A 56,362-nucleotide genomic window follows, 5' to 3' on the forward strand; every position below is an offset into this window, starting at 1 on the left:
CGCGAGCACGGCTCGACCACGCGCACCGCGCTGGAATCGGTGCTGCAGGCCGCCGGGGTGCAGCCGCGCACCGAGCTGGAGATCGGCAGCCGCGAAGCCATACGCGAAGCCGTGGCGCGCGGCCTGGGACTGGGCGCCGTGTCCGAAGCCGAATTCATCCCCGACCCGCGCTTTCGCCCGCTGCGCATCGCGGGCGACCCGGCCAGCACCACCACCTATGTCTATTGCATGCGCGAGCGCAGCGACAGCCTGCTGGTGAGGTCGTTCATGGACGCGTCACAGTGATCAGCCGATGCCGCAGACGCTGCGCAGCTCGCAGCTCGCCACCCGCCGTCAGTCCAGGGCCGGCGCATCGACGATCGGATTGCGGAGAATGCCGATGCGCTCCACCTCCACCTCGCAGACATCGCCCGCCTTCATCCAGACCTGGGGGCTGCGCGCCAGACCGACGCCCGAGGGCGTGCCCGTGATGATGATGTCGCCAGGCTGCAGCGCCATGCCCTGCGAGCAGGCCGCGACCAGGGTGGCCACATCGAAGATCATGTCGCGCGTATTCGCGTCCTGCAGCACCTGGCCATTGAGCCGGCACTGGATGCGCAGGCCGGCCGCGCCCGGCGGCAGTTCGTCGGCGGTGACGAACTCGGGTCCGAAACCGCCGCTGCGGTCGAAGTTCTTACCCCACAGCCACTGGGCGGAGCGAACCTGGTAGTCGCGCACCGACCCATCGTTGAACAGCGAGTAGCCGGCCACATGCTCCAGCGCCCGGGCCTTGTCGATATAGCGCCCGGCCTTGCCGATCACCGCCACCAGCTCGGCCTCGTAGTCGAACTGGGTGGACACAGGCGGGCGCTCCAGCGCCTGCCCATGCGCCACCCACGAGGAGGCATAGCGCTGGAAGATGACAGGATGCCGGGGCAGCTCGAAATGGCTCTCGGCGGCATGGTCCACGTAGTTGAGCCCTATGGCGAAAGCCTTGGACGGGTTGAGCACGGGTGGCAGGATCTCCAGCCCCTGCAGGGGCAGGCGCTCGCTGGCCGTGGCGACCGCCTGTTGCGCGGCCCGCAGGCCGTGCGGCCCCTGCGCAAGCAATTTGTCCAGTGTGGCGGGCAGACCCAGGGCCGTGATGTCCACCAGCTCCTGGCCGGACCGCACGCCCAGGGCCGGCCGGCCCTGGGCATTCCTGAAGGCAATGATTCGCATGGAAATACTCCGTTGAAAGCGTCAAGCGCAAGGCTCGTGGTTGGTAATGAAATCCTCAGGAAGCGCCGGTCCCCAGACATACAGCGCATCCTCCGGTGAGTGGTCGGCAGCTGGCCACAGGCTGCCCGCCGGCACGAAATCTATGTCGAACGAGTATTCGGCATAGCTTCCCCAGGGGTCGCGCACATAGTGGAAATAGTTGGAGCCCAGCACATGGCGCCCCAGGCCCCAGCCCTTGTCGTAGCCGGCCCCGCGCATCTGCTCGGCGCCGCAGCCGACCTCGTCGATGCTGGCCACGTCCCAACTGCTGTGGTGCAGGCCTGGCGCATGCGATCGGGCGAAGGCCACGAGATGGTGGTCGCTGCCATGGACCCCGTGCAGGAAGGCGATGCCCTCGCCCGAGCGGTCCGACAGCCTCAGGCCCAGCACCTGCTCGCAAAACCGGACCATGCGCGAGACATCGGGCGTGAAGAACAGCACATGGGACAGATGCCGGGGCCGGACCTGCTCCACCCGGCTGCGCGCGGGCGCCGCGCCGCGACCCGGCTGCGGCGCCATGGCGGGCACCGGCCTGCACTTGGCGCCGGGCGACACCTTGGGGGCAACCACGAGCTGCACCAGTACGCCATCGGGATTGCGCAGCCACAGCCCCTCGCCGTCCGACAGCGCATGCGGGGCTGCCGCGATGCCCTGCGCAGCGATGCGCTCGCGCATGGCCTCGGCATCACCGTCGAAGATGCCAAAGCGCACATATTCCAGCTTCTTGGCCCGCCCCGAGGCGTATACGCTCGCCCAGCAGTGATGCGAACCGAAGGTATGCAGATCCAGGCGGCCATCGGCCGGCCGCACGTCCAGGCCGAAGTGCCGGTAGAAATGCAATGCCTCGCCCAGATCGGGCACGGAGAAGACGAAGCGGTCCACCGAATGCACGGCGGCCAAAGGCGGTGTGAGGGTCATGGCTGCTGCGCGCCTGGCGCCGTGGGTCATTCGGGGCGGATGCCGATGTCGTGCATCACCTTGGTGAAGGTCTGGATCTGCCGGGCCAGCTCGCGCTGGTGCTCGGCCGGCGAGCTGCCGATGGGCTCGAAGCCCTTGTCGCTCAGGCTGCTGGCCACGCTCGGATCGCGCAGCGCATCGCGCAGCAGCGTATTGATCCTTTCCACCACCGCCTTGGGCGTGCCGGCCGGCGCATAGGCGGCGAACCAGGGGCGCATGTTCAGCACCGGATCGGTGTAGCCCAGCTCCTTGAAGGTGGGCACCGTGGGCATCAGGGCCAGGCGCCTGTCTCCGTTGACCGCGTAGGCCTTCATCGCACCCTTGTCGGTCTGGGCCTTGGCCACGAGCACGCTGGCCATGGCGAACGACAGGTTGCCACCCAGCAGATCCTGCACCACGGGCGACTCGCCCTTGTAGGGAACGGTGACCACGGCGAACCGGTCGATGCGCCCCAGGGTGGCAATGGCGATGTGCGAATAGGTGCCGTTGCCCCAGGTTCCGAAGGAGACACCGCCCTTGTCGGCCCGCGCATAGGCGACGAACTGTGCGAGGCTGCTCGGCGGCATGGCCGCATTGCCCACCAGGATGGCCGCTGCCGAGGCGATCAGGCCCACGGGCTGGAAGTCGCGCACGGGGTCGTAGGGCAGCGATTTGAACAGGCCCAGGTTGTTCACATGGGACTCCATGTTGGTGATCAGCACCGAATAGCCATCGGGGGCCGACCCCCTGACGTTCTCGGCCGCAAGAATGCCCGATGCGCCGGGCCGGTTGTCAACGATGACCTGCGCACGGCTCTGGCGCGTGATTTCAGCGCCCAGCACGCGCGCCACATAGTCCAGCGCGCCGCCCGCGGCAAAGGGCACGACAAAGCGTATGGGCTTGGACGGGTATGGCACATGGGACTGGGCCTGGACCTGCCCTGCCGCGCACAGCAGCGCACTCGCGACCAGCAGGGCACGGCGAAAAGGTTTCTCGTGAAAATCGGGGGTCATCTCTGTCTCCTTGGTTGTCATGGCTTGCGCGGAACGGAACGCAAGGCCCGATCGGGTGAAACCCGTGGCGCCTTGCTGCCCAGGCAATCCGCGAAGGCCTGGCAGATGCTGTCGCTGGCCCTTCGCGCCGCTTGCGAGACCTGGAAAAAGCCCAGGAACGGATGGAACATGTCGCCAAAGCACAGCCGTTGCACGGGCACGCCGGCCTCGGCCAGGCGGCTGGCGTAGGCGCTGCCTTCTCCGAACAAGGGGTCATGCCCGGCCAGCGCGATGACGGCGGGCGGCAGCCCGGCCAGGCTGCCCGCCCGCAGCGGAGACGGCGGAAACGCACCGGCCTCGGCCATGCGCGCGCCCATGTACAGGCGGGTGATGTCGCGCAGGTCGGTCGGCGTCAGCATGGGGTGGTCGCTGCGGCGCGCCTGCAGTGCCTCGGTATCGCGGGCCATGTCCACACCGGGCACCACGAGCAGTTGCGCGGCCAGCGCCCGTCCACGGCGCTGCAGCACGATGGCCGTCGAGGCGGCCAGGTTGCCTCCGGCGCTTTCTCCGGCCACGGCCACGCGGGCCGGATCACCGCCTAGTTCCATGACCTGGTCCATGGCCCACAGCGTGGCGGCGATGGCATCGTCGTGCGCTGCGGGAAACGGATGCTCTGGCGCCAGCCGGTAGCCCACCGAGACGATGACTGCCCCCACGTCGCGGCACAGCTTGCGCGCGATGTCATCCATGCATTCGATGCCGCCCAGCACAAAGCCTCCGCCATGGAAGAACACCACGGTGGGCCGGGGCACCGCATCGGCCTCGGGGCGATAGATGCGCACGGGCACGGTGGTGACGCCATGCCGTGCCAGCCGGTCCTGCGTGCAGGCCACGGGCACGGGCGGCGCCGCTTGGCGCATCGCCATGACGGCCGCGCGCAGGCGTTCGCGCGCCTGCGCCGGCGTGCCCGAAAACGGTGGCACGGCGCCGCGCTGGCGCGACGCCTCGACGATGGCGGCCAGTGCGGGGTCCAGGGGCATGTCCATGCCGGCCTCCTTAGAGCGTGTTATGCAGTCCCAGCACATGGGCCTGCGACACGAACGCGCGCTGGCGCAGCGCATCCAGATCGACATGGAGCATGCGGCCATGGCGCTTGACCGCCCTGCCCGCGACGAAGACGCTGTCCACATTGCCCGGATGGGCAGCCAGCACCACCGCGCCCACGGCGTCGCAGACGGGCGCCAGGTTGATATCGTCGGTGCGGATCATGATGACATCGGCCTGCTTTCCAGGCGTCAGCGAGCCGATCTTGTGCGACAGGCCCGTGGCATGTGCACCGGCCACCGTGGCGAACTCCAGCACATCGCGCAGCGAAAGAGTAGGCGGCGCGTGCTCCACGCGGCAATGCCGACCACCCATCCAGGATCGGTAGTAGGCGAAGGCATGGCGCATCTGCGTGAACATGTCGCCCGAGCATTTGGTCTCGGTGTCGCCGCTGAGGCTGGGCCGGATGCCCACGGCCAGCATGCGGTCGAACGGTATGTCGCCTATGCCCTGGGCGTTCATCTCGCAGTGCACGCCCAGCGAGGCACTGACCCCGGCATCGGCCATCATCGCAATCTCGTCGGCGCCGCTGAAGCAGCAATGCACAAAGGTCAGGTCATCGCCCAGCGCCCCGGCCTCGTGCATCTGCGCGATCGCCCGCACCTGCGCATTGCGCGCATAGGCCCCCATGTGGATGGTCGAGCGCAGGCCCAGCTCGCGCGCCAGCCGCAGATCGTCCAGCCAGACCTCGCGCCGCGCCATCTCGGGGCCGCGCCCGGCCATGGCCAGCGTCAGCAACTGGTCGTCGCTGGAGAAATAGCGGGCGCGCAGCCGCCTGATGTCCTGCGGATGTCCGCGCTGGCTGTCAAACATCCACGACGCGCCATCCACCAGCGGCCAGCCATGGGCGAACACACCACGGATGCCCGCCTCGCGCAGACCCAGGATGGCGGCGTCGGCATGCTCGGGCGAGTTCTGCACATGCGACCAGTCGAGCATGGTCGTGATGCCGCCATCCAGAGCCGACACGGCGCCCAGCAGCGTGCCCACATGCACGTCCTCGGCGCGGTAGCCGGCCCCCCTGGCGCCCAGCATCTCGGCGAAATAAATCTGCGGATCGATGTCCGCGTAGCAGTGGCGCACGCAGCTTTGCCAGGTATGGCGGTGCGTGTCCACGAAGCCCGGCAGCACGATGGTGTTGCGCGCATCGATGCGCTGGGCATGCGGTGCATCGATGCGCGGGGCCACGGCCGCGATGCGCTCGCCCTCGATCAACACATCGCCGCTGCGCAGCTCACCAATGCCCGGTTCCATGCTGATGATCCAGCCGCCGCTCAGCAGCAAGCATTCCTCGCTCATGCCGCCACCTTCAGCCAGCGGGCCAGTTGCGCCTGCACTTCGCCGGGCCTGGCCAGGCCGTCACTGGCCCAGGCCACATAGGCGTCAGGCCGCACCAGCAGCGCCTTGACCTGGGCCATGGACGCCGGCGCATGGGCGGCGCGGGCCTGCAGCACCGTGACGGGCAGACCCTGCACATCGAGATCCGCGAACTGCCGGCCCGTGCCGTCCAGATCGAGCAACAAAAAGTGCCGCTCGCGCAGCAGTTGCGTGACGCTGGCCGAGCGCCCGTCCAGCAGCAGCAGATCGATATCGGGCATGCGGTGGCCGGCCAGCGCATGGCTGCCCGGCTCGCTGCGGTATGGCGCCTCCAGGCCGCACAACTCCAGCACCAGCTTGCGCTGTACATCGGGCAGGGGAACGATGTGCTGGGCCATGCGCCGTTTGAGCGCCACCGCCTCCGGCCCGAAGCTGAACTGCAGCGCGCACTGCGCCTTCACGCTCTCCAGCAGCGCGTGCATCACCGGCAGCCGCTCGCTCTCATAGGTGTCGAGAACGGCATCGCCGGCCAGACCCCTGACCACGAGAGCGAGCTTCCAGCCCAGGTTGAAGGCGTCCTGCAGGCAGAAATTCATGCCCACACCGCTGGATGGATAGTGGATACGCGCGGACTCGCCGACCAGCAGCACCCGCCCCTGCCGCAGTTGGGGCACGGCCCGCATCTGGTCGTCGAAGCGCGAAGCCCAGCGCAAGCCCTGGATGCCGTAGTCGGTGCCGTGCACGTCGCGTATGCACTGCAGCGCCTCCTGCAGCGTGACGGGCTCGTCCTTGGGCGCATGCATGCGCTCGCGGTGCACGATGTTGAACCGCGTGATGCCCTCGCCAAACGCATAGCCCCGTACCCAGCCCAGTTCGTTGTCCGCATTGAGCCGTCCGCCGGGCCAAGGCGCGGTCAGTTGCGCATCGATCACAATGCCCCGGAACGTGCCCGGCCGGCCCTCGAATGCAATCCCCGCCTGGGTACGCACCACGCTGCGTCCCCCATCGGCCCCGACCAGATACTTCGCCCTCAGCGTGGTGACGGCGCCCTGCGCTTGCCGCGTGTCTTGCACGTCCACCTCCACGCCCTCGGCATGCTGGCGCAGCGCCGTCACCTCCGCACCCCGGCGGATCTGCGCCCCGCACTCTTGCGCCCACGCCCAAAGAAGATCCTCGGTCATGTTCTGGGGCAGGCCCAGCGTAAAGCCGAAGCGCGTGTGCAGATGGCGCCATTCGATGGGATGAAAGCCCGCCCAAATGTGCGATGGCCGGAACGGATAGTCCACGATCTCACGGGTCTTGCGGATGAATCGGTCCGCAATCCCCCGCGCGTCGAACAACTCCAGCACCCGGGGCAACAGGGTGCCCGCACGCGACTGCACGCCCTGCGTGCGCCTTTCCAGCACCAGCGTGCGCGCGCCGGCCCCCGCCAGTTCGGCCGCCATGGTCAGCCCCGACGGGCCCGCTCCCACCACAATCACATCCCACTGCATCGCATCGCCCCCATTCACATCGAAAAACCTGTGACCCACCGGCCTAGAAGGCGTGCGTCACGCCCACTTCCAGCGCCAGTTGGCGCCGCCCCGAGGCCGGAGCCTGATTGCGCATCACGGCCTTTTGCCCCTCCCCGGCCTGCTGCACCACGCCCAGCACATACAGGCTGGTTCGCCGCGACAGCGCGTAGTCGGCATGGGCGTGCGCCTGGCTCCAGCGGTAGGAGGCCAGCCGCGTGAACGCATAGCCGCCGCCCACGCGCAGCGCCGGCGTCACATATTTGTAGAAGCCCAGATCCAGGGTCTGCGCCCGCTCACGCCGGCCCAGGGCCGACAGGCGCGTATGGCTGTAGTTGCCCATCCAGCGCCAGCCATCGCGGGTGTAGGCCAGGCCCGCCGTACCGGTCTCCTGGTCCTGGGAGATCGCTGTGGCTGGCGCCTGGCTGAAGTCCTGGCCGTACAGCCGCGGCACGCCCAGCCTCAGCCCGGGCGCGTAGGGAACGCCCTTGACCGATTCCCAGATGGCCACCGCCTGCAAGGGGCCATCGGTGTAGCCCAGTTGCGCGCCCATCACCCGTCCCGTGTGGGTGGCTGAATCCCGCTCCGCCGCGCCGTACATCGCGCCGAACTGCCAGCCGCCGCGCACGGGGGACTTGTACTTGAGCGTGTTGTTCAGTGCCGTGCCCACCGTGCGGTCCAGATTGCCTGGATGAGTGGCCAGCAGCGAGGTGAACCGCTCCGAGGTGAAGGGCACGGCGTCGGCCAGCAGGTCGTACATCGCCCCCATCGTGAAGCTTCCCCAGGTGGCCGAAGTCAGGCCCACATAGCTCTCCAGCGGCGCCATGGTCCCCGTATCGGTGAATACGTACTGGCTCCAGCGGAAGATGGCCGACAGACCGCCTCCCAGCGACTCGCGCCCCGACAGCGCGATGGAGGGCGCCGCATGGGTGCCCGTCTGCTGCAACTTGCCGCCACCGTCCGAATCCCGGGTATAGAGCACGCCGGCGCCCAACAGGCCCGACAGGGTCAGGCTCGATGTCAATGGCTGCCCCTGGGTTTGGGTTTGGGTTTGGGCCTGCGTCACCGGCTGGGACTGGGCAGCTACCGGCAGCCCCGTGCTGGCGCCGCAAAGGCCCGCCACCCAGCACAGGCCGCTGCCGCGCCTGTAGCCCCGGGCACGGATGCCGAGGGAAATAGGGCATGCTCCATCGCCCGATTCGCGTCGTGAAAGCAATCCGAACATGTATGTCTCCGAAATGAATGCGCCCTGCATGGGAACGCTTGTGGTCTTGCGGGTCCGGGGCAGATGATCAGCTCCGTTGATACATACGTAAAATTTATTGTTTAAATTCAATCCATTTGCATAGCAAATACGGAGACGCGCCATGCGCTTTCACAAGCTCGACCTGAACCTGCTGGTTGTCCTCGACGCCCTGTTGGCCACGCGCAGCGTGAGCAAGTCCGCCGAGCGGCTTTTCCTGAGCCAGCCCGCGACCAGCCTGGCGCTGGGGCGGCTGCGCGACTACTTCAAGGACGAGCTGCTGGTTTCCGTGGGCAAGACCCTGGTGCCCACGCCGCTGGCCAACGAGCTGGCCAAGCCCGTGCGCGATGTGCTGCTGCAGATCCAGACGATCGCGCATGCCCGACCCTCCTTCGATCCGGCCACCTCGCAGCGGCGCTTCACCATAGAGTCCTCCGACTACGTGATCAGCGTGCTGCTGACACAGGTGGTGCGACGGGCCGCCACCCTGGCGCCGCTGATGCAGTTCGACCTGCGCGCCATCAGCCCGCAGACGCCCGAACATCTGGACAGCGGAGAGGCCGAGCTGCTGATCGCCCCCGAATTCGCGAAAGTGGCAGGCCACCCCTTCGAGCCTTTGTTCGAAGATGGCTTCTCCTGCCTCGTCTGCGCGGACAGCCCGCTACTCGACGGCCCGCTGACGCCAGCACGGTATTTCGATGCGGCCCACATCGGCGTGGAATGGGGCGGCGGCAGGCGCACCACGTTCGACGCGCGGCTGATGTCCACCGGCAAGCGCAGCCGCCGCCAGGAAGTGATCGCACCCAACTTCACCCTGCTGCCGGAGCTGCTCGTGGGCACGCAGCGCATTGCCACACTGCCCACTCGCCTGGCGCAGCACATGGCGCGGCGCTTTGCGCTGCAGGTGCTGCAGTGCCCGGTGGAGATTCCCCGGTTCACGGAATTGTTGCAATGGCACAAGCACCAGGAGCGAGATCCGGCCATCGCCTGGCTGCGTTCCCTGATCCGCGATGCCGGCGCCAGCCTGGACCGGCTCGCCCCGGACGTGGGACATTGAGCCGGTGCGGACTGTAGCGCTCGCCACTGGCGGCCGCCCTGCACGCTCTAAAGGGCTGTTTCAGAACAGACTGCGCTGCGGCAGCAGCAGCGACGGGTGGTAGAGGCTGCAATCGAGCCGCAGCGGCTCGCGGTTGAACCCGTACCGACGGCAGGCCAGGGCAAAGCGCTGGCGCAACAGCTCGGCCCAGTGGCCCGTGCCCTTCATGCGCTGGCCGAACTCGGCGTTGTACACGCGGCCGGCCTCGCGCTGCTCGCCCTGGATGCCGTGCAGGTCGCGCACGCGCTCCATCACGCGGCGGGCGCGGTCGGGGTAGTGCACCTGCAGCCATTGCTCGAACAGCGGCGCCACTTCCCAGGGCAGGCGCAGCACGGCATAGAAGGCGTGGCGCGCACCTGCGTCGGCGGCCGCCTCCAGCACCTTCTCCAGGTCTTCGTTGATGAAGGGAATCTGCGGTGCCAGGCTCACGCCCACGGGCACGCCCGCCTCGGTCAGCGCGCGGATGCTGCGCAGCCGGCGGTGCGGCGCGGCGGCGCGCGGCTCCAGGTGGCGTGCCAGGTCGGCGTCCAGCGTGGTCAGCGTGATGTGCACCGAGGCCAGGCCCTGGCGCGCCAGCGGGGCCAGCAGGTCCAGGTCACGCTCCACCCCGCTGCCCTTGGTGACGATGGAAAACGGGTGGCGCGCCTCGGCCAGCACTTCGATCAGGCGGCGCGTCAGCCCCAGCTCGCGCTCCACGGGCTGGTAGCAGTCGGTGACCGAGCCCAGCATCACGGGCGCGGCCACATGGCTGGCGCGCGACAGCTCGGCACGCAGCAGCTCGGGCAGGTTCTGCTTGGCGATGAGCCGGGTCTCGAAGTCCAGCCCTGGCGACCAGCCCAGGTAGCTGTGCGTGGGCCGGGCATAGCAATAGATGCAGCCATGCTCGCAGCCCCGGTAGGGATTGAGCCCCATGTGAAACGGCAGGTCGGGCGACTGGTGGCGGCTCAGCGCCGAGCGGGCCTGCTCCCAGCGCAGTTCGGTGCGCAGGGGCGCGGCTTCCTCGCCTTCGGCAGGCGCCTCAAGGCTGCCCCAGCCGTCGTCAAAGGCCTCGCGCGGATCGGTGGTGAAGCGGTGTGCCAGTTGGCTGGCTGCGCCCCGGCCCTTGATGGGGTGCAGGGGCACCCGGGCCGTGTCGTGATGAGGCGTGGGAGGACTGGAAAGCATGAAGCAACTGTATAAAAATACAGTCATACCAACAAGCACTCCCCGCATGCCTGCGGTTGCGAAGTGGGTTTTGCCGGCTTGGCAAGTGCCCGCGCCAATCCGCACCGCACCGTGCGGGTTCGCTTGGCAGAACGCGCACGGGCCTGCACAATGGCCTTATCGCACCAACTTGGTGCTTTTCTCTTTTCTGAAGATGCCTTGGCCCGGACAACCGCGTTGCCCGGGCTTTTGTCCGTTTGGGCGCCGCTGCCCTTCACTGCAGCCACGGCGCAAGCACACAAGGGAGCCAACACCATGGAGCGCAAGCCCCACATCATTCTTTCGTCCCTGGACCTGGAACGCATCGAGGCCCTGCTGGACAAGCAGCCCGCCTTTCCCGGCCGCGAGGCGCTCGAGGCCGAGCTGGACCGTGCCGACGTGCTCGAGCCCAAGGAAATGCCGCCCAACGTGGTGACCATGAATTCCACGGTGCGCTTCACGCTGCTGGAGTCGGGCAAGACCAATACGCTGACCCTGGTCTATCCCAAGGAGATGGATGGCAGCGCCGACAAGGTGTCGGTGTTCGCGCCCGTGGGCATTGCCCTGCTGGGCCTGAGCGTGGGCGACCAGTCCCGCATGCCCGGCCCCTCGGGCCAGGTCACCGTGCGCGTGGACGCCATCGAGTTCCAGCCGGAAAGCGCGGGCGAGCTGCACCGTTGAACGCCGACCGGCGTGAAGCGAAAAAGGCAGCCCACCGGCTGCCTTTGTTGTTTGTGGACTGACGCACCGCGCCTCAGCGCAGGCCCGCCACAAACGCCGCGATCAGGCCGGTGCCCACCAGGCCCGCCTGCCAGCGCAGCGCCATGTGCCAGCTGGGAACGTGGCGCTCCACGCGCTCGTACAGCAGATGACCGGCCGCAATCGACAGCACAAAGGCCGTGCACATGCCCAGCAGGGCGGCGGGAATGGAATGTGGCCAGAAATGGCTTTCCACGGCGTTGACCAGCAGGCAGACCGAGAAGTGCACGAGAAACACCGAGTACGAAATCTTGCCCAGCCGGCGCAGCGGCGCCCAGCCTTGTGCCTGGGCAAACGCGGGGCTGCGCATGGCCGCGACCAGGGCCAGCGCCGTGGCACCGGCCAGCGCGATGCGGTCGCGCCACTCCAGTGCCAGCGCCGCCACGACCAGGGCCACGATCAGCAGGGACCAGCTCCAGGCCGTCGAGGACTTGTCCGCATGCGCGGCCCAGTAGGCCAGCATGCCCAGGCCGTAGGCGCCAAAGAAGTACGGCGCCCACACATCCCATTGCGCATCCAGATTGAAGCCCAGCAGCGAAGCCGCCACGCCGATCACCACCAGCGCCTGCGCCACGCTCAGCGCCCAGGGCCAGCAACGTGACAGGGCGTCGCCGCCAAAGCGGCGGCGCAGCAAGGCGCCGCCCCAGCGCGTGCCGGCCAGCAGCAGCGCCGTCAGCGCAAACAGCTGGAAGTCGATGGACACGTACCAGACGCCGGCGGACAGCGACTCCTCGCCCACGATGTTCTGCAGCAGCAGCGCATGCGCCACCAGCTGCCAGAGATCGGGCTCGCCCGACACCGAGGCATGGTCGAACCAGGGCCGCACTGCCGCCGAGACGACGACGGCCACGACCAGGGCCACGGCATAGGGCACGACCAGGCGCACGAAGCGGCGCCCGATGCGCGACCACGGATCGCTGTGCAGGCCGTAGCCTTGCGGCGCCATGCTGGCTGCCGCCAGGTAGCCGCCCAGCACCAGGAAGATCTGCACGGCCATGCGCGCATATTCATAGAGCCAGTCGATGAGGTCCGGCGCGGCCGGATGGGCGATATCGGACATGGGGCCGTAGAAGGCCAGGTGGTGCCAGACGATGGCGGCACAGGCCAGGCCCTTGGTGCAGTCGATCAGCGCACTGCGGCTAGCGTGGGACATGGGGCAATCTGCAATCTGCGAACGGGTCGGGAAGCGGGAGGCGCTGGGCCCGGGCCGCCTGGCCGCCTGGCCGCAAGCCCGCAAAGGCGCCATTGTGCGCCTTTTGACCGCGTCTTGCAGAAAGCTGACGCACCGCTTTCCAAGCCGCACAGGACATGCCGGCACGCGAAGGCACAATGCATGCCATGACGCAACCCAAACCTCTTCCGGCGTTGAACCGGCAGTTCGTCTCGCACTTCGGCGAGATGGGCAGCCGCTGGGGCATCAACCGCACGGTAGGCCAGATCTACGCTCTGCTGTTTCTTTCGCCCGAGCCGCTCAATGCCGACCAGATCGCCGAGACGCTGGAGTTCTCGCGCTCCAACGTGAGCATGGGGCTCAAGGAATTGCAGGCCTGGCGCCTGGTGCAATTGCGCCACCAGCCCGGCGACCGGCGCGAGTATTTCGAGGCGCCGCAGGATGTCTGGGAAATCTTCCGCCGCCTGGCCGAGGAACGCCGCCGCCGCGAGATCGAGCCCACCCAGTCCATGCTGCGCGCCGCCATGCTGGAGGAAGTCACCACCGAAGAGGAACGCTACGCCCAGCAGCGCATGCGCGACATGTACGAGCTGATCGACCGGCTCATGAACTGGTTCGACGACGTGCAGCGCCTGTCGCCCGAGACCGCCATGCAGCTCATGGGCATGGGCACGGCCGTGACGCGGCTGCTGGATCTGAAGGACCGCATCACGGGCGGCAAGGGCCGCGCCAAGGCGGATGACACCGACGATTGAACCTGGCAAGCCTGCGTACAAAAATGAGCTCCCGAGGGAGCTCATTGTGTTTACAGCAATGCTTCATTGGCGGTAAGCGCGTGCAAAAAGTGGCGTAGCCCAAAGCGAGGGACACCGAGCAAGGGCCGCCCCCGCAGCGAGGGTGTCGTCCCCCTCCCGAAGAGAGAGGGGGAAGGCGCGAAGCGCCTCAGGGGGAGCTTTATTTCTCCCGGGCCAGGAGTTCGCGGCGCGTGGCCTCGTCGTCCATCAGTTCGTACCACATCGCGTTGAGCACCGCGAAGGCGGCCGCCAGCGGCAGGCCGAGCAACCAGGCGAAGTACCACATGGTGTTGTGTCCTTTCTTGACGTTGAATGTCGTTGCTTGATTCGGTGGATCAGTACGAGTGGCCGCGGCCCTCGATGATGGCCATCGGGTCGACCTTGCCGCGCAGCACGCTGTAGACCCAGCTGGTGTAGGCCACGATGAGGGGCACGAAGATCAGCGCGCACACCAGCATGATGAACAGCGTCACATGGCTGGACGAAGAGTCCCAGACCGTGAGGCTGTGCTGCGGGTTCAGCGACGAGGGCAGGATGAACGGGAACATGGACGCCCCCACGCTGGCGATGATGCCGGCAATGCCCAGGCCGCTGGACAGCAGGGCCAGCCATTCGCGGCGCAGCCACAGGCCCAGCGCCGCCAGCAGCGGCATCAGCAGGCCGATGGCCGGCACGGCCCAGAGCACGGGCCGGGCCTGGTAGTTGGCAAACCAGGCGCCCGCCTGCAGCGCAGCCGTCTTGAACAGCGGGTTGGACGGTCCGGTGGTGTTGACCTCGCTGGTGATGCGGTAGCCGTTGAGCGCGGCCAGCCACACGCCGGCCGCCGCGAACAGCACCGTGGTGGCGACGGCCGCCACCATGCCGAGGCGGCGCGCGCGCGCGGCCACATCGCCCTCGGTCTTGAACACCAGCCAGGACGCACCATGCATGAGCAGCATGCACAGCGAGACCAGGCCGGCCAGCAGCGCAAACGGGTTGAGCAGGCCGAAGAACGTGCCCTCGTAGTAGATGCGCATGTCGGGCGCCAGGCGGAAGGGCACGCCCTGCAGCACATTGCCCAGGGCCACGCCGAAGATCAGCGCGGGCACCACGCCGGCCATGCACAGCACGGCATCCCAGCGCGCGCGCCAGGCCGGCTCCTCGCGCTTGCTGCGGAACTTGAAGGCCACGGGCCGCAGGATCAGCGCCACCAGGGCCGCGAACATGGCCAGGTAAAAGCCCGAGAACGACACGGCATACAGCTGCGGCCAGGCCGCAAAGATGGCGCCGCCGCCCAGGATGAGCCAGACCTGGTTGCCTTCCCAGACCGGGCCCAGAGAGTTGATGACGACGCGGCGCTCCACGTCGGTCCTGGCCGCCAGCGGCAGCAGCGCGGCAGCGCCCAGGTCAAAGCCATCGGTGACGGCAAAGGCGATGAGCAGCACGCCCAGCAGGCCCCACCACAGCAGGCGCAGGATGTCGTAGCTGATCAGTTCGTGAAGAATCATGGTGACAATCTCCCTTGGTCATTGCCCGCGGGCGAGTTTTTGCATCAGAGGGAAGTAGGTGGTCAGGTGCGGTGCGCTTTCCTCCTGCGGTCCCTTGCGGATGGCCTTCACCATGAGCTTCATCTCGATGACGAAGAGCACGGAGTAGATGGCGATGAAGCCTGCAATCGTCAGCAGCAGCGTGCCCGCGCCCAGGTTGGAGACGGCCAGCGCCGTGGGCAGCACGCCTTCGATGATCCAGGGCTGGCGGCCCACCTCGGCCACGATCCAGCCGCACTCGGCCGCGATCCAGGGCAGGGGAATGGCGATCACGGCCAGCTTGAGCATCCACGGATGGGCGTCCAGCCTGCGCCGCACCGACAGCCAGAAGAAGGCCGCCGTGAGCGCGATGAAGAACATGCCCAGCCCCACCATGATGCGGAAGGCCCAGAACAGCGGCCCCACGGCCGGCACGGTGTCCCAGGCGGCCTGGGCGATCTGCGCGTCCGTGGCCTGGCGCGGGTCGTCCACGTAGCGCTTGAGCAGCAGCGCGTAGCCCAGTTGCCCGCCCTTGTCCTCGAAGACGGCCTTGGCCTCGGCCGGCACCTGGCCCGTGGGGCCGGCGGCGCGGATGGCCTCCAGCGCGCCATAGGCCTCGATGCCGTTGCGGATGTACTGCTCGGTGCGCTGGACCAGGTCGTTGATGCCGGGGATCTCGGTGGTCAGCGAGCGCGTGCCGATCAGGCCCATGACCCAGGGAATGTGCACGGCATAGTGCGTCTCGCGTGCGGCCTTGTCGGGGAAGCCGAAGGCCGTGAAGGCGGCCGGTGCGGGCTCGGTGTCCCACATGGCCTCGATGGCGGCCAGCTTCATCTTCTGGTGCTCCGACGACAGGTAGCCGCTTTCATCGCCCAGCACCACCACCGACAGCGCGGCGGCCAGGCCGAACGAGGTGGCCACCGTCATGGAGCGGCGCGCCAGCTGGATGTGCCGGCCCTTGAGCAGATACCAGGCCGAGACGCCCAGCACGAAGATGGCCGCCGTCACGTAGCCGGCCGAGACCGTGTGCACGAACTTGGCCTGGGCCACGGGGTTGGTCAGCACGGCAAAGAAGTCGGTGACCTCCATGCGCATGGTCTGCGGGTTGAACGCCGCGCCCACGGGGTTTTGCATCCAGCCGTTGGCGATCAGGATCCACAGCGCCGAGAAGTTCGAGCCCAGGGCCACGCACCAGGTGGTCACCAGGTGGCCGACCTTGCTCAGGCGGTCCCAGCCGAAGAAGAACAGGCCCACGAAGGTGGCTTCGAGGAAGAAGGCCATCAGCCCCTCGATGGCCAGCGGCGCGCCGAAGATGTCGCCCACGTAGTGGCTGTAGTAGCTCCAGTTCATGCCGAACTGGAACTCCATCACGATGCCCGTGGCCACGCCCATGGCGAAGTTGATGCCGAACAACGTGCCCCAGAACTTCGTCATGTCGCGCCAGATGGTGCGGCCCGTCATCACGAAGACGGTCTCCATGATGGCGATGATCACGGCCAGGCCGATGGTCAGCGGCACGAACAGGAAGTGGTAGAGCGCCGTTACCGCGAACTGCAGCCGCGATAGATCGACGATGTCGAGGTCCATGGTGAGATCCTTTCTCTCGGGGTACTTGGTGAAATCCTTGATCAGCCGTCCTGCCGCAGGCGCGCCAGGGCCGCCTCGAACGGCGGTGTGCCGCGCAGCGCCTCGGACACCACGCGGCCCTGCTCCACCCACAGCAGCCGGTCGGCCAGTTGCGCCTCCCGCAGCTTGTGGGTGGCCAGCACCAGGGTGCGGCCCCGGGCTGCACTGTCCAGCCGCACCAGCAGGTCGGCGGCCGTGCGTGCATCCAGGCCTTCGGTCACTTCGTCCAGCAGCCAGCAGCGCGCGGGGCTCAGCAGCAGCCGCGCCAGCGCCAGGCGCCGTGCCTGGCCGCCGGACAGGCCCAGCCCGCCCTCGCCCAGCCGCGTGTCCAGGCCCTGCGCCATGGCGCGCACATCGCCGGCCAGCCCGGCGACTTCCAGCGCCGCCCACAGCGTGTCCTCGGCGGCCTGGGGGCAGGCCAGCAAAAGGTTGTCGCGCAGGCTGTCCTCGAACAGTTCGGTGCGCTGCGTCATCCAGGTGCAGCGCCGGGCATGCACGGCGCCGGCCAGCGGCTGGAGCTCGCCGGCCATCAGGGACAGCAGCGTGGTCTTGCCCGCGCCGCTGGCGCCCAGCAGGGCGACACGCTCGCCCTCGGCGATACGGATGTCCTGGGCCAGCACGGCGGCACGGGGTGCCACGACCTGCTCCAGCTCAACCGCCAAGCCCTGCCTGGGCACAGCCGGTTCGCAGGCGCCTTGCGCAGCGCCATCGCGCAGGGCGGGCGCCAGCCGGCGCGCGGCCAGCCAGCTGCGGCCGGCCTCCAGCGCGCCACGGCGCAATGCCGCAAAGGGCTCCATGGCCGTCAGCGCCAGCAACAGGGCCAGCGCAGCCACGGGGGCGCCCAGCAGGCCGGCCTCGGCCAGCCAGCCTACGCCCAGCAGCACACCGGCCAGGGCCAGGGCGCCGCACAGGCCTTGCACGAAGGAAGTTCGGGCCTCCAGGCCGTGGAGTGCGGCGTCGGCCTCGGCCACGCGGGCGTCCAGGGCGGCAATGCGTTCGCAATGCGCGGCCAGGGTGCCGGCCATGGCCAGCTCCGCCTGCCCGGCCACCAGGTCGGCCGTGCGGGCGCGCAGGGACTCCAGCGCCAGCGCGCGGCGCACGGCGGGCCGGCGCGCACTGCGGGCCAGCCACAGGGCGCTGCCCAGGCCCGTGGCCAGCAGCCACGCAGCCAAGGCCAGGCCCAGCCACCAGCGCATCAGTCCCAGCGCAAGGGCGGCCACCAGCGTGGCACCCGTGGCGGCCAGCAAGGGCACGAACAGGCGCAGGTACAGGCTGTCCAGCGCATCCACGTCGGCCGTCAGCCGCTGCAGCAGGCGCGCGGGCCGCAGGCGCAGGCTCAGGGCGGCGGCGGGAGTGGCCCAACTGCGCAGCAGCCGCTCGCGCAGGGCGGCCAGCACGGCCAGGGTGGCGTCATGGGTGACCAGCCGTTCGGCATAGCGGGTGCCCGTGCGGCCCAGGGCCAGCAGGCGGATACCGGCCGAGGGCATGAAGACGTCGAAGACGATGGCCGTGGCCGGCACCAGCCCGGCCAGCGCCGTGGCCGTGATGAACCAGCCCGACAGGCCCAGCAGCGCCATGCCCATGAGCACCGTGAGCAAGGCCAGCAGCGCGCCGCCCAGCCACAGGCGGCGGGGCGCCATGCGCGCCAGGGCGGCAAGCACGGGCCGGAGGGTGGAGCGGGGCTTCATGCGGCCAGCTCCTGCGGGGCGGCATGGCCCGCCAGCTCCACCACGCGGTGCATGGCGGCGGCCAGTTCGGCATCGTGGGTGGCGACGATCAGCGTGCGCCCGCGTGCCAGCTGCAGCAGGGCATCGGTGACCTGGGCGGCCGTGGCCGGGTCCAGGTGGGCCGTGGGTTCATCGACCAGCAGCAGGCCTGCCTCGCGCGACAGGGCCAGGCGCGCCAGGGCCAGGCGCACGATCTCCCCGCCCGACAGGCCGGCTCCGCCCTCGCCCAGCGTGGCGCCGGCACGGGCCTCGGCCAGCTTGCCCAGACCGGCCAGCCGCAAGGCCTGGCGCAGTTCGCCGAAGGTGAATCCCGGGCGGCCCAGCCGGAGGTTTTCGGCCACCGAGCCGGCGAACACATGGGGGCTCTGCCCCATCCAGGCCATGCGCGCGCGCAGCCGGCCGGCCGATTCGCCGTCGAGCAGCTGGCCGTCGATATGGATGCGCCCAGGCTCGGCTACCGGCAGCAGGCCGGCAATCTGCGCCAGCAGCAGCGACTTTCCGCTGCCGCTGGGGCTCCACAGCGCCACATGCTCGCCAGGCCGCACGTCCAGCGTGAGCGCCGGCAGCGTGACCGCGCCGCCTGGCGCCTGGGGCCGCACCTGCTCCAGGTGCAGGGCGCAGGCCTGGCCGGCCGCCCTGCCGGGCGCAGCCAGTGCGCCGGGCAGCGGCTGCGCATCGCGGCCCAGCTCGCCCAGGGCCTGCAGCGCAGCCTCGCCGCTGGCGCGGTCGTGCCAGACGGCAGACAGCTCACGCAGGGGATCGAAGAAGCTGGGCGCCAGCAGCAGCACGAACAGCGCCTGGCCAAGGCTCAGTGTCTGGCCCCAGCTGCCAAAGGGCAGATGGCCCAGCAGGTGAAAGCCAACGTAGACGGCCACCATGGCCACGCCCAGGGCCGAGAACAGCTCCAGCACCGCGGAGGACAGAAAGGCGATGCGCAGCACGCGCATGCTGCGTTCGCGCAGGGATTCGGCATTGGCGCGCAGCCGCTGCGCCGTGGCATCCACCGCGCCCAGGGAGCGCAGGGTGGACAGGCCGCGCAGGCGGTCGAGCAGGAAGGCGTTCATGCCGCCCAGCTCCACCATCTGCGCCTGGCTGGCCGCCTTGGCGCGCCAGCCGACGATGGCCATGAACAGCGGGATCAGCGGCGCGGCCACCACCAGGATCAGCGCCACCACCCAGCTCTGGCTGGCCACGGCCAGCGCAATCACCAGCGGCACGGTGCGCACGCGCCACATGGCGGTCTGGTAGCGCGACAGCCAGGGCACGATGGCCTCGGCCTGCTCGGCCATGGCGCTGGCCGCCTGGCCCGAGGCCGCGCGCTGGCGGTCCAGCGGCGAGGTGCCCGCCAGCGTGCGCAGCACCTGCGCGCGCAGCGCGCTCACCAGGCTGCGTGCCTGCAGATTGGCGCGGCGTGTGCCGCTGGCATCGCACCAGGCGCGCAACCCGCCCAGCAGTGCCACGCCGGCCGCGAGCTGCCACATTGGCCACAGCGGCTCTCTGCCCGCGCCATCGGCCATGGACTGCACGGCCAACGCCAGCAGCAGCGCCTGGGGCAGCCACAGCAGCGAGGCCAGCACCAGGCGCCCCGTACCCGCCATCGGACGACGGGCCAGCTGGTGGAACTCAGGCAATGACGGGGTACAAGGTTTGTTCATTTATTCTGTAATTTCAGTATTTACTGAAATTACGCAAAGAATTCTAAACAAACTTGCTCCAGGCAAGTCGCTCGTAGGGGGAAGCCGAGTGAAGCAGTCAAGCGTGCGCAAGGGGTTTTGCGCAAACAACTTCGAGGACCGGACCCGCACAGCGTGGGTAATACCCAAAGAAAACGGCGCCCGAAGGCGCCGTCTGGCAGAGTAGGAGAAGAGCCCGTCCTGGGCTCTGCCGACCTTACGGGGTGGACAGCAGGCGGTCGCGCGCCTGGTTGTATTCACGCTTGAGACGCTCCACCAGCTCGCCCGCACCCGTGACTTCGCGAATGGCGCCAATGCCCTGGCCGCAGCCCCAGATGTCCTTCCAGGCCTTCTTGGCGTCGCCGCCGAAGTTCATCTTGCTGGGGTCCGACTCGGGCAGGTTGTCGGGGTCCAGGCCAGCCGCGCGGATGGACGGCGCCAGGTAGTTGCCGTGCACGCCCGTGAACAGGTTGCTGTAGACGATGTCGTCGGACGTGCCGTCCACGATGGCCTGCTTGTAGGCGTCGTGCGCACGCGCCTCATGCGTGGCGATGAAGGCCGAGCCGATATAGGCGAAGTCCGCACCCATGGCCTGGGCCGCGAGGATGGCACCGCCCGAGGCGATGGAGCCCGACAGCGCCACGGGGCCGTCGAACCATTCGCGGATCTCCTGGATCAGCGCGAACGGGCTCTTGACACCCGCATGGCCTCCCGCGCCCGCCGCCACGGCAATCAGGCCGTCGGCCCCCTTTTCGATGGCCTTGTGCGCGAACTTGTTGTTGATGATGTCGTGCAGCACCACGCCGCCCCAGCTGTGCACGGCCTGGTTCACGTCCTCGCGCGCACCCAGGCTGGTGATGACGATGGGCACCTTGTACTTGGCGCACATCTGCATGTCGTGCTCGAGCCGGTCATTGCTCTTGTGCACGATCTGGTTGATGGCGAACGGCGCCGAGGGCCGGTCCGGATGGGCCTTGTCCCAGGCGGCCAGGGTCTCGGTGATCTCGGCCAGCCAGTCTTCGAGCTGCTCGGCCGGGCGCGCGTTGAGCGCGGGCATGGAACCCACGATGCCGGCCTGGCACTGGGCGATCACGAGCTTGGGGTTGCTGATGATGAACAGCGGCGAGCCGATCACTGGCAGGGCCAGTTTCTTCAGCGCCGGGGGAAGCTTGGACATGCGTTGTCTCCGTTGGTTCTCGGTATCTCTGTCTGCGTTGTGCCTTGCGGGAGCGCCGGGTCAGAAGGCGTCCATGGGCAGTGCCATCACGCTGCCTGCGCCGTGCACGATGGCATCGCGCAGGCCCGCCGCCTTGACGAGGATGTGCTCGGCATAAAAGCGCGCCGTCGCAATCTTCGCGCGCATGAAGGCCTCGTCCTGTCCCTTGTGCAACAGCTGCTCGGCCGCCAGCAGGGCGCGGCCCATCTGCCAGCCTGCGACGAGGTTGCCCGCCAGCATCAGGTAGGGAACGCTGCCGGCGTACACGGCATTGGGCTCGGCCTTGGCCTGGCCCGAGACGAAGTGCACCGCCTCCACGAAGGCCTGGCGCGCGGCGGCCAGCTGGCGGGCCACGGCCAGTGCCTCGGGCGTGCCGCTGGCGGCCAGCTCGGCCTCGGTCTTCTCGATCTGGCCCGCAATGGCCAGCGCGGTCTGGCCGCCATCGCGCGCCGTCTTGCGGCCCACCAGGTCATTGGCCTGGATGGCGGTCGTGCCTTCGTAGATGGTCAGGATCTTGGCGTCGCGGTAGTACTGGGCGGCGCCCGTCTCCTCGATGAAGCCCATGCCGCCGTGCACCTGAACGCCCATGCTGGTGACTTCCAGGCTCATCTCGGTGCTGTAGCCCTTGACCAGGGGAACCATGAATTCATAGAAGGCCGCATTGGCCTCGCGCACCTGGGCATCGGCATGGTGGTGGGATGCGTCGTAGGCCGCGGCGGCCGTGGCCGCCATGGCGCGGCAGCCCTCGGTGTAGGCGCGCATGGTCATGAGCATGCGGCGCACATCGGGGTGGTGGATGATGGTGGCGCTGGCCTTGACGCTGCCGTCCACGGGGCGGCTTTGCACGCGCTCGCGGGCATAGGCCACGGCATGCTGGTAGGAGCGCTCGGCCACGGCAATGCCCTGCACGCCCACGGCGTAGCGGGCCGCGTTCATCATGATGAACATGTATTCGAGGCCGCGGTTTTCCTCGCCCACCAGGTAACCGATGGCGCCCCCGTTGTCGCCGTACTGCAGCACGGCCGTGGGCGAGGCCTTGATGCCCATCTTGTGCTCGATGCTCACGCAGTGCACATCGTTGCGCGCGCCCAGCGAGCCATCCTTGTTGACCAGGAACTTGGGCACCACGAACAGGCTGATGCCCTTGACACCCTCGGGCGCCCCGGCCACGCGGGCCAGCACCAGATGGACGATGTTCTCGGCCATGTCGTGCTCGCCATAGGTGATGAAGATCTTGGTGCCGAAGACCTTGTAGCTGCCATCGGGCTGCGGATCGGCCTTGGTGCGCACCAGGGCCAGGTCGGAGCCGGCCTGGGGCTCGGTCAGGTTCATGGTGCCGGTCCACTCGCCGGTCACCAGCTTCTCGAGATAGGTGGCCTTGAGCTCATCGCTGCCGGCCGTCAGCAGGGCCTCGATGGCGCCGTCGGTCAGCAGCGGGCACAGCGCAAAGCTCAGGTTGGCGCTGTTGAGCATTTCCACGCAGGCCGCGCCAATCGTCTTGGGCAGGCCCTGGCCGCCAAAATCCTGCGGATGCTGCAGGCCCTGCCAGCCGCCTTCGGCGTACTGGCGAAAGGCCTGCTTGAAGCCCGCCGTGGTGGTGACCACGCCGTCCTTGAGGCTGGAAGGCGCCACGTCGCCCGGCAGGTTCAGCGGCGCCACCACGCCTTCGCACAGCTTGGCGCATTCCTCCAGCACGGCCTGGGCGGTCTCGAGGCCAGCCTCCTCGAAACCGGGCAACTGTGCCACCTGGTCGATCTGCGCCAGATGCTCCATGGCGAACAGCATGTCTTTGAGGGGAGCCGAGTAAGTCATTGTTGAACCTTCCTGAACAGAGCCTGGACCGCCGGCGCGCAGCGCGCGGCGACCTGGGACAGCGGGCGCGCCGCCACGGCACTACTGCATTGCTGCGTTATTGCGTGACGCGACCCGATGCGTTGACGATGGACAAATCCACGAATTTCGAGCCCGCCTGCGAGCCCGGACGATAGGTAACCCAGTAGCCGCCCAGATCGAAGGCGTCCAGGCCGCGCAGCGAAGCGGCCAGCTTCTCGCGCGTCAGCGGCTGGGTGCGGCGCATGGCCTCCACGATGACGCGGGCGTTCACATAGCCTTCCATCATGGCGTAGCTGACCGGCACGGTCAGCGACTTGCCGGCAGCGGTGGCCGCGTCCCTGAACTCCTTGTTCAGGCGCATGGTCACCTTGTAGGGACTGGGCACGACCTGGGCAATGGACAGGCCGCTCATGAACTCCACGGGCAGGCGCTTGGCCAGTTGCTCGATATCGGCTTCCGATGTCGCGTAGATCTGGGCCGTGCCGCCCGCCATGCGGTACGCCTCGACGAAGGCCGAGGTCACGGGGCTGGAGGCCACCACCATCACGGCCTGCGCCGAAGGCTGGGCCTTTTGCAACTGGGACACGGCCTTGTCCATGGCGCCCTTGCCCGTGCTCAGCGAGGCGCTGACCACCAGCTTGGCCTTGGAAGGCGCAATCGCCTTGTCCACAAGTTCAGCCACGGCCTTGGCATCCGGGCGCTCGTCATGCAGCAGGGCCAGGCGCGTGATGCCCACGGTGGCCAGGTGCGAGGCGATCTTGGCCATTTCCTCGGGCAGGTTGGCGCGCGTGCTGAAGATCTGGGGATGGCTCAGCACACGCGTGTCCGTGCTCTGGTAACCCACCAGGGAGATCTGGGACTGGTCGAGCAGCTTGCTGTCCAGCAGCGAAGCCATGTTGCGGTTGCCGAAATAGCCGGCCAGCACCACGGGTTTGGACTCGTCCAGCAGCTTGCGGGTCTTGTCCACGGTTTCATCGGGGTGGCCCACATCGTCCACCGTGACCAGTTGCACGGGCTGGCCCTGCACGCCGCCGGCCTTGTTGATCTGGTCGAAGTACAGGCGCATGCCCTGGGCATAGGCCCGGCCCTGCGTCGCGCCGGCTCCCGACATGGGTGCCACCTGCCCCACCACCCAGGCATTGGCCTCGGCGGCCAGCGCCATGGCGCCACAGACAAAGGCCACGGCCGTGCGGGCCAGGCGCAAGCGCATCATCTTCATTTCAATCTCCCTCTCGGTTCATGCCATTGCCAGCACCCGCTGGCGGCCAAAGCCGTTGTTGTAGTCGTTGCCGCGAACCATGACCAGCGGGCCATCCCGGCATCCGTGACGGAAAAAGAGGGGCCTTGTGCCCCTCATTTTTCAGCTTTGGTCGCTTACAGCGCCTGCACCAGCTCGGGCACGGCCTGGAACAGGTCGGCCTCCAGGCCGTAGTCGGCCACCGAGAAGATCGGTGCCTCGGGATCCTTGTTGATCGCCACGATCACCTTGGAGTCCTTCATGCCGGCCAAGTGCTGGATGGCGCCCGAGATGCCCAAGGCGATGTACAGCTGCGGAGCGACGATCTTGCCGGTCTGGCCGACCTGCAGGTCGTTGGGCGCATAGCCTGCATCCACCGCAGCGCGCGAAGCGCCGATGGCCGCGCCCAGCTTGTCGGCCAGGGGCGTGATGACTTCCTGGAACTTCTCGCTGCTGCCCAGCGCGCGGCCGCCGGAGACGATGATCTTGGCGGCCGTCAGCTCGGGGCGGTCGCTCTTGGTCACTTCACGGCCCACGAAGCTGCTCTTGCCGCTGTCGCCAGCGGCCGCCAGCTGCTCCACCTGGGCGCTGCCGCCCGTGGTGGCCGCTGCGTCAAAGCCCGTGCCGCGCACGGTGATGACCTTGATCTTGTCGCTGCTTTGCACCGTGGCAATGGCGTTGCCTGCGTAGATGGGGCGCTCGAACGTGTCGGCGCTGTCCACCTTGGTGATGTCGCTGATCTGGGCCACGTCCAGCTTGGCGGCCACGCGCGGCGCGGCGTTCTTGCCGCTGGCGGTGGCGGGGAACAGGATGTGGCTGTAGTTCGAGGCAATCGCCAGCACTTGCGCCGCGATGTTCTCGGCCAGGCCGTCCTTCAGGCTGGCGCCGTCGGCGTGGATGACCTTGGCAACGCCGGCGATCTGGGCAGCGGCCTGCGCAGCGGCGCCGGCATTCTCGCCCGCCACCAGCACATGCACGTCGCCGCCGCAGGCCAGGGCCGCAGTGACGGTGTTGAGCGTGGCGCTCTTGATGGAAGCGTTGTCGTGTTCTGCAATAACGAGGGATGTCATGTCGCTGTCTTCCTTAGATCACTTTGGCTTCGTTCTTGAGCTTGCTGACCAGGGTCGCCACATCGGGCACCTTCACGCCAGCGCCGCGCTTGGCGGGCTCGGCCACCTTGAGCGTCTTCAGGCGCGGGGCCACATCCACGCCCAGCTCTTCAGGCTTGACCGTGTCCAGCTGCTTTTTCTTGGCCTTCATGATGTTGGGCAGCGTGACGTAGCGCGGCTCGTTCAGGCGCAGGTCGGTGGTGATGACGGCCGGCAGGCTCAGGGCCAGGGTTTCCAGGCCGCCGTCCACTTCGCGGGTCACGTTCACTTTGTCGCCAGCGACTTCGACCTTGGAGGCGAAGGTGGCTTGCGGCAGGTCGGCCAGGGCCGCCAGCATCTGGCCGGTCTGGTTGGCATCGTCGTCGATGGCCTGCTTGCCCAGGATGATCAGGCCGGGCTGCTCCTTGTCCACCAGGGCCTTGAGCAGCTTGGCGACGGCCAGGGGCTGCAGCTCCTCGGTGGTCTCCACCAGGATGCCGCGGTCGGCACCGATGGCCATGGCCGTGCGCAGGGTTTCCTGGCACTGGGCCACGCCGCAGGAGACGGCGATGACTTCGGTGACCACGCCCTTTTCCTTGAGGCGAACGGCTTCTTCGACGGCGATTTCGTCAAAGGGGTTCATGCTCATCTTGACGTTGGCGATGTCCACGCCCGTGCCGTCCGACTTCACGCGGACCTTCACGTTGTAGTCCACCACGCGCTTGACCGGGACCAAAACCTTCATTGCAGCGGCTCCTGATTGATTGATAGATTGACGTTTACGTAAACCGAAATCATTGTATGCGGCGCTGCAGCAGCTGAGGCAGGTTTCCCTGACGGCCGAGGGCCGCATGCGCGCTCACAAAAAAGAACGATCGTGCCATTTTAAGCACGACCCTTGAGATTTCCTGCAGGGGAACAGCCTGAACTCAGGGTATGCACCTAGGAATAATCCTAGCTGCTTTTCTCTGCTGCCTGGGCCGCCACGCCCACGCGTTCGGTGATCTGTACCACCTGCCTGGGGACCGGCAGGCTCACGCCTGCGGCACGCAGGCCGCGCAGCACGGCGAGGTTGACCTCGGAGCGCACATTTCCCTGGCCATTTTGCGGGTCGTTGATGTAGTAGCTGAGACTGAACTGCAGGCCCTGCTCCACAAAGTCGACCAGAGCCACCGAAGGCGCGGGCGTCTTGAGCACGCGGGGCTGCGCGGCTGCGGCTTCGAGCAGGATGCCGCGCACCTGCTCCACATCGCTGTCCATGCCCACGACGATGTTGGTGGACAGGCCGAACTTGACGTCGAATCCGGTGAGGTTCTCCACACGCTGGGTGATCAGCGTCTCGTTGGGCACGATGGATTCGCGGCCGTTGAGCGCGCGGATGATGGTGTAGCGCGTGCGGATGTCGGTGATGCGGCCCTCGAAGCCGTCCACGCGCACGTTGTCGCCGATGCGCAGCGCACGCTCGATCAGCACCAGAAAGCCGCTGACGTAGTTGGAGGCGATCTTCTGCATGCCGAAACCCAGGCCCACGCCGATGGCGCCGCCCATGACGGACAGCGCCGTCAGGTCCACGCCCACCATGGACAGCGAGACCAGCAGGCCCACCAGGATCAGCACGCTGCGCGTGATGTTCATGGCCACCTTGCGCATGGACAGGTCGCTGACCCACTGGTTGATGACCTTCTGCTCGAACAGCGTGGACAGCCAGAGCACGGCCACCATCATCAGGCCCGCCGACAGCGTGCCCTCGATCAGGTTGAGCAGGCTGACCGGCGTCTTGCCGATGTTGAACTGCAGGGCCTCCAGCTCCTCCATGACCTGCGGCAGCAGGCCGATGCTGTGCAGCACGGCCGCGCCCCAGGCCAGCCAGGAGAAGATGCGCTCGATCAGGCGCACCACGGTGGAGTGGGGGAAGGTCCGGCTGAGCACCCGCGCCACGAAGCGGATCACCGACAGGGACACCAGCAGCGACACGGCCACGCGCAGCCAGAACACCGTGGAAAACCGCGCCAGGATCTCCTGGCTGGTGAAGACCAGCACCAGCGCCAGCAGCGGGAACAGTGCGCCGTCGAGCGCATGGCGGCCAATCCATACGGAGGGCTTGCCATCGTTCAGATGGCCATAGCGCGCATGCAGGCCGCGCATGGCGCCGTAGGCCAGCAGCAGGCAGCCGATGAGAACGGAGAACTCCAGCCAGGCGCTGGAGCTTTGGAAGTCGTTGATGAGCTTGTCGAAGATGTCCATGGATCAGGGCCGTTCCGCCGCAAGGGCGCAGGCCGCCATCATCGCGCAGATCCAGGACAGGCCAACCGGACCGGGGCCTACATGCAGGTCGGTCAGCGGCCCGTCTTCCAGGCCGGTTCGCGCTTGGCGGCGAAGGCCTGGGCGCCCTCCTGGGCGTCGGCATCCATCATGTTGGCGGCCATGGTCTGGCCGGCCAGCTGGTAGGCCGCCTCGATGCCCATCTCGCGCTGGCGGTAGACCAGGGCCTTGCCCATGGCCACGGCCGCGCGGGGCTTGCTGACGATGGACTGCACGAAGTGCTCCACCGCATCGTCCAGCGCCTCCTCGGCCACCACGCGGTTGACCAGGCCCTGGTCCAGCGCCTGCTGCGCGTCGATGAAGTCACCCGTGAGCAGCATCTCCATGGCCTGCTTGGCCGGCACATTGCGCACCAAGGGCACGCTGGGCGTGGCACAGAACAGGCCATAGTGGATGCCACTGGTGGCAAAGCGTGCCGCCTGCGCAGCAACGGCCAGATCGCACTGGGCCACGAGCTGGCAGCCCGCCGCCGTGGCAATGCCGTGCACGCGCGCGATCACGGGCACGGGCAGCCGGTGGATGGACAGCATCATGCGGCTGCACTGCGCGAACAGCTTCTGGTAGTAGTCCAGCTGCGGATGGGCCGCCATGTCCTTGAGATTGTGTCCGGCGCAAAAGGCCTTGCCGGCTGCAGCCAGCACGACCACGCGCACCGACTCGTCACGCGCCACATCGTCCAGCGCCTGCTGCAGCTGCGTGAGCATCTGCTCGCCCAGGGCATTGAAGCGCTGCGGATCGTTGAGCGTGAGCCGCACGACGCCGCGCGCGTCGCGCTGCACGTCGAGCAGGGGGCTGGCTTCAGAAGGATGGGTGCTCGCGTTCATGGTGCTCCAGATCGGGTTCAGAGGTCGGCCAGCACGCGCACGTGCGCTTCCACGCTGCGCGCAAGCGGCCCCATCACGTAGCCGCCTTCCAGGCAGGAGACGATGCGCCCCTTGGAGAAGCGCCGCGCAATGTCCTTGATGCGCGAGGTGATCCAGGTGAAGTCCTGCTCGGTCATGCCCAGCTGGCCCATGTCGTCCTCGCGGTGGGCGTCGAAGCCGGCGCTGATGAAGATCAGCTCGGGTTTGAAGGCCTCCAGTCGCGGGATCCACATCATCTCGACGATCTCGCGGATGTCCATGCCCTTGGTATAGGCGGCCACCGGCACGTTGACCATGTTGGCGGCCGGGTGCTGGTCGCCGCTGAAGGGATAGAAGGGGTGCTGGAAGATGCCGCACATGAGCACGCGGTCGTCGCCGGAGAGGATGTCCTCCGTTCCATTGCCGTGGTGCACGTCGAAATCGATCACGGCCACGCGCTTGAGGTGGTGGCGGCTGAGCGCGTACTTCACGCCCACGGCCACGTTGTTGAAGAAGCAAAAGCCCATGGCCTGGTGGCGCGTGGCATGGTGGCCGGGAGGGCGCACGGCGCAAAAGGCGTTCTCCAGCTCGCCGGCCATCACCGCATCGGTGGCCGCCAGCGCGGCACCGGCCGCATGCAGCGCGGCCGAGAAGGTGTGGCTGTTGATGGAGGTGTCGGTGTCGATCTGGGAGTACTCGGGGCCGCCGGCCTGCTGCTCCTCGATGAGGCGCTGGGTCAGGCCCTGCAGCGCGGCCACATGCATGCGGTCATGGGCCAGTTCGATGTCGGCCAGCGAGGCCTGGGGGGCCTCGTGCCGCTCCAGCGCATCGGCCACGCCGGTCACCAGCAGCCGGTCCTCGATGGCGTCCAGCCGGGCCGGGCACTCTGGGTGCCCCGGCCCCATCTCATGCCGCCAGCACTCCCTATGGGTGAAATAACCCGTCTTGCCCACAGTGATGTCTCCGCGATGTTTTTTTTAGGATAACGTCGCGCCATGCAAGCTACACACAAGATCAAGGCGCTTCTGGATCAGCTTAACACGGTGGTTGTAGGGAAGCCGGCTCAAGTCCGCGACAGCGTGGCCTGCCTGCTGGCCGGGGGACACCTGCTGCTGGAAGACGTTCCCGGCGTGGGCAAGACCACGCTGGCCCATGCGCTGGCGCACAGCTTCGGGCTGCAGTTCTCGCGCGTGCAGTTCACGGCCGACCTCATGCCCAGCGACCTCACCGGCGTGTCCATCTATGAGCGCAGCAGCGAGTCCTTCGTCTTCCATCCAGGTCCCGTTTTCGCCCAGGTACTGCTGGCCGACGAGATCAACCGCGCCAGCCCCAAGACACAGAGCGCCCTGCTCGAAGCCATGGAAGAGCGCCAGGTCTCGTCCGAAGGCCGCACGCACCGCCTGCCCGAGCCCTTCTTCGTGATCGCCACCCAGAACCCCCAGGAACAGCTGGGCACCTTCCCGCTGCCCGAAAGCCAGCTGGACCGCTTTCTGATGCGCATCAGCCTGGGCTATCCCGACCGCGCGGCCGAGCGCTCCCTGCTGTCCGGCAATGGCCGGCGCGCCCAGGCCGATGCACTGCTCCCGCTGCTGGCCACGGACGAGCTGCAGCAGTTGCAGGCCGCCGTGCTGCAGGTCCATGCCAGCGATGCCTTGCTCGACTATGTGCAGGACCTGCTGGAGGCGACGCGTTCGGGCCAGTGGTTCGTGCAGGGCCTGTCGCCTCGCGCGGGCATTGCGCTGCTGCGCGCGGCCAGGGCGGTGGCCCTGATGGAGGGGCGTGACTACGTGGCGCCCGACGATGTGCAGGCCATCCTGACGCAGACGGCCGCCCACCGCCTGGTGCCCATAGGCTCCAGCGGCCGGGGTGCCGTGGAGCAGGTGCGCGCCATGCTGGACGCCGTGGCGCTGCGCTGATGCCGGCCGCTCCCGCGTCCTCGCCCGGCGCCGCCCAGCCGGGGGCATCGCTGCGCCAGCGCTGGTCTCCTGCGCGGCGCGTGCGCCAGTGGTGGCATGCCCGCCTGCCGCGCACCGACAGCCTCAGGCTGACCCAGCGCAATGTCTACATCATGCCCTCGCGCGCAGGCTGGGCCCTGGCGCTGACGCTGTGCGTGCTGCTGGTGGCAGCCATCAACTACCAGCTCAACCTGGGCTACCTGCTGACCTTTTTGCTGGCCGGAAGCGCGGCTGCGGGCATGGTGGTCGGCCACGGCAACCTGCGCGGCCTGGCAATGCACCTGGTGCCGCCGGCCGGCAGCTTTGCCGGCCAGCCCTGCCGCTTCGACGTGGTGCTGCACAACAGCCGCCGCAGCACGCGCTGGGGCATAGGCCTGGCCGTGCAGGGCGATGTCCCGGCCACCGACTGGACCTGGATCGATGTACCGGCACAGGGCAGCACCACGGCACAGCTGGCCTTCACACCGCTGCGCCGGGGACGGCAGCCACTGCCCACGATCACGGCGGCCACCCGCTATCCGCTGGGCACCTTCCGCGTCTGGGCGCTGTGGCGCGCACAGACGCAGGCCTGGATCTACCCGGCGCCCGAGCACAATCCGCCACCCCTTCCACCGGCCAGCGCCGATGCCGGCGGCCGCAGCGCGGCCGCCACGCGGCACGGCGACGAGTTCGACGGTGTGCGGGCCTACCGTCGCGGCGATCCGCTCAAGCTGGTGGTCTGGAAAAAGGCTGCACAGGCCTTTGCCACGGGCAGCAACCAGCTGGTGAGCCGCGACCGCCCGCTGTCCCAGCAGCACCGCCTGTGGCTGGATGCCAAGGCCACCGGCCTGGCCGACCCCGAGGCCCGCCTCAGCCGCCTGACCGCCTGGGTGCTGGCCGCGCGCCAGCAGGACCTGACCTGGGGCCTGCGCCTGCCCGACGGCCGCGAGATCGCCCCCGACCAGGGCCCGGCCCATGCCACGCTCTGCCTGGAAGCCCTGGCGGCCTGCCCATGAATCGCACGTCCATGCCCTCCTCCTTCCAAGCCATTGCGCAGCCTGCGGCCACTTGGCGCCAGCGCCTGGCCGCCCTGCCCCGCGATGCGCGCGACACCCTGTTCCTGCTGGCCGTGGTGGCCTGGGTGCTTATGCCCCAGGCCGCCCACACGCCCTGGTGGACCATGGTCTTCGTGGCCGGCCTGCTGCTGTGGCGCGCCCTGCTGGCCTGGCGTGGCCAGCCCCTGCCCGGCCGCTGGCTGCTGGGCGGACTGCTGCTGCTGGCCCTGGGCGCCACCTGGGTCTCGCACGGCACCTTTGTCGGGCGCGATGCGGGCGTGACGCTGATCGTGCTGCTGCTGGCGCTCAAGACACTGGAGCTGCGCGCCCGGCGCGACGCCATGGTGGTGTTCTTCCTGGGCTTCTTCGCGCTGCTGGCCAACTTCTTCTACTCGCAGTCCCTGCTGCTGGCCCTGGCCATGGTGCTGGGCCTGCTGGGCCTGCTCACGGCCCTGGTCAATGCCCACATGACCGCCGGCCGGCCGCCGCTGACCCAGGCGCTGCGCACGGCGGCCCTGCTGGCGCTGTGGGGCACGCCGGTGATGGTGGCGCTGTTCCTGTTCTTTCCGCGCATGGCCCCGCTGTGGGGCGTGCCGGGCAACGACCTGGCCGGCCGCAGCGGCCTGTCGGAGAACATGCGCGTGGGCTCCATGGCCTCGCTGGTGCTGGACGAAAACGTGGCCCTGCGCCTGCGTTTCGATACGCCCGATGGTGCTCCTCCGCCTGCCAACACCCTGTATTTCCGGGGACCCGTTCTGTCTCGCTTTGACGGACAGGAATGGCAGATGGACACGGAGGCCGTTCTGGAGGACGCGCAGTTGCGCGTCTCCGGCGAGGGCGTGAGCTACCAGATGACCATAGAGCCCAGCCGCCGCCCCTGGCTACCCCTGCTGGACGCCGCGGCCAGGACTCCCGAGCTCCCCCCAGGCATGGGCACCGCCCGCATGACGCCGCAGCTGCAATGGCTGACCTGGCGCCCCATCACCGACGTGGTGCGCATCAGCGCCCAAAGCCATGTGCAGTTCAGCTACGGCCCGCTCAAGCCCACGCGCGCCCTGCGCCGCTACACCCAGCTGCCCGAAGGCAGCAACCCGCGCACGCTGGAGCTGGCCCGGCAGATGCGTGCCGACCCGCAACTGGCCGATGCCACGCCCCGCGCCTGGGTGCAGGCCGCGCTGGCGCGCCTGCGCAAGGGCGGCTACACCTACACGCTGGCGCCCGGCGTGGTGGACAGCGTGCACACGGCCGATGACTTCTGGTTCGACAGCAAAGAGGGATTCTGCGAGCACATCGCCTCCGCCTTCGCCGTGCTGATGCGCGGCATGGGCGTGCCTGCCCGCATCGTCACCGGCTACCAGGGTGGCGAGCGCAACCCGGTCGACGGCTACTGGACCGTGCGCAACGCCGACGCCCATGCCTGGACCGAGGTGTGGCTGGAGGATGAGGGCTGGGTTCGCATCGACCCCACCGGCGCCGTGGCCCCGTCGCGCGTGGGCGAGTTCCAGCGCCTGCGCGCGCCGCAGGGCGCCATCGCTGGAGCCATGGGCAACTTCGTGGGCGTGGGCATGCTGCAGCAGATGCGCGCCGTGTGGGAGGCCGTCAACAACGGCTGGAACCAGTGGGTGCTCAACTACACGCAAAGCCGCCAGCTGGACCTGCTCAAGAACCTGGGCGTGCAATCGCCCTCGTGGGTGGACATGCTCCGCCTGCTGGGCGCGCTGGCCGGCGTGGCTGCGCTGGCGTGGCTGGCCTGGATGGCCCGCGCCCAGCGCACCAGCCGCGACGAATGGCTGCGCCTCATGGACAGGACCCGCGCCCGGCTGCGGCGCATCGGCCTGGACGCCGACGCCAGCCTGCCCCCACGTGCGCTGGCAGCCCAGGTCATGGACCGCTGGGGCCGGGACGATGCCAAGGCGGCCCAGGCCCTTCACGACTGGCTCCTGGGCATGGAGCGCCAGCGCTACGCACGGCCATCCCCATCCCCATCCTCATCCGCACCCGACACCCCCGGCCTGCCCGCCCTGCGACGCCAATGGCGGGCGCTGGACTGGCCACGCAACCCGCAGCCACGGCCACAAGCCGCCGCTGCCGGCCCCACGACAAGCACACCATGACCAAGCAACGACTGATCCCCTGCGCCCTGCTGCTGCTCGCGGCCGCGGCCGTTCCCTGCGGCGCGCTGGCCGGCAAGCCGGCAGCCAGCCCTGCCGCCCAAGCCACGGCCAAAACCTCGGCTAAAACCACGACCAAGTCCACGGCCAAACCTTCCACGAAAAAGCGCACGGCCGCTGCTGCCGCCGCCACGGCCGCTGGCGGCGCCGCCGTGGCAAGGACCGTGCAGGGCAGCACGCCCTACGGCGAACGGCCTGAAGCCATGCAGATGGCCGCCGACATTGCGATGCGCCACGACCTGCCGGTGGACTGGGTGCGCGAGACCATCGCCCAGGCCCGCTTTCTGCCCCAGGTGCCGCGCCTGATGACGCCGGCCGTCCAGGGCACGGCCAAGAACTGGGGCGTCTACCGCAGCCGCTTTGTCGAGACCGTGCGCATACGTGCCGGGACACGCTTTTGGCAGGCCAATGCCGCTGCGCTGGCGCGTGCCGAAAAGCAGTACGGCGTGCCGGCCGAAATCATCGTCGGCATCATCGGCGTGGAGACCATCTACGGCCAGCAGATGGGCAACTTCCGCGTGATCGACGCCCTGGCCACGCTGAGCTTCGACTTCCCTGCCGCCCACCCGCGCGCTGCGGCGCGCACCGAGTACTTCCGTGGCGAGCTGGAGCAGTTCCTGCGCTTCACCCACCGTGCGGGCACGGACCCGTTCTCGCTGCGCGGCAGCTACGCAGGCGCCATGGGCATGGGCCAGTTCATGCCCAGCAGCTGGGTGAAGTGGGCCGTGGACTTTGACGGCGACGACCGCATCGACCTGTTCGGCAGCGCGGCCGATGCCATCGGGTCGGTGGCCAACTACTTTGTCGCGCATGGCTGGAAAAGCGGCATGCCCACCCACTACCCGGTGATCATGCAGGCCCAGGGCGCCGACCTGGCCGCCCTGCTGGCGCCCGACATCCTTCCCCAGTTCACGGCCGACGAGATGGCCGCACGCGGCGTGCAGTTGCCAGGCGACGGCGCCGCGCACCCGGGGCCGCTGGCCCTGGTCAAGCTGGAAAACGGCGCGCAGGGCCAGCCGCTGTACATCGCGGGCACGGAGAACTTCTATGCCATCACGCGCTACAACTGGTCCAGCTACTACGCGCTGTCCGTGATCGAGCTGGGCCAGGAAGTCGCGGCAGCCATGGGCCGCTGATCCAGTCCATCCAAACCGTCGAGGTGGTCAGGGCCGGCGCATGCGGCACATCGCAGGCTGCTCGGCACGCGCGGCCTCGATCTCTCGCACCACGCGGAAGCCGTAGCCCGAGCCCTCCACATCGAAGGGCACGCCGGGCGCGCCCTGCCTGTCCATGACGCCGACCACCAGCGCCTGCTGGAACTGGTGGTCGGCCGCGCGCATGCGGCCCCTGCGTCCGGCCAGGGTCACGTCCGCGCTTTCAAGCGCCTGCGCCACGGCCACCGTGTCGGTGCTGCCCGCACGCGCCATGGACTGGGCCAAGGCCTCCATCATCAGCTGCATGCGCATGTGCACATAGTCATCGGCAGGCCTGGGAAAGCGCTCGCGGAATGACTTGTAGAAGGCCTGGCTGTCGGGGCCCGGCACGTTGGGCAGCCAGTCGGCCACGGCCAGCACCTTGCCCACGCCGGCCTCGCCCAGGGCAGCGGGCGCGCCCAGCGCATTGCCGTAGAAGGTGTAGAAGCGGCCGTCAAAACCCGCCTCCCGCGCGGCCTTGACCAGCAGCATCAGATCGTTGCCCCAGTTGCCCGTGACCACGGCCTGGGCGCCGCTGGCCTTGATCTTGGCCGCATAGGGCGCAAAGTCCTTGACGCGCCCCACGGGATGCAGCTCGTCGCCCACGATGGCCACATCGGGCCGCTGCGCGGCCAGCTGGCGCCTTGCCTCGCGCAGCACGGCCTGGCCAAAGCTGTAGTCCTGCCCGATCAGGTAGGCGCTGCGCACGGACCCGTCCTCGCGCAGCACCTGCATCAGCGCGGCCATGCGCATGTCGGCATGGGCGTCGAAGCGAAAGTGCCAGAAGCTGCAGCGCTCGTTGGTGAGCGCGGGATCGACGGCCGAGTAGTTCAGGTACAGCACGCGCCGGGCCGGATCGCGCTCGTTGTGCTTGGCAATGGCGTCGACCAGCACGGCGGCCACGGCCGATGAATTGCCCTGCATGACCACGCGCGCGCCGCCGTCGATGGCTGCGCGCAGCGCAGACAGCGCCTCCTCGTTCTGGCCCTTGCTGTCATGGCGTTCGATGGCCAGGGGCCGGGCGCCGCCCTGCGCGGCCGGCAGCAGCACACCGCCGCGCGCGTTCACGCGCTCGGCGGCCCACAGCAGGTTGCGGAACACGGCCTCGCCCGTGTTGGCAAAGGGGCCGGACAGGCTTTCGATCAGCGCCAGCCGTATCGGCTCGCCGCGCGGCGGCGACACGGGCCGGTCGTGTCCGCTTGACGCCCGGGCCAGCAGCGCGGGCGCCGCAAATAGCGCCATGGCGCCGCTTTTCAAGACCTTGCGGCGCAATTTATTCATGGCTTTTTCCTCTTGAAATGCGTTCAACACCGCTTAACTAGGCTCCATGCGGCGACAACTTCGATGAAGCCGCGCAGTTTATAGGAGCCAACCCACCATGATCTTCACGCCTGTTCTCCGCCGCAACGCCTTCGCTCCCCAAGCCGCCGATCTGGCCCTGCAGCGCTTCTTGCAAGGCACCCTGGGCAACGCGGCCCCTTCGCTCTCGTCGGTGCAGGTTCAGCGCGATGAAAAGGCCACGACCTTGCAGCTGGATGTGCCCGGCCTGTCCCGCGAGCAGCTGCAGCTGAGCATCGAAGGCGCCGTGGTCCGTCTGTCCAGCGTCGAGGGCGCGCCCCGCCAGGTGCAGCGTGCCTGGGAGCTGGACCATGAAATCGACACGGCCGCCAGCAGCGCCAAGCTGGAAAACGGCGTGCTCACGCTGTCCCTGGCCCGCCTGGAACCCCAGAGCAAGGCCACCATGCTGAGCATCCAGTAAGTCCGGTCACGGCCAGCGCGTTTGTGCACCCGGGCTGTCAACCATCCTTTCTTCCATCCTCTTGGCAAGGTGGCAGCCCGTTTCCAGAGCCCGGCCCGCGCCGGGCTTTTTTTGCGCCCGCCGTGCAGGCCGGGCACGCGGCCCCGGACCATCAGGCCAGCGAATCGAGCGGCCAGCGCGGCTTGACGTCGAACGCGTAGTGCCTGTTCGCCATTTCGCGGCCTGCCTGCAGGCGCATGGCGGCGGCCATGGCGATCATGGCGCCGTTGTCGGTGCACAGGTGCAGCTCGGGGTAGTGCACGCGCAGCTTGCGCTTGGCACAGGCCGCATCCAGCTGGGCGCGCAGCAGACGGTTGGCGCCCACGCCGCCGGCCACGACCACGCGCTTCATGCCGATCTGCTGCAGCGCCGCCAGCGTCTTCTTGACCAGCACCTCGACGATGGCCGCCTGCGTGCTGGCGGCCAGGTCGGCCTTGCGCGCCTCAAGGTCATCGCCCAGCTTCTTCGCCTGGGTCAGCACGGCCGTCTTCAGGCCGGCGAACGAGAAGTCCAGGTCGCCCGAATGCAGCAGCGGCCGGGGCAGCTTGAAGGCCTGCGCGTCCCCGCCCTCGGCCAGGCGCGAGAGCACGGGGCCGCCCGGATAGGGCAGGCCCATGAGCTTGGCCGATTTGTCGAAGGCCTCGCCGGCCGCGTCGTCGATGGTCTCGCCCAGGATGGCGTAGCTGCCCACGCCGTCCACGCGCATCAGCTGCGTGTGGCCGCCCGAGACCAGCAGGGCCACGAAGGGGAATTCGGGGGGATCGGCGCTCAGGAAGGGCGACAGCAGGTGGCCTTCCAGGTGGTGCACGCCCAGCACGGGCTTGTCCAGCGCCGCAGCCATGGCGCAGGCCACGCCCGCGCCCACCAGCAGCGCGCCGGCCAGGCCGGGGCCGCGCGTGAAGGCGATCACATCGACCTGGTCCAGCGTGCGGCCGGACTCGCCCAGCACGCTTTCGGTCAGCGGCAGCACGCGGCGGATGTGGTCGCGGCTGGCCAGCTCCGGCACCACGCCGCCATAGGCGCGGTGCATGTCGATCTGGCTGTGCAGCGCATGGGACAGCAGCCTGGGCACGCCCGTGCCATCGGGGGCCTCGACCAGGGCCACGCCGGTTTCATCGCAGGAGGATTCGATCCCCAGAATCAGCAAACTCATGGGACTGAAGTGTAGAACCTGCGGGCGCGGCGCACGGCCGCCCGCGTCAATGGCCCCTGGCCGGCGGGCAGTTGCGGGGCCGGCGGGCCGCTACAGGTTGTCCAGGTATGACGAGCGCGAGAACTGCACGGGCTCGATGCCGTCGGAGGTCCAAATTTCGCTGGCGATCAGCGCCTGGGCGTTCATGGGGCGAGCGAAGTAAAAGCCCTGCAGCTCGTCGCAGCCCAGCGTCTGAAGCACTTCGCGCTGCTGCTGGTCGGTCACGCCTTCGGCCACCACGCGCAGCTCCAGCGCATGGGCCAGGCGCACGATGGCATCGACCACGGCCCGCGCGTCGCTCTTGATGGCCACGTCCCGCACGAAGCTGCGGTCGATCTTGACCTCGTCGGCGCCCAGCTGGCGCAGCAGGGCCAGGCTGGAGTAGCCGGTGCCGAAGTCGTCGATGGAAATCTGCACGCCCATGCCCGTCAACTCGGCAATCACGGCCATGGTGGTCTTGTCGTCCTCCATGGCCACGGACTCGGTGATCTCGAAGACCAGCTGCTCGGGCCGAATGCGGTGCCGCTCGATCGCTTCGCCGATGTACTGCGCCAGCCGCGTCTGAAAGAGCTGATAGCCCGAGATATTGATGGAGACGCGCATGAAGCGCCGCTGGCGCGTCCACTGGGCAGTCTGGCGGCAGGCCTCGTCGATGACCCAGTCGCCGATCTCGCTGATCAGGCCGAAGCGCTCGGCCAGCGGAATGAACACGCGGGGGCTGATGAGGCCGAATCGGGGATGGTTCCATCGAACCAGCGCCTCCACGCTGCGGATGCGGCCCGTGCGGGCATCGATCTTGGGCTGGTAGAACAGCACCAGCTGCTGGCTTGCGACGGCGCGGCGCAGGGCTTGCTGCAGGTCGAACTGCACGGCCACATCCTTGCGCATGCTTTCCTTGAAGATGGCGCAGGAATTCCCGCCGGCACGCTTGGCCGTGTACATGGCGAGGTCGGCCGCCGCCATGAGCTTTTCCTTCTGGCCATGATCGGGATAGATGGCCACGCCGACGGAGCTGCCGATGGAGATGGACTTTCCCGGCAGATCGAAGGGCTGACCCAAAACCTTCTGCACCCGGCCGGCCATGGCCACGGCATCGTCCTCCGATGCCAGGCAGCCCAGCAGCAGCACGAACTCATCGCCCCCCACGCGCGCCAGCGTGTCCGACTTGCGCGTCATACGGTTCAGGCGCACGGCCACCTGGCACAGCAGCGCGTCACCTGCGGCATGGCCCTCCACGTCGTTGATGGGCTTGAATCCGTCCAGATCGATGTACAGCAGGCCCACGCGCACCGGCCCGCCGGGCCCTGGCTGCTCCACCGAGCTGTCGGCGCGCGCAATCGCCCGGCCAAGCCGGTACTCGAGCAGCGCCCGGTTGGCCGTGCCGGTCAGCGGGTCCCTGAAGGCGATGCGCTTGAGCTTCACATTGGCGCGCAGCAGCTTTTCATTGGTCTGCTGCAGCGATTGCGTCAGGCGCTGAGCCTTCTCGCGCAGGCGCACATGGACCACCAGCGAAACCAGCAGGAATATCAGAACGGGAATGGCGCCCCACAGGCCGAAAGCGCTCCACCCCGCGGCCCAGCTTCCCTGGCCATCGGATGGCGCCGACGCGGCCAGGACCTCGCCCCCCGCCAGTGCCCGGCACTGCGCCAGGCCCAGCAGCAGCGCAGCCAGGGACGGGCCACGCCGGCGCACAGCAGTCCGCCGCAACACCGCCTGGGTCATGAACCGCCAGCGCACGGGGGACATCCGATCTTCTCGTGATATTGCAAGCTCATGCTGATTCAGCCTCGCTGCCGCATTGCGCAGCCCGATCTTGTGGATGGCTATGCCATGGGTGTCGTGTGTGCCGGAAAGCCGGGCTTTTTCCTGCAGGGTGCCCGGCAAATATTCGACACATTCGCGCGTCCAAATTTGTATCGACGATTTCAAAACGTTAGAAAAATTCTATCAAACCCTGCGCCTTGCTTCTACTTGTCCTTTTGCGCCACGGCAGGCCCGGCATGGGAATTGCATCAATGCAGGCAGACAGGACCCGTCCCCCATGAAAACCGCTCTCAACTTTCTTGTGGCCGCGCGCCAGTGCGAAATCGGCGAGCTGGAGCAACTGCAGCGCACCAGCGCACTGGTGGATCTGCTCAGCCGCCTCATCCATGCGCTGCAAAAGGAGCGCGGCCTGTCCAACGTCTTTCTGGCCAGCGCGGGCGCGCATGGCGGCGAGGCACGGCTGGCGCAGATGGCCGAGTGCGACCGGATTGCCGCGGCGGCGCTTGACGGCTTCGACCGGCTGGACATGCAGCCCGGCCAAACAGACTCCACGGGGCACCCCGGCCATGGCGCGCGGCTGTTCAGCCGCATCGCCCATGTGCTGCAGTGCCTGGACGCCCTGCCTGCGCTGCGCGAGCGCGTCGCCAGCCACGACCTGTCGCCGGAGGCGGCCACCGCCATCTACATCGAGCTGGTGGCAGGCCTGCTGGCCGTGGTGTTCGAGGCGGCCGACAGCGCACCCGAGCCCGGCATCTCGCGCCTGCTGGTGGCCTTGTTCAACTTCATGCAGGGCAAGGAATTCGCGGGCCAGGAGCGTGCCACGGGCGTGGCCGCCTTTGGTGCGGGCGTCAGCGATGCGCCGCGCCAGCAGCACTGGCTGCACCTGATCGCCTCGCAGGAGCGCTGCTTTCAGGTCTTTGCGGAGTTCGCGCCGCCCCATTCCCTGGCCCTGTGGCAAGAAAGCAGCGCGGCCGATGCCACGCTGGCCGTGATCGAACGCCTGCGCCGCGTGGGCTGCACGGCCGCGCCGGGCACTCCCCTGGCGCCGGAGATGGCCGAGCCCTGGTTCGACAGCTGCTCGCGGCGCATGGATGCGCTGCACACCGTCGAGGCCCGCCTGACGGCCGAGCTGCAGCAGCAGTGCCAGCGCTGCATTGTCGATGCGCGCGCCGCCCTGCAGACGCTGCTGCAGGCGCCGCAGGCAATGGAGATCACGCCCGTCTCCGCCACGCTGGCGCTGGGCGGGCTGCAGCCCCCGGCCGCGCGTCTGGGCCCGCAGCTGGACCGATCCGTGATGGACCTGGTGCAGGACCAGTCCCAGCGGCTGCAGGCCATGCAGGCCGAGCTGGAGACCGTGCGCGCCACGCTGACGGAACGCAAGCTGCTGGAGCGCGCCAAGGGCCTGTTGATGACACGGCGCCAGCTCAGCGAAGGCGAGGCCCACAAGCTGCTGCGCCAGACCGCCATGAACCAGAACCGCCGCCTGGCCGAAGTGGCGCAGGCCGTGCTTTCCATGGCCGATCTGCTGCCGCCCGCCCCATGAACCCGGGCCGCTGCGCGCCATGTTGCAGCGCAGCACCGACTTGGTGCAGTGCTGCGGCAAGTCGCGCACCAGAAGGTGGCCCGGCGCGGACGGCAAGGCCGGTGGAGTGCATGGTCCCCCTTGAACGCCGCCTGGCACGGTTTCTGCATTGACTCTGGCAAATCCCGGCCAAAGGCGGCCGGGAACCCGGTCTTGATTCAGGGCCCCAGGACAACGGCGTCACTCTCCCCGCGCAGCGCGGCCGGAGAGGACGCCGTTTTGCTTGGGACATGCCGGTTTGCAAGTGTTCCATTCCCGACGATCGAAGGAGTTCCGCCATGGCGTCCACGCCCCAGCCCACCACAGGCCCTCTCACCTCCGGCCCGGCACTGCCCCGGCGCGATTTTCTGCGCCAGGCCGGCACGCTGGCAGGCGGCGCGGCGCTCTACACCCAGCTGGGCCACCACGGCGCCTGGGCGGCAGGCTCGGATGCGCCCGAGAAAAAGGAAGTGCGCATCGGCTTCATTCCGCTGACCGATTGCGCCAGCGTGGTCATGGCCTCGGTGCTGGGGATCGACCAGAAGTACGGCGTCAGGATCATTCCCTCCAAGGAAGCGAGCTGGGCCAGCGTGCGCGACAAGCTGGCCAATGGCGAACTGGACTTTGCCCATGTGCTGTACGGCCTGGTCTACGGCATGCACCTGGGCGTGGGCGGCGCCAGGAAGGACATGGCCGTGCTGATGACGCTCAACCACAACGGCCAGGCCATCACGCTGTCCAAGAAGCTGGCCGACAAGGGCGCCGTCAACGGCGCAGGCCTGGCCAAGCTGATGGCCAGCGAAAAGCGCGAATACACCTTTGCCCAGACCTTTCCCACGGGCACGCATGCCATGTGGCTGTACTACTGGCTGGCGGCCAACGGCATCCACCCGCTCAAGGATGCCAAGGTCATCACCGTGCCGCCGCCGCAGATGGTGGCCAACATGCGCGTGGGCAACATGGACGGCTTTTGCGTGGGCGAGCCCTGGAACCACCGCGCCATCATGGACGGCATCGGCGTCACGGCCACCACCTCCCAGGCCATCTGGCAGGACCATCCCGAGAAGGTGCTGGGCACCACGGCCGAATTTGCCCGCCAGAACCCCAACACGGCACGCGCCGTGACGGCCGCCATCATCGAGGCCGGCCGCTGGATCGACGAGAGCCTGGCCAACAAGACCCGCATGGCCGACACCATTGCCGGCAAGGCCTATGTGAACACCGGCGTGGACGCCATCAACCAGCGCATCCTGGGCCGCTACCAGGACGGCATGGGCAAGACCTGGGACGACCCCCACCACATGAAGTTCTATGGCGACGGCAGCGTGGGCTATCCCTATCTGTCCGACGGCATGTGGTTCCTCACCCAGCACAAGCGCTGGGGCCTGCTCAAGGACCACCCCGACTACCTGGGCGTGGCCCGCTCCATCAACCGCCTGGACATCTACCAGCAGGCCGCCACCGCCGCCAAGGCCCCGCTGCCCAAGGGCGAGATGCGCAGCAGCAAGCTGATGGACGGCACGGTCTGGGACGGCAAGGACCCGCGCAAGTACGCGGACAGCTTCGCCATCAAGGCCTGAGAGATCCCCTTTGAAGACCCATCCCACCGAGGAACACACCATGGTCAGCGCCGTCTTCCACTTCCCGGCAGAGTCCTCCACCGCCGCCGCCCCGCCTGCGCCGGTTTCCCCCACCGCTGCATCCCCGGTCCCGGCCATGCAGGCTGCATCGGCAACGCCCAGGACTCCCACCCCTGCGCGCGACTGGGCGGCGCTGTCGCGCGCCTTCTGGCTGGCCGTGCTGCCGCCGCTGTGCGGCCTAGGCCTGCTCGTGGGCGTGTGGTCCCTGGTGGCCGCGGGCTCCGGCCAGAGCATTCCGGGGCCCCTGGCGACCTGGCAGCAGGCGGTGGAGATTTTCAGCGACCCGTTCTACCGCAACGGCCCCAATGACCAGGGCGTGGGCTGGAACGTGCTCGCTTCGCTGCAGCGCGTGGCCGTGGGCTTCGGCCTGGCGGCCCTGGTCGGCATTCCGGCCGGCTTCGTGATCGGGCGCTTCAACTTCCTGTCGCGCATGTTCAACCCGCTGATCAGCCTGCTGCGCCCGGTGTCGCCGCTGGCCTGGCTGCCCATAGGCCTGCTGGTCTTCAAGGGCGCCAACCCGGCGGCCATCTGGACCATCTTCATCTGCTCGATCTGGCCCATGCTCATCAACACCGCCGTGGGCGTGCAGCGCGTGCCCCAGGACTACATGAACGTGGCGCGCGTGCTCAACCTCAGCGAATGGAAGATCGCCACCACCATCCTGTTCCCCGCCGTGCTGCCCTACATGCTGACCGGCGTGCGCCTGGCCGTGGGCACGGCCTGGCTGGTCATCGTCGCGGCCGAGATGCTCACCGGCGGTGTGGGCATCGGCTTCTGGGTCTGGGACGAGTGGAACAACCTCAACGTCAAGAACATCATCATCGCGATCTTCGTGATCGGCATCGTGGGCCTGCTGCTGGAGATGGCCCTGGTCAAGCTGGCAACGGCATTTACGTTCGAAGAGGTGAAGGCATGAATGCATCGTCCAAGTTCATCGAGATCCAGGGCGTGGAGCAGAGCTTCAAGACCGCCAAGGGCCTGTTTCCCGCGCTGCGCGGCATTGACCTGACGATTGCCAGGGGCGAGTTCGTCTCGCTGATCGGCCACTCGGGCTGCGGCAAGTCCACCCTGCTGAACCTGATCGCGGGCTTGACCACGCCCACCACGGGCGTGCTGCTGTGCGCCAACAAGGAGATCAAGGGCCCGGGACCCGAGCGCGCCGTGGTCTTCCAGAACCACTCGCTGCTGCCCTGGCTGACCTGCGAGGGCAACATCCACCTGGCCGTGGAGCGCGTCTATGGCCGCACGGAAAGCCGCGCCCAGCTCAAGGCCCGCACCCTGGCCGCGCTGGAACTGGTGGGCCTGACCCATGCCGCGCACAAGCGGCCCGGCGAGATATCGGGCGGCATGAAGCAGCGCGTGGGCATTGCGCGCGCGCTGTCGATGGAGCCGCAGGTGCTGCTGATGGACGAGCCCTTCGGCGCGCTCGATGCGCTCACGCGCGCCAAGCTGCAGGACGAGCTGCTGGAGATCGTGGCGCGCACGCAAAGCACCGTGGTCATGGTCACGCACGATGTGGACGAGGCCGTGCTGCTGTCCGACAAGATCGTGATGATGACCAACGGCCCGGCCGCCACCATCGGCGAGGTGCTGCAGGTCGGCCTGGCCCGCCCGCGCAACCGCGTGGCGCTGGCCGAGGACGACCTCTACCGCCAGTGCCGCAAGGCCGTGATCGATTTCCTCTACACACGCCAGGGGCATGTGGAAAAGGCGGCCTGAACCTTCGCAGGTCCTGCCGCCTTCGAGACCCTGCCCATGGCGGGCAGGCCGAGCCCCGGTTCAGTGCCGGCCCGAGATGTAGTGCTCCAGCTGCTCGATGATGAACTTCTGCTCGGAGATGATGTCCTTGACCAGGTCTCCGATGGAGATCAGGCCCAGCAGCTTGCCGCCTTCGTCCACCACGGGCAGGTGGCGCAGCCGGTTCTCGGTCATCACCGCCATGCACTCCTGCGTGGTCTGGGTGGGGCCGACGAACAGCACGTCGCGCGTCATCACGTCGCGCACCAGGGTGGCGCCGGAGGTGCGCCCCAGCAGCGCGATCTTGCGCGCGTAGTCGCGCTCGGTGACGATGCCGGCGATCTCGCTGCCCTCCATCACGAGCAGGGCGCCAATGCCCTTGTCGGCCATGAGCCGCAGCGCATCGAGCACGGAATCGGTAGGCGCGATGCTGTACACCGCGCTGGTGGCCTTGGACTTGAGAATGTCTGCAACTGCTGTCATGGGTGCCTTTCAGTCGTTCGCCAATTCGGTTCTAGTGTCATCCGAACTGCGCCCAAAAAGCAACAGGGCCAGCGCGTGTATGCACACGCACCGGCCCTGCCCGATTCAGTGAATGCGGCCCTTCAGCGACGACCGCCCAACAGACTGCCACCAATCTTCATCAGATCGCTGAGACCTACCTGGCCGTCGCCATCCTGATCGAGCAGGCTGCCCAGCAAACCACCACCCAGACCGCCCTGCTGCTGCGCCTGCGCATGCTCGCGGCCCAGCACCTGGCCCAGGCCGCCGGCATCCATGCCGCCTGCGCTCACGCGCTGTGCAAGAAAGGACATGACGATGGGGGCCAGCAGCTGCAGCAGCTGGGCCGCGCCGCCGCTGCCCAGGCCCGTGGCCTGGCCCAGTCCGTCCTGCGCGCGCTGCTGGTTGCCGCCCAGGATATGGCCCAGGATGGCTGCGCCGTCGAGCCCGCCGCCCGCATTGCCGCCTGCGCCTGCGCCGCCGCCCAGCAGCGAGCCCAGCAGGCCTCCCAGATCCAGCCCGCCGGCGCCACCGCTGGCCGCGCCGTGGTCGCGCTGCAGCGCGCCGAAGAGATTGGCCGCGCCCTGCGGATCGGCCGCATTGCGGCCCAGCGACCCCAGCAGCACGGGAAGGGCCGCGCCCACGGCACTTTCGGTCTGAGCGGGGCTGGCGCCGATCTGGTCTGCCATCTGCTGCATGGGCGCGCCCTGCAGTTGGGCCATCAGTTCGGCGGCCAGGGAAGAGCTGGAGTTCATGGTCGTTCCTTCATCCGGTCGCCCGGTCAACACAAAGTCACATGGTAGCGCCGGCCGGTGCAGCGGGCATGGCGGCGCAGCGCCCCAAGTGTCAACGATGTTTTCCAGCGCCCGGATCGCGCTCAGCCCGTGGTCAGCGCCGGCTGCGGCTGGGTGCGCGGCGGCCGCAGCGGCGGCAGCGGCGCCTGCGCCTTCATGGACCGGCGCAGCGCCACTGCGTCGGCCACGGCCGCCGGTGCCCGGGCCGTGGCGTCCAGCCGGAAGACCTGCACGGTCTCCGACACGGTCTGCGCCTGGGCCTGCAAGGCCATGGCCGATGCCGCGTTCTGCTCCACCAGCGCCGCGTTCTGCTGCGTGATGTTGTCCAGATGCGCCACGGCCGCGTTGACCTGCGAGATGCCGCTGAGCTGCTCGTTGGAGGCGCTGTGGATTTCGCCGATCAGCAGGTTCACGCGCCGCACCAGGTCCAGCGATTCGGTCATGGTTTTCTGCGCGACCTCGGTGCGCTGATTGCCATCCAGCACCTTGGCGGCGGAGTCGTCTATGAGTTCGCGGATCTCCTTGGCCGCTGCCTGCGTGCGCTGCGAGAGACTGCGCACTTCGGCCGCCACCACCGCAAAGCCCCGGCCCTGGTCGCCCGCGCGCGCGGCCTCCACGGCGGCGTTCAGCGCCAGGATGTTGGTCTGGAAGGCGATGGAGTCGATGAGCTGCGTGATCTCGCCGATGCGCCCCGACGCGGCCTGGATCTGCTTCATGGTGGCCGCCACGCCGTCGACGGCGCCGCTGCTGCGCTCGGCCACCTCGCTGGCCTGGGTGGCCAGGTCCGTGGCCTGGCGCGCCGACTCGGCCGTGTGCTTGACCGTGCCCGTGATCTCCTCCATCGACGCCGCCGTCTGCTGCAGGTTGCCGGCCTGGGTTTCCGTGCGCGCGGACAGGTCCTGGTTGCCCTGCGCGATTTCCCGCGTGGAGATCTGCATCTTGTCGCTTTCCTCGCGCGCATCGCGCACGATGGACAGCAGGTTCACATTGAGCTGGCTCAGCGCCTTCTGCAGATCGCCCACCACGTCCTTGCGCGTGATGCGTATGGTCTGCGTCAGGTCGCCGGCCGCCAGGCGGTTGGCCTGCAGCACCATCTGCGCCAGCGGCGCCACGGTCAGCCGGTACGCCCAGGCCCCGGCCAGCCCCGTGAAGATGCAGACCGCCAGCCAGGCCAGCGCGGACCATGCATCCAGCGTGTGCCCTCCCGCCATCGCCGCGCCAAAGGCTGCCGCCACCACCAGGAAGAAGATCAGCACCAGCTTGCCTGCCAGGCCCAGGCTCAGCGCGCTGGCAAGGCGTCCGCGCAGGTTGTTGCGCACCAGATGGCCGGCGCGCAGCACGTGGACCTTGCGCCCTGCGTCCTTTTCGGCGCGCATGGTGGCGTAGAGGCGCTCGGCCGCATCCGTCTGCTCGCGCGTGGCCTCGGTGCGCACCGACATGTAGCCCGAGGGCCGGTCGCCTTCCATCAGCGGCGTGACATTGGCCATGACCCAGTAGAAGTCGCCGTTCTTGCGCCGGTTCTTCACGGGCGCCGACCAGGGCAGGCCGGCCGAGATGGTGGCCCACATGTCGCGGAAGGCTTCCTCGGGCATGTCGGGGTGGCGGATCATGTTGTGGGGCTGGCCCAGCAGTTCTTCGCGCTCGTAGCCGCTGACCTCGATGAACATCGGGTTGCAGTAGAGGATGCGCCCCTTCAGGTCCGTGGTGGACACCAGGGTCTGGCCCTTGGGAAATGCGTATTCACGCGTGCTGACTGGCAGATTCACTCTCATAGGCGTGGTCCCTTGAAGAAGAAAAATCCTTCACGTCATTGCGGCCCTGGCTTACTGCAGGACCCGGTGGCTTGTTGTACCCCGATTCGTCGCATTTGAAACAAATCGCCACAAAACCTCCATTCGATTCAGACATCTGATTGCGCGCTCTCGATAGCGGGCGCACCGCCTTGAGGCATGCGACGCACCACCATGGCTCGGCCGCCGGGCGGCAGCCCCGAGGACAGCGCCCGCGCAGGGCTGCGCGCCCTGGCATGCCGCTTGCTTCATCCCGTGCGTGGCCATTGCAGGCCATGGGGGCAAGGCGCAACGAGGTGCCGCTGCCCCAGGGACAAAGGCGTCAACCCGCGCGCAGGCAGCAGCCGCGCAGTGGGGATGACGCCTTTTTGCTTTTCGAACCGATGCGGGGGCGCAATGAAGAAATCCAGGCTGGTGATGGTGGGCAACGGCATGGCCGGCGTGCGCACGCTGGAAGAGCTGCTCAGGATCGCGCCCGACCTCTACGAGATCACCGTGTTCGGCGCCGAGCCGCACCCCAACTACAACCGCATCATGCTGTCGCCGGTGCTGGCGGGCGAGCAGCAGCTGGACGAAATCATCCTCAACGACTGGTCCTGGTATGCCCGGCACGGCATCACCTTGCATGCAGGCTGCCGCGTGCATGCGGTGGACCGGGCGCGCCGCGTGGTGCACGCCGTGGACGCGGCCGGACAGCCCGTGAGCGCCGGGTACGACCGCCTGATCCTGGCCACGGGATCGCGCCCCTTCATGCTGCCCGTGCCCGGGCGCGAGCTGGAAGGCGTGCTCGGCTACCGCGACATTGCCGACACCCAGGCCATGATCGCGGCGGCCGCCAGCCACCGCCAGGCAGTGGTCATCGGCGGCGGCCTGCTGGGCCTGGAGGCCGCCAACGGCCTCATGAAGCGCGGCATGGAGGTTACCGTGGTGCATGCGGGCGAGCGCCTGCTGGACCGCCAGCTGGACGAGACCGCCGCCGCCTTGCTGCAGGCCTCGCTGGCCGAGCGCGGCATGCGCTTTCTGATGCAGGCCCAGACCCGCGCGCTGACGGGCGACGGCCAGGGCCGCGTGGCCTGCGTGCACCTGCAGGACGGGCGCGATGCGCCGGCCTCGCTCGTGGTCATGGCCGTGGGCATCCGGCCCGAGACCGCGCTGGCCGAGCAGATGCACCTGCACGTGCAGCGCGGCATCGTGGTCAGCGACACGCTGCAGACCGTGACCGACCCGCGCATCTATGCCGTGGGCGAATGCGCGGCGCACCGGGGCGTGGCCTACGGGCTGGTGGCGCCGCTGTTCGAGCAGGGCAAGGTGCTGGCCAACCACCTGGCCGAAATCGGCATCGGCCGCTACCCGGGCTCGCAGACCTCGGCCAAGCTCAAGGTCACGGGCATTCATCTGTTCAGCGCAGGCGACTTTCGCGGCGACGACGGCACGGAGGAAATCGTGCTCAGCGACCCCGGCGCGGGCGTGTACCGCAAGCTGGTGCTGCGCGGCGACAGACTGGTCGGCGCCTGCCTGTATGGCGACACCGAGGACGGTGGCTGGTACTTCCGCCTGTTGCGCGATGGCGTGGCAGTGCAGGAACTGCGCGACCGCCTCATGTTCGGCGAAAGTCAAGCCAGCCAGGCCGACCCGGCCAGCGGCCCGTGACGGCGCCCGCCCCCGTGCCCTGCCCTTCCCTCATCCACCCCAGGCCCACCATGCAAGAAACCCGATCCACCTGCCCCTACTGCGGCACAGGCTGCGGCGTCCTCATCGAAAGCGATGGTGCGCGCATCACGGGCGTGCGTGGCGATCCGGCGCACCCCGCCAACCACGGCCGCCTGTGCACCAAGGGCAGCACGCTGCATCTGACGGCCTCGCCCGCCCTGGCGCGGCAGACCCGGCTGCTGCAGCCCGCCCTGCGCACCACGCGCGGGGCGGCGCCCCGGGACATCAGCTGGGATGCCGCGCTGGACCTGGCAGCCGGCAGGCTGGCCTCCATCGTGCAGGAGCACGGCCCCGATGCCGTGGGCCTGTATGTGAGCGGCCAGTTGCTGACCGAGGACTACTACGTCTTCAACAAGCTGGCCAAGGGCCTGATCGGCACCAACAACATCGACACCAACTCGCGCCTGTGCATGAGCAGCGCCGTGGCGGGCTACAAGGCCACGCTGGGCGCTGACGCGCCGCCGGCCTGCTACGAGGACGTGGACCATGCGGACTGCCTGTTCATCGTGGGCAGCAACGCGGCATGGGCCCATCCCGTGCTCACGCGGCGCATAGAGCAGGCGCGTGCCGCGCGGCCGCAGATGAAGATCATCGTGGCCGACCCACGCCGCACCGACACGGCCGGCATGGCCGACCTCTTCCTGCCGCTGCGCCCCGGCAGCGACACCCTGCTGTTCCACGGCATGCTGCACATCATGGAGCTGGAAGGCTGGCTGGACCGGGCCTACATCGCGCGCCACACCAGCGGCTTTGCCGACCTGCAGGCCCTGGTGCGGGAGGCCACGCCCGAGCGCGTGAGCGAGGTCTGCGGCCTGCCCCGCCACGACCTTTTCCAGGCCGCGCAGTGGTTCGCGCTGGGAGGAGATGCGCGGGACGGCGCCGCCCGTGGCGCAACGCTCAGCCTGTACTGCCAGGGCCTGAACCAGAGCAGCAACGGCACGGCCAAGAACGCCGCGCTGATCGGCCTGCACCTGGCCACGGGCCAGATCGGGCGCGCAGGCGCGGGACCGTTCTCGCTCACGGGCCAGCCCAATGCCATGGGTGGGCGCGAGGTGGGCGGGCTGGCCAATCTGCTGTCGGCCCACCGCGACCTGGCCAACCCGGCCCACCGCGCCGAAGTGGCCGCACTGTGGGGCGTGGACGCCGTGCCATCACGGCCCGGCAAGACCGCCGTGGAGATGTTCGAGGCCGCCGCCGAGGGCGAGATCCGCGCACTGTGGATAGCCTGCACCAACCCCGCGCAAAGCATGCCCGACCAGGCCCTGGTGCGGCGCGCACTGCAGCGGGCCGAATTCGTCATCGTGCAGGAGGCCTTTGCCACCACCGCCACCTGCGCCTACGCCGACCTGCTGCTGCCCGCCACCACCTGGGGCGAGAAGATCGGCACGGTGACCAACAGCGAAAGGCGCATCTCGCGCGTGCGCCCCGCCGTGGCCGCGCCGGGCGCCGCGCGCCATGACTGGCGCATCGCCGTGGACTGCGCGCGGCGCATGGAAACGCGGCTGCGCCCGGGCCGGCCCAGCCTCTTCCCCTACGACACCGAGGACGGCGCCGCAGGCGCCGAAGCCATCTGGAACGAGCACCGCGAAAGCACGCGCGGGCGTGACCTGGACATCACCGGCCTGTCCTGGGATCTGCTGGACGCGCAAGGCCCCCAGCAATGGCCGCTGCCCGAAGGCGCAGCCCTGGGCCGCGCACGGCTCTACGAAGACGGCCGCTTTCCCACGCCCGATGGACGCGCCCGCTTTGCCCTGCTGCCCTGGCAGCCGCTGGCCGAGTCGCCCGATGCGAGCTACCCCTTCAGCCTGACCACGGGCCGGCTGCGCGACCAGTGGCACGGCATGAGCCGCACGGGCCAGCTGGGACGACTGTTCGGCCAGGCTGCCGAGCCCAGTGTGCAGATGCATCCGCAGGACATGGCCGAGCGCGGCCTGCGCGCGGGCGACCTGGTGCAGGTGAGCAGCCGCCGCGGTGCCCTGCTGGTGCCGGTGCAGCCCGATGCCACGCTCGCGCCCTCCCAGCTCTTCATGGCCATGCACTGGGGCGGCGAGTACCTGGGCGGCACGGCCACGGGGGGCCTCAACGCACTGACCACGCCGGCCTTTTGCCCCGCATCCAAGCAGCCTGAACTCAAGCACACGGCCGTCAAGCTGCAAAAGGCCGCTCTGCCCTGGACCCTGCTGGCCATGGCCTGGCTGCCCGAGGACCGCGTGCTGGCCGTGCGCGAGCAGCTGTCCGCCCTCATGCCGCACTTCGGCTTTGCCAGCTGCGTGCCTTTCGGCAATGCCGTGCCGCTGCAGGACGCTGCCCGCGCCCGCCACGGCGTGCTGCTGCGCGCCGCCGCGCATGAGGCGCCCGACGACGCCCTCATCGCGCAGATCGAGTCCCTGCTGGGCCTGGATGCCGCCGACACCCTGCGCTACAGCGACCGCCGCCGCCAGCACAGCCGTGCGCTGCGGCTGGACCGCACCAGCCTGTCCACCACGGTCGAAGCCTTGCTGCTGGCCGGAGACACGCGCGCCGGCAGCTGGCTGGGCACCCTGCTGAAGGACCAGTTGCCGGCCCAGGACTATGGGCGCCTGCTGCTCATGTCCTCGGCCTCGGCACCGCTGCCCCTGGCGCAGCGCACGCGCCAGGTCTGCGCGTGCTTCGACGTGGACGAGGCCGCCATCGAAGGCGTGCTTGCGCGCTGCGAGGGCAGCGACGATGCCCGCCTGGCCGCTTTGCAAGGCCAGTTGCGCTGCGGCACCAACTGCGGCTCCTGCCTGCCTGAACTCAAGCGCCTGGTGCGCCACATCCCCCGTTGCGCCCAGCCCGCAGGCGGCATGAAAGAGGCCATGGAACGACAGGTTTGCATATATAGCGAAAAGTAATGAAACCTGCGGGAAAATATGCGCCCACAGGATTCCACCCACGATCACCACGCCATGGGCATCAGCCAATACATCAAGGAAATAGGCCGCGGCGCACGCGGAGCCAAGGCGCTGGAGCGCGCGCAGGCCGCCGACCTGTTCGGCCAGGTGCTGGACGGGGGCGTCACCGATCTGGAGATCGGCGCCTTCTGCATCGCCATGCGCATCAAGGGCGAGACGGTCGAGGAGATGAGCGGCTTCCTGGATGCCGTGCATGCGCGCGCCGCGCGCTTTCCCGCCTCGGCCCATGGCCGCCCCGTGATCGTGCTGCCCAGCTACAACGGCGCGCGCCGCCTGCCCGTGCTCACGCCCCTGCTGGCCCTGCTGCTGGCGCGCGAAGGCCTGCCCGTGCTGCTGCACGGCATGCGCACCGAGGCGCGGCGCATCCTGGCCAGCGATGTGCTGCAGGCGCTGGGCATTGCGCCGCTGCAGGCACCCCAGGCACTCGATGGCGGCCAGGTGGCCCATCTGCATACCGAACACCTGCATCCGGCACTGGCCCGGCTGCTGTCCGTGCGCGAGGTCATCGGCCTGCGCAATCCGGGCCACAGCGTGGTCAAGCTGCTGGCGCCCTGCGACGGCCCGTCCTTGCTGGTGACGGCCTACACCCATCCCGAGTACCTGCCCATGCTGCACGGCACCTTCGGGAAGCTGGGCATGAATGTGCTGCTCTCGCGCGGGCTGGAAGGCGAGGTCGCGGCCGACCCGCGCCGGCTGCCGCGCTACGACGGATTCGTCGCAGGCGCCCACCAACTGCTGGCCGAGCAGCAAAGCGGCACGGCCTCCGAAATCCCGGGCCTGCCCGCCGAGATCGACGTGGACACCACGGCGCGCTACACCGAGGACGTGCTTGCGGGCCGCCTGCCCGTGCCGCCGGCGCTCACGCGCCAGGTGGAACACATCGTCCACCTTGCCGATCAGATTCGCTGAACACCCCAGAAAAACGGAGCCCCGCCATGACGACCCCGTCCCACCCCCCCGCAAACACCGCCCGGCGCGGCAGCTGCACCCTGGTCGGCGCCGGCCCCGGCGACCCGGAGCTGCTGACCATCAAGGCCCTCAAGGCCATACAGACGGCCACCGTGCTGCTGGTCGATGACCTGGTCAGCGATGCCATCGTGGCCCATGCCTCGCCCACGGCGCGCATCGTCTACGTGGGCAAGCGCGGCGGCTGCAAGAGCACGCCCCAGGCCTTCATCGAAAAGCTCATGCTGTCCGCCGTGCAGGATGGCGAGACGGTGGTGCGCCTCAAGGGCGGCGACCCCTTCATCTTCGGGCGCGGCGGCGAAGAGGTGGAACATCTGCGCGAGGCCGGCGTCGAGGTCCAGGTCGTCAACGGCATCACGGCCGGCCTGGCCGGGCTCACCAGCCTGGGCGCGCCGCTCACGCACCGCGACCGGGCGCACGGCGTGGTCTTCATCACCGGCCACGCCAAGCCCGGCGACAGCGGCACGGACTGGCGCCAGCTGGCCGCCACCGCGCGCGATGCCCGGCTCACCCTGGTGATCTACATGGGCGTGAGCAGCGTGGAACACATCCGCGCCGAGCTGCTGCACGGCCTGCCCGCCGCCACGCCCGTGGCCGTGATCCAGCACGCCAGCCTGCCGCAGCAGCGCCATGCACTGGCCACGCTGGACACGCTTGTGCAATGCATTGCCGACACCGGACTGGGCAGCCCCAGCGTCATCGTCGTTGGAGATGTGGTCCATGGCATTCGGGCAATGGCCGAACCCCAGGAGCAGCCCAACCCTGCGGTTGCTGCCGCCTGAGTGCCGAGCTGCAACAAAGAAAAAATCTATCGATAGATAAAATCATTAGTTTTCATTAAAAATCTCCTGTTGGTTGCCGAAAACAGCGTCTAGACCGTTTTCGCAGGCCGTCAGCTGCGCCGGACGGCGGCAGCGCCACCGGGGGATTCAATGAAAACATCAAGCCGTACTCTCACTTCCACAGCGACGCAGGCATGGTGGCCGGCATGCCGACACCTGGCGGCCCAACTGCTGGCCGGCTGCGCACTTGGCATGGCCATGCCCATGCCCGGCCTGGCCAGCGGCGCCGACATGGTGCTGGCCACGCGCGTCACGGCAGGCGCCAAGCCCTGGCTCACGCCTGCGCACCGCCAATGGCTGCAGGCGCGCGGGCCGCTGACGCTGGGCATTTCCACGCCGGACCATCCGCCGCTGGGCATGATCGATGGCGATCGCTTCCAGGGCATCACGGCCGACCACCTGGGCCTGCTTTTTCCCACGCCCGTGCGCTTCAAGTCCTATGGATCGCGTGCGGCCGTGCTCGATGCGCTGCGCCGCGGCGAGATCGACCTGGCCTGCGGCGGCACCGAGCTGGAAGCCGAGCGCGCCGACCTGGCCCTGAGCGTGCCCTACCTGCCCAGCCAGCCCGTGCTGGTCTCCCCGTCGAATGCCCCCTTCGACGCCCGGCGCCGGGGTGCGCGGCTGGCCATGACGCCCGACCAGCTGCTGCGCTCCCAGGTGGCTGCCGCCTACCCCCTCAGCGAGCTGCTGACCTATGAAACACCCCGCCGCGCGCTGGAGGCGCTGAGCCTGGGCGAGATCGACGGCTTCGTCGGCGACACGGTCACGGTGCACTACCTGATCCAGGCCAACTACCTGCTCAACCTGCGCGTGCAGGGCTTTGCGCCCATAGAAAGCCGTGGCTTCGGCATGCTGGTGAGGCATGGCGATGCACAGCTGAAGGCCTACCTGGACCAGGCCCTGCCCAGCATCACCGTGCAGCACGGCGACGACATCCTGCGCAGCTGGAGTGGAAGCCGCCGCCCGCTGCTGGGCGGCGACCGCGTGGCGCTGACGCCCTCGGAAAAGCAGTGGCTGGATGCCCATCCGCGCATTCCCGTGGTCCTCAACGGCTCGCTGGGTCCGCTGGGACAGCTCGATGCCGACCGCCAGGCCCAGGGCATCGGCCCCGACTACCTGGACCTGATCAGCCGCCGCGCCGGCCTGCAGTTCGAGTACATCGCCGCGCGCAACTATTCCGAACTCGAAACCATGCTGGGCTCCGGCAAGGCCCTGCTCACCCCGGCGTACACCTCGCCGCCCACAGCCTCGCCCGATATCAGGCTGCTGCCGCCCTATCTGCGCAGCACGGTCGTGGTGATGGCCCGGCCCGAGGCCAACGCAGGCACCCGCGCGACAAGCCCATACACCACCTCCAAGGACTGGAGGGCAAGCGCGTGGCCATGGTGGCGGGCTTCTTTCTCGAAAGCACGGTGCGCAGGGAGCATCCGAGCATACGGCTGCAGCTGTATGCCGACCTGACCCAGGCCCTGGCCAGCGTGGCGGCCAATGACAGCGATGCCTTCGTGGGCAACGACTACGCGGCGCGCTATGCCAACGCCCAGCAATTGGGCAGCCGGCTGCAGCTCACCGGCATCCTGGACGACTACACCCGCCCCATCAGCCTGGCCGTGCACGCCGCCGAACCTGAACTGCTGGGCATCCTGGAAAAGGCCCAGCTGTCCATCGCACCCGAAGAGGTGGCCGAGATCGTCCACCACTGGGCACCGCACCATAACGGCAACGGCGCGAGCTTCTGGCGCGAGCACCGCCAGCGCCTGCTGCTGCTGGCCGGGGCGCTGGCCCTGGTCACGGTCATCTCCCTGGTCTGGGGCTTTTACCTGAGCCGCCAGATGCGCAGGACACGCCGGGCCGAGCGGCGCGCCGAGGCCGCCAACCAGGCCAAGAGCCTGTTTCTGTCCACCACCAGCCACGAGATACGCACGCCGCTGAGCGCCGTCATCGGCCTGCTGGAACTGGCGCAGGACCGGGAAAAGCTCGGCCTGCCCCACCGCGATATGCTGGCCTCCGCCCACAAGGCCGCCCAGGGCATGCTGCTGTTGCTGGGCAATGTGCTGGATCTGCACCGCATCGAGTCGGGCCATATCGACTCCACGCTCCAGCCCGTGGCACTGCGCCCGCTGATCGAAGACATGGCCCCGCTGCTGCAAGGCCTGGCCCACGGCAAGCGGCTGTCGCTGCGCACCGAAGTGGGCAGCGGCGTGGACCACAGCGTGACGGCCGACCCGCTTCACCTCAAGCAGGTGCTGTTCAACCTGCTCAGCAATGCCATCAAGTTCACCGAGCGCGGCAGCGTCACCCTGCGCGCGCATGGCGCCAGCCGGCATGACCGCCTGCTGCTGCAGATGGAGGTCGAGGACACGGGCAT

47 protein-coding genes (2 of these 47 only partly in view) are annotated in these 56,362 nt (G+C 68.5%); 19 read left to right on the forward strand and 28 right to left on the reverse strand.

Annotation, left to right across the window (positions count from 1 at the left end; all coding sequences use genetic code 11):
* Nucleotides 1-285 carry the 3' end of a LysR substrate-binding domain-containing protein gene (locus G4D77_RS06885; RefSeq protein WP_047325748.1) on the forward strand. 570 nt of this gene lie to the left of the window's left edge, so only the last 285 of its 855 coding nucleotides appear in the window; its start codon lies beyond the left edge, outside the window; its stop codon occupies nucleotides 283-285.
* 48 nt (nucleotides 286-333) lie between these two features.
* Here G4D77_RS06885 and G4D77_RS06890 read toward each other — a convergent pair whose 3' ends face one another.
* From G4D77_RS06890 to G4D77_RS06920, 7 genes are all read right to left on the reverse strand, one after another.
* Nucleotides 334-1,200, reverse strand: a complete 867-nt coding sequence (locus G4D77_RS06890) for a fumarylacetoacetate hydrolase family protein (RefSeq protein ID WP_047325749.1) — start codon at nucleotides 1,198-1,200, stop codon at nucleotides 334-336.
* A 21-nt stretch (nucleotides 1,201-1,221) separates the two neighbouring features.
* Nucleotides 1,222-2,157, reverse strand: a complete 936-nt coding sequence (locus G4D77_RS06895) for a VOC family protein (RefSeq protein ID WP_047325750.1) — start codon at nucleotides 2,155-2,157, stop codon at nucleotides 1,222-1,224.
* Nucleotides 2,158-2,183: 26 nt separating this feature from the next.
* Entirely contained in the window at nucleotides 2,184-3,188 is a 1,005-nt protein-coding gene (locus tag G4D77_RS06900; protein ID WP_047325751.1) for a Bug family tripartite tricarboxylate transporter substrate binding protein, read from the reverse strand.
* Nucleotides 3,189-3,205: 17 nt separating this feature from the next.
* Nucleotides 3,206-4,213 carry an alpha/beta hydrolase gene (locus G4D77_RS06905; protein ID WP_143044620.1) on the reverse strand — a complete coding sequence of 336 codons (1,008 nt, stop codon included), beginning with the start codon at nucleotides 4,211-4,213 and terminating at the stop codon, nucleotides 3,206-3,208.
* 10 nt (nucleotides 4,214-4,223) lie between these two features.
* Entirely contained in the window at nucleotides 4,224-5,570 is a 1,347-nt protein-coding gene (locus tag G4D77_RS06910; protein WP_074923094.1) for an amidohydrolase family protein, read from the reverse strand.
* Nucleotides 5,567-7,033 (reverse strand): FAD-dependent monooxygenase, encoded by a 1,467-nt coding sequence (locus tag G4D77_RS06915; RefSeq protein ID WP_244160516.1) that lies wholly within the window; start codon nucleotides 7,031-7,033, stop codon nucleotides 5,567-5,569. Before G4D77_RS06915 ends, G4D77_RS06910 begins: the two co-directional genes overlap by 4 nt.
* A 91-nt stretch (nucleotides 7,034-7,124) precedes the next feature.
* Nucleotides 7,125-8,123 carry a porin gene (locus G4D77_RS06920; protein WP_250134261.1) on the reverse strand — a complete coding sequence of 333 codons (999 nt, stop codon included), beginning with the start codon at nucleotides 8,121-8,123 and terminating at the stop codon, nucleotides 7,125-7,127.
* Between the two features lie 343 nt (nucleotides 8,124-8,466).
* Between G4D77_RS06920 and G4D77_RS06925 the strand changes: the two genes are divergently transcribed.
* Complete coding sequence (locus G4D77_RS06925; protein WP_047325755.1) at nucleotides 8,467-9,399, forward strand: LysR family transcriptional regulator; 933 nt, start codon at nucleotides 8,467-8,469, stop codon at nucleotides 9,397-9,399.
* A 60-nt stretch (nucleotides 9,400-9,459) separates the two neighbouring features.
* Here G4D77_RS06925 and G4D77_RS06930 read toward each other — a convergent pair whose 3' ends face one another.
* The gene (locus tag G4D77_RS06930; protein WP_154834931.1) at nucleotides 9,460-10,602 is read right to left on the reverse strand and encodes a PA0069 family radical SAM protein; all 1,143 of its coding nucleotides are present in this window, start codon (nucleotides 10,600-10,602) and stop codon (nucleotides 9,460-9,462) included.
* Nucleotides 10,603-10,896: 294 nt separating this feature from the next.
* Here G4D77_RS06930 and rnk point away from each other — a divergent pair, with 294 nt between their 5' ends.
* A complete protein-coding gene (gene rnk, locus G4D77_RS06935; protein WP_026062607.1) occupies nucleotides 10,897-11,301 on the forward strand; it encodes a nucleoside diphosphate kinase regulator in 405 nt (134 codons plus the stop codon).
* A gap of 73 nt (nucleotides 11,302-11,374) precedes the next feature.
* Here rnk and G4D77_RS06940 read toward each other — a convergent pair whose 3' ends face one another.
* Nucleotides 11,375-12,532, reverse strand: a complete 1,158-nt coding sequence (locus G4D77_RS06940) for an acyltransferase family protein (RefSeq protein ID WP_154834932.1) — start codon at nucleotides 12,530-12,532, stop codon at nucleotides 11,375-11,377.
* Between the two features lie 176 nt (nucleotides 12,533-12,708).
* Between G4D77_RS06940 and G4D77_RS06945 the strand changes: the two genes are divergently transcribed.
* Nucleotides 12,709-13,305, forward strand: coding sequence for a GbsR/MarR family transcriptional regulator (locus G4D77_RS06945; protein WP_026062606.1), 597 nt, complete (start codon nucleotides 12,709-12,711; stop codon nucleotides 13,303-13,305).
* Nucleotides 13,306-13,504: 199 nt separating this feature from the next.
* Here the strand turns inward: G4D77_RS06945 and cydX are convergent, their stop codons facing one another.
* From cydX to G4D77_RS07010, 13 genes are all read right to left on the reverse strand, one after another.
* Entirely contained in the window at nucleotides 13,505-13,630 is a 126-nt protein-coding gene (cydX, locus tag G4D77_RS06950; protein WP_012204319.1) for a cytochrome bd-I oxidase subunit CydX, read from the reverse strand.
* A 49-nt stretch (nucleotides 13,631-13,679) separates the two neighbouring features.
* Nucleotides 13,680-14,831, reverse strand: a complete 1,152-nt coding sequence (gene cydB / locus G4D77_RS06955) for a cytochrome d ubiquinol oxidase subunit II (RefSeq protein WP_017406272.1) — start codon at nucleotides 14,829-14,831, stop codon at nucleotides 13,680-13,682.
* An 18-nt stretch (nucleotides 14,832-14,849) separates the two neighbouring features.
* Nucleotides 14,850-16,436, reverse strand: coding sequence for a cytochrome ubiquinol oxidase subunit I (locus G4D77_RS06960; protein ID WP_016450181.1), 1,587 nt, complete (start codon nucleotides 16,434-16,436; stop codon nucleotides 14,850-14,852).
* Between the two features lie 41 nt (nucleotides 16,437-16,477).
* The gene (locus tag G4D77_RS06965) at nucleotides 16,478-18,163 is read right to left on the reverse strand and encodes an amino acid ABC transporter ATP-binding/permease protein (RefSeq protein ID WP_154834933.1); all 1,686 of its coding nucleotides are present in this window, start codon (nucleotides 18,161-18,163) and stop codon (nucleotides 16,478-16,480) included.
* Nucleotides 18,160-19,800, reverse strand: coding sequence for a thiol reductant ABC exporter subunit CydD (gene cydD / locus G4D77_RS06970; protein WP_154836398.1), 1,641 nt, complete (start codon nucleotides 19,798-19,800; stop codon nucleotides 18,160-18,162). Before cydD ends, G4D77_RS06965 begins: the two co-directional genes overlap by 4 nt.
* Nucleotides 19,801-20,092: 292 nt before the next feature.
* A complete protein-coding gene (locus G4D77_RS06975) occupies nucleotides 20,093-21,052 on the reverse strand; it encodes an NAD(P)H-dependent flavin oxidoreductase (RefSeq protein WP_012204314.1) in 960 nt (319 codons plus the stop codon).
* Nucleotides 21,053-21,112: 60 nt separating this feature from the next.
* Entirely contained in the window at nucleotides 21,113-22,903 is a 1,791-nt protein-coding gene (locus G4D77_RS06980; protein WP_154834934.1) for an acyl-CoA dehydrogenase, read from the reverse strand.
* Nucleotides 22,904-23,000: 97 nt separating this feature from the next.
* Nucleotides 23,001-24,143 (reverse strand): ABC transporter substrate-binding protein, encoded by a 1,143-nt coding sequence (locus G4D77_RS06985; RefSeq protein ID WP_016450177.1) that lies wholly within the window; start codon nucleotides 24,141-24,143, stop codon nucleotides 23,001-23,003.
* Between the two features lie 155 nt (nucleotides 24,144-24,298).
* Nucleotides 24,299-25,231 carry an electron transfer flavoprotein subunit alpha/FixB family protein gene (locus G4D77_RS06990; protein ID WP_070080554.1) on the reverse strand — a complete coding sequence of 311 codons (933 nt, stop codon included), beginning with the start codon at nucleotides 25,229-25,231 and terminating at the stop codon, nucleotides 24,299-24,301.
* 13 nt (nucleotides 25,232-25,244) lie between these two features.
* Nucleotides 25,245-25,994, reverse strand: a complete 750-nt coding sequence (locus G4D77_RS06995) for an electron transfer flavoprotein subunit beta/FixA family protein (protein ID WP_046239651.1) — start codon at nucleotides 25,992-25,994, stop codon at nucleotides 25,245-25,247.
* Nucleotides 25,995-26,203: 209 nt separating this feature from the next.
* A complete protein-coding gene (locus G4D77_RS07000) occupies nucleotides 26,204-27,493 on the reverse strand; it encodes a mechanosensitive ion channel family protein (protein WP_016449703.1) in 1,290 nt (429 codons plus the stop codon).
* A 92-nt stretch (nucleotides 27,494-27,585) separates the two neighbouring features.
* The gene (locus G4D77_RS07005) at nucleotides 27,586-28,395 is read right to left on the reverse strand and encodes an enoyl-CoA hydratase (protein WP_016449704.1); all 810 of its coding nucleotides are present in this window, start codon (nucleotides 28,393-28,395) and stop codon (nucleotides 27,586-27,588) included.
* Nucleotides 28,396-28,412: 17 nt separating this feature from the next.
* On the reverse strand, nucleotides 28,413-29,318 hold the full coding sequence (locus G4D77_RS07010) for a histone deacetylase family protein (RefSeq protein ID WP_017406772.1): 906 nt from the start codon (nucleotides 29,316-29,318) through the stop codon (nucleotides 28,413-28,415).
* 90 nt (nucleotides 29,319-29,408) lie between these two features.
* On the opposite strand from G4D77_RS07010, the gene G4D77_RS07015 reads away from it, so the two are divergent.
* Genes G4D77_RS07015 through mltB form a run of 4 tightly spaced genes read left to right on the forward strand, consistent with a single transcriptional unit; the run spans nucleotide 29,409 to nucleotide 34,709 of the window.
* Entirely contained in the window at nucleotides 29,409-30,329 is a 921-nt protein-coding gene (locus G4D77_RS07015) for an AAA family ATPase (RefSeq protein ID WP_154834935.1), read from the forward strand.
* Nucleotides 30,329-31,363, forward strand: coding sequence for a DUF58 domain-containing protein (locus tag G4D77_RS07020; protein ID WP_016449707.1), 1,035 nt, complete (start codon nucleotides 30,329-30,331; stop codon nucleotides 31,361-31,363). The genes G4D77_RS07015 and G4D77_RS07020 overlap by 1 nt, the downstream gene beginning before the upstream one ends.
* Entirely contained in the window at nucleotides 31,360-33,516 is a 2,157-nt protein-coding gene (locus G4D77_RS07025; protein WP_154834936.1) for a transglutaminase TgpA family protein, read from the forward strand. The genes G4D77_RS07020 and G4D77_RS07025 overlap by 4 nt, the downstream gene beginning before the upstream one ends.
* Complete coding sequence (gene mltB, locus G4D77_RS07030) at nucleotides 33,513-34,709, forward strand: lytic murein transglycosylase B (RefSeq protein ID WP_154834937.1); 1,197 nt, start codon at nucleotides 33,513-33,515, stop codon at nucleotides 34,707-34,709. Before G4D77_RS07025 ends, mltB begins: the two co-directional genes overlap by 4 nt.
* Before the next feature lie 27 nt (nucleotides 34,710-34,736).
* Here the strand turns inward: mltB and G4D77_RS07035 are convergent, their stop codons facing one another.
* Nucleotides 34,737-36,047, reverse strand: coding sequence for a branched-chain amino acid ABC transporter substrate-binding protein (locus G4D77_RS07035; RefSeq protein WP_154834938.1), 1,311 nt, complete (start codon nucleotides 36,045-36,047; stop codon nucleotides 34,737-34,739).
* A 97-nt stretch (nucleotides 36,048-36,144) separates the two neighbouring features.
* Between G4D77_RS07035 and G4D77_RS07040 the strand changes: the two genes are divergently transcribed.
* Nucleotides 36,145-36,525 (forward strand): Hsp20/alpha crystallin family protein, encoded by a 381-nt coding sequence (locus G4D77_RS07040; RefSeq protein WP_016449711.1) that lies wholly within the window; start codon nucleotides 36,145-36,147, stop codon nucleotides 36,523-36,525.
* Nucleotides 36,526-36,676: 151 nt separating this feature from the next.
* On the opposite strand, the gene tsaD is transcribed toward G4D77_RS07040, so the two are convergent.
* Both tsaD and G4D77_RS07050 read right to left on the reverse strand, forming a co-directional pair.
* Nucleotides 36,677-37,717: a tRNA (adenosine(37)-N6)-threonylcarbamoyltransferase complex transferase subunit TsaD gene (gene tsaD, locus G4D77_RS07045; RefSeq protein ID WP_154834939.1), complete on the reverse strand. Its 1,041-nt coding sequence runs from the start codon at nucleotides 37,715-37,717 to the stop codon at nucleotides 36,677-36,679.
* A gap of 90 nt (nucleotides 37,718-37,807) precedes the next feature.
* Nucleotides 37,808-39,502, reverse strand: coding sequence for a putative bifunctional diguanylate cyclase/phosphodiesterase (locus G4D77_RS07050; protein ID WP_154834940.1), 1,695 nt, complete (start codon nucleotides 39,500-39,502; stop codon nucleotides 37,808-37,810).
* Between the two features lie 295 nt (nucleotides 39,503-39,797).
* Between G4D77_RS07050 and G4D77_RS07055 the strand changes: the two genes are divergently transcribed.
* The 4 genes from G4D77_RS07055 (at nucleotide 39,798) to G4D77_RS07070 (ending at nucleotide 44,440) form a co-directional block, all read left to right on the forward strand.
* Nucleotides 39,798-41,063 (forward strand): nitrate regulatory protein, encoded by a 1,266-nt coding sequence (locus G4D77_RS07055; RefSeq protein ID WP_017407366.1) that lies wholly within the window; start codon nucleotides 39,798-39,800, stop codon nucleotides 41,061-41,063.
* A gap of 317 nt (nucleotides 41,064-41,380) precedes the next feature.
* Entirely contained in the window at nucleotides 41,381-42,661 is a 1,281-nt protein-coding gene (locus G4D77_RS07060; protein WP_016449715.1) for a CmpA/NrtA family ABC transporter substrate-binding protein, read from the forward strand.
* A gap of 40 nt (nucleotides 42,662-42,701) precedes the next feature.
* On the forward strand, nucleotides 42,702-43,637 hold the full coding sequence (gene ntrB / locus G4D77_RS07065) for a nitrate ABC transporter permease (RefSeq protein WP_154836399.1): 936 nt from the start codon (nucleotides 42,702-42,704) through the stop codon (nucleotides 43,635-43,637).
* On the forward strand, nucleotides 43,634-44,440 hold the full coding sequence (locus tag G4D77_RS07070) for an ABC transporter ATP-binding protein (RefSeq protein ID WP_154834941.1): 807 nt from the start codon (nucleotides 43,634-43,636) through the stop codon (nucleotides 44,438-44,440). The genes ntrB and G4D77_RS07070 overlap by 4 nt, the downstream gene beginning before the upstream one ends.
* 60 nt (nucleotides 44,441-44,500) lie before the next feature.
* Here G4D77_RS07070 and G4D77_RS07075 read toward each other — a convergent pair whose 3' ends face one another.
* The 3 genes from G4D77_RS07075 to G4D77_RS07085 all read right to left on the reverse strand — a co-directional run bounded on the left by G4D77_RS07075 (nucleotide 44,501) and on the right by G4D77_RS07085 (nucleotide 47,525).
* Nucleotides 44,501-44,941, reverse strand: a complete 441-nt coding sequence (locus G4D77_RS07075; RefSeq protein WP_016449718.1) for a CBS domain-containing protein — start codon at nucleotides 44,939-44,941, stop codon at nucleotides 44,501-44,503.
* Between the two features lie 122 nt (nucleotides 44,942-45,063).
* A complete protein-coding gene (locus G4D77_RS07080) occupies nucleotides 45,064-45,714 on the reverse strand; it encodes a DUF937 domain-containing protein (protein WP_016449719.1) in 651 nt (216 codons plus the stop codon).
* Nucleotides 45,715-45,836: 122 nt separating this feature from the next.
* Nucleotides 45,837-47,525, reverse strand: a complete 1,689-nt coding sequence (locus G4D77_RS07085) for a methyl-accepting chemotaxis protein (RefSeq protein ID WP_016449720.1) — start codon at nucleotides 47,523-47,525, stop codon at nucleotides 45,837-45,839.
* 414 nt (nucleotides 47,526-47,939) lie between these two features.
* Here G4D77_RS07085 and G4D77_RS07090 point away from each other — a divergent pair, with 414 nt between their 5' ends.
* The 6 genes from G4D77_RS07090 to G4D77_RS30825 all read left to right on the forward strand — a co-directional run.
* Complete coding sequence (locus G4D77_RS07090; protein WP_082138105.1) at nucleotides 47,940-49,193, forward strand: NAD(P)/FAD-dependent oxidoreductase; 1,254 nt, start codon at nucleotides 47,940-47,942, stop codon at nucleotides 49,191-49,193.
* A 50-nt stretch (nucleotides 49,194-49,243) separates the two neighbouring features.
* Entirely contained in the window at nucleotides 49,244-52,126 is a 2,883-nt protein-coding gene (locus G4D77_RS07095; protein ID WP_250134262.1) for a nitrate reductase, read from the forward strand.
* A 54-nt stretch (nucleotides 52,127-52,180) separates the two neighbouring features.
* Nucleotides 52,181-53,095, forward strand: a complete 915-nt coding sequence (gene ybiB / locus G4D77_RS07100) for a DNA-binding protein YbiB (protein WP_154834942.1) — start codon at nucleotides 52,181-52,183, stop codon at nucleotides 53,093-53,095.
* Nucleotides 53,096-53,121: 26 nt separating this feature from the next.
* Nucleotides 53,122-53,934, forward strand: a complete 813-nt coding sequence (gene cobA / locus G4D77_RS07105) for a uroporphyrinogen-III C-methyltransferase (RefSeq protein ID WP_126311724.1) — start codon at nucleotides 53,122-53,124, stop codon at nucleotides 53,932-53,934.
* Between the two features lie 252 nt (nucleotides 53,935-54,186).
* Nucleotides 54,187-55,455, forward strand: coding sequence for a transporter substrate-binding domain-containing protein (locus G4D77_RS30820; protein ID WP_250134263.1), 1,269 nt, complete (start codon nucleotides 54,187-54,189; stop codon nucleotides 55,453-55,455).
* Nucleotides 55,377-56,362, forward strand: the 5' portion of a protein-coding gene (locus G4D77_RS30825) for an ATP-binding protein (RefSeq protein WP_250134278.1). Its footprint extends 787 nt past the window's final position; 986 of the gene's 1,773 nt are visible here — the first part of the coding sequence; the start codon lies at nucleotides 55,377-55,379; the stop codon falls past the right edge of the window. The genes G4D77_RS30820 and G4D77_RS30825 overlap by 79 nt, the downstream gene beginning before the upstream one ends.

This window comes from Delftia sp. WY8, assembly GCF_018437695.1.
Classification (GTDB): Bacteria; Pseudomonadota; Gammaproteobacteria; order Burkholderiales; family Burkholderiaceae_C; genus Comamonas; species Comamonas tsuruhatensis.

What these genes read in the sequence shown, in the direction of transcription:
- G4D77_RS06890 (WP_047325749.1), bottom strand. Translation starts at nt 1,200, where the DNA reads ATGCGAATCATTGCCTTCAGGAATGCCCAGGGCCGGCCGGCCCTGGGC.
- G4D77_RS06895 (WP_047325750.1), bottom strand. Translation starts at nt 2,157, where the DNA reads ATGACCCTCACACCGCCTTTGGCCGCCGTGCATTCGGTGGACCGCTTC.
- G4D77_RS06900 (WP_047325751.1), bottom strand. Translation starts at nt 3,188, where the DNA reads ATGACCCCCGATTTTCACGAGAAACCTTTTCGCCGTGCCCTGCTGGTC.
- G4D77_RS06905 (WP_143044620.1), bottom strand. Translation starts at nt 4,213, where the DNA reads ATGGACATGCCCCTGGACCCCGCACTGGCCGCCATCGTCGAGGCGTCG.
- G4D77_RS06910 (WP_074923094.1), bottom strand. Translation starts at nt 5,570, where the DNA reads ATGAGCGAGGAATGCTTGCTGCTGAGCGGCGGCTGGATCATCAGCATG.
- G4D77_RS06915 (WP_244160516.1), bottom strand. Translation starts at nt 7,033, where the DNA reads ATGGCGGCCGAACTGGCGGGGGCCGGCGCGCGCACGCTGGTGCTGGAA.
- G4D77_RS06925 (WP_047325755.1), top strand. Translation starts at nt 8,467, where the DNA reads ATGCGCTTTCACAAGCTCGACCTGAACCTGCTGGTTGTCCTCGACGCC.
- G4D77_RS06930 (WP_154834931.1), bottom strand. Translation starts at nt 10,602, where the DNA reads ATGCTTTCCAGTCCTCCCACGCCTCATCACGACACGGCCCGGGTGCCC.
- rnk (WP_026062607.1), top strand. Translation starts at nt 10,897, where the DNA reads ATGGAGCGCAAGCCCCACATCATTCTTTCGTCCCTGGACCTGGAACGC.
- G4D77_RS06940 (WP_154834932.1), bottom strand. Translation starts at nt 12,532, where the DNA reads ATGTCCCACGCTAGCCGCAGTGCGCTGATCGACTGCACCAAGGGCCTG.
- G4D77_RS06945 (WP_026062606.1), top strand. Translation starts at nt 12,709, where the DNA reads ATGCATGCCATGACGCAACCCAAACCTCTTCCGGCGTTGAACCGGCAG.
- cydX (WP_012204319.1), bottom strand. Translation starts at nt 13,630, where the DNA reads ATGTGGTACTTCGCCTGGTTGCTCGGCCTGCCGCTGGCGGCCGCCTTC.
- cydB (WP_017406272.1), bottom strand. Translation starts at nt 14,831, where the DNA reads ATGATTCTTCACGAACTGATCAGCTACGACATCCTGCGCCTGCTGTGG.
- G4D77_RS06960 (WP_016450181.1), bottom strand. Translation starts at nt 16,436, where the DNA reads ATGGACCTCGACATCGTCGATCTATCGCGGCTGCAGTTCGCGGTAACG.
- G4D77_RS06965 (WP_154834933.1), bottom strand. Translation starts at nt 18,163, where the DNA reads ATGAAGCCCCGCTCCACCCTCCGGCCCGTGCTTGCCGCCCTGGCGCGC.
- cydD (WP_154836398.1), bottom strand. Translation starts at nt 19,800, where the DNA reads ATGGCGGGTACGGGGCGCCTGGTGCTGGCCTCGCTGCTGTGGCTGCCC.
- G4D77_RS06975 (WP_012204314.1), bottom strand. Translation starts at nt 21,052, where the DNA reads ATGTCCAAGCTTCCCCCGGCGCTGAAGAAACTGGCCCTGCCAGTGATC.
- G4D77_RS06980 (WP_154834934.1), bottom strand. Translation starts at nt 22,903, where the DNA reads ATGACTTACTCGGCTCCCCTCAAAGACATGCTGTTCGCCATGGAGCAT.
- G4D77_RS06985 (WP_016450177.1), bottom strand. Translation starts at nt 24,143, where the DNA reads ATGAAGATGATGCGCTTGCGCCTGGCCCGCACGGCCGTGGCCTTTGTC.
- G4D77_RS06990 (WP_070080554.1), bottom strand. Translation starts at nt 25,231, where the DNA reads ATGACATCCCTCGTTATTGCAGAACACGACAACGCTTCCATCAAGAGC.
- G4D77_RS06995 (WP_046239651.1), bottom strand. Translation starts at nt 25,994, where the DNA reads ATGAAGGTTTTGGTCCCGGTCAAGCGCGTGGTGGACTACAACGTGAAG.
- G4D77_RS07000 (WP_016449703.1), bottom strand. Translation starts at nt 27,493, where the DNA reads ATGGACATCTTCGACAAGCTCATCAACGACTTCCAAAGCTCCAGCGCC.
- G4D77_RS07005 (WP_016449704.1), bottom strand. Translation starts at nt 28,395, where the DNA reads ATGAACGCGAGCACCCATCCTTCTGAAGCCAGCCCCCTGCTCGACGTG.
- G4D77_RS07010 (WP_017406772.1), bottom strand. Translation starts at nt 29,318, where the DNA reads ATGGGGCCGGGGCACCCAGAGTGCCCGGCCCGGCTGGACGCCATCGAG.
- G4D77_RS07015 (WP_154834935.1), top strand. Translation starts at nt 29,409, where the DNA reads ATGCAAGCTACACACAAGATCAAGGCGCTTCTGGATCAGCTTAACACG.
- G4D77_RS07020 (WP_016449707.1), top strand. Translation starts at nt 30,329, where the DNA reads ATGCCGGCCGCTCCCGCGTCCTCGCCCGGCGCCGCCCAGCCGGGGGCA.
- G4D77_RS07025 (WP_154834936.1), top strand. Translation starts at nt 31,360, where the DNA reads ATGAATCGCACGTCCATGCCCTCCTCCTTCCAAGCCATTGCGCAGCCT.
- mltB (WP_154834937.1), top strand. Translation starts at nt 33,513, where the DNA reads ATGACCAAGCAACGACTGATCCCCTGCGCCCTGCTGCTGCTCGCGGCC.
- G4D77_RS07035 (WP_154834938.1), bottom strand. Translation starts at nt 36,047, where the DNA reads ATGAATAAATTGCGCCGCAAGGTCTTGAAAAGCGGCGCCATGGCGCTA.
- G4D77_RS07040 (WP_016449711.1), top strand. Translation starts at nt 36,145, where the DNA reads ATGATCTTCACGCCTGTTCTCCGCCGCAACGCCTTCGCTCCCCAAGCC.
- tsaD (WP_154834939.1), bottom strand. Translation starts at nt 37,717, where the DNA reads ATGAGTTTGCTGATTCTGGGGATCGAATCCTCCTGCGATGAAACCGGC.
- G4D77_RS07050 (WP_154834940.1), bottom strand. Translation starts at nt 39,502, where the DNA reads ATGTCCCCCGTGCGCTGGCGGTTCATGACCCAGGCGGTGTTGCGGCGG.
- G4D77_RS07055 (WP_017407366.1), top strand. Translation starts at nt 39,798, where the DNA reads ATGAAAACCGCTCTCAACTTTCTTGTGGCCGCGCGCCAGTGCGAAATC.
- G4D77_RS07060 (WP_016449715.1), top strand. Translation starts at nt 41,381, where the DNA reads ATGGCGTCCACGCCCCAGCCCACCACAGGCCCTCTCACCTCCGGCCCG.
- ntrB (WP_154836399.1), top strand. Translation starts at nt 42,702, where the DNA reads ATGGTCAGCGCCGTCTTCCACTTCCCGGCAGAGTCCTCCACCGCCGCC.
- G4D77_RS07070 (WP_154834941.1), top strand. Translation starts at nt 43,634, where the DNA reads ATGAATGCATCGTCCAAGTTCATCGAGATCCAGGGCGTGGAGCAGAGC.
- G4D77_RS07075 (WP_016449718.1), bottom strand. Translation starts at nt 44,941, where the DNA reads ATGACAGCAGTTGCAGACATTCTCAAGTCCAAGGCCACCAGCGCGGTG.
- G4D77_RS07080 (WP_016449719.1), bottom strand. Translation starts at nt 45,714, where the DNA reads ATGAACTCCAGCTCTTCCCTGGCCGCCGAACTGATGGCCCAACTGCAG.
- G4D77_RS07085 (WP_016449720.1), bottom strand. Translation starts at nt 47,525, where the DNA reads ATGAGAGTGAATCTGCCAGTCAGCACGCGTGAATACGCATTTCCCAAG.
- G4D77_RS07090 (WP_082138105.1), top strand. Translation starts at nt 47,940, where the DNA reads ATGAAGAAATCCAGGCTGGTGATGGTGGGCAACGGCATGGCCGGCGTG.
- G4D77_RS07095 (WP_250134262.1), top strand. Translation starts at nt 49,244, where the DNA reads ATGCAAGAAACCCGATCCACCTGCCCCTACTGCGGCACAGGCTGCGGC.
- ybiB (WP_154834942.1), top strand. Translation starts at nt 52,181, where the DNA reads ATGGGCATCAGCCAATACATCAAGGAAATAGGCCGCGGCGCACGCGGA.
- cobA (WP_126311724.1), top strand. Translation starts at nt 53,122, where the DNA reads ATGACGACCCCGTCCCACCCCCCCGCAAACACCGCCCGGCGCGGCAGC.
- G4D77_RS30820 (WP_250134263.1), top strand. Translation starts at nt 54,187, where the DNA reads ATGGCCATGCCCATGCCCGGCCTGGCCAGCGGCGCCGACATGGTGCTG.